General features: G+C 36.0%; 54 protein-coding genes, 1 pseudogene and 1 CRISPR repeat array (2 of these 56 running past the window's edge). Of the genes and pseudogenes, 23 read left to right on the forward strand and 32 right to left on the reverse strand.

Features of this window, described 5'->3' with window-relative positions; all coding sequences use genetic code 11:
- Positions 1–595 carry the 5' end (the start) of a chromosomal replication initiator protein DnaA gene (gene dnaA / locus CDOM16189_RS09415; protein WP_169975200.1) on the reverse strand. 716 nt of this gene lie to the left of the window's left edge, so the window shows 595 of its 1,311 coding nt (coding positions 1–595); it begins with the start codon at positions 593–595; the stop codon falls past the left edge of the window.
- A 138-nt stretch (positions 596–733) separates the two neighbouring features.
- On the opposite strand from dnaA, the gene ruvC reads away from it, so the two are divergent.
- Positions 734–1,210, forward strand: a complete 477-nt coding sequence (ruvC, locus tag CDOM16189_RS09420) for a crossover junction endodeoxyribonuclease RuvC (protein WP_169975198.1) — start codon at positions 734–736, stop codon at positions 1,208–1,210.
- A 16-nt stretch (positions 1,211–1,226) separates the two neighbouring features.
- Complete coding sequence (locus CDOM16189_RS09425) at positions 1,227–1,820, forward strand: hypothetical protein (RefSeq protein WP_169975196.1); 594 nt, start codon at positions 1,227–1,229, stop codon at positions 1,818–1,820.
- Between the two features lie 35 nt (positions 1,821–1,855).
- On the opposite strand, the gene thyX is transcribed toward CDOM16189_RS09425, so the two are convergent.
- The 3 genes from thyX to CDOM16189_RS09440 all read right to left on the reverse strand — a co-directional run bounded on the left by thyX (position 1,856) and on the right by CDOM16189_RS09440 (position 6,427).
- On the reverse strand, positions 1,856–2,482 hold the full coding sequence (gene thyX / locus CDOM16189_RS09430; protein WP_169975194.1) for an FAD-dependent thymidylate synthase: 627 nt from the start codon (positions 2,480–2,482) through the stop codon (positions 1,856–1,858).
- 112 nt (positions 2,483–2,594) lie between these two features.
- Entirely contained in the window at positions 2,595–4,952 is a 2,358-nt protein-coding gene (gene flgE / locus CDOM16189_RS09435) for a flagellar hook protein FlgE (protein WP_169975193.1), read from the reverse strand.
- Positions 4,953–5,086: 134 nt separating this feature from the next.
- A complete protein-coding gene (locus tag CDOM16189_RS09440; RefSeq protein WP_169975191.1) occupies positions 5,087–6,427 on the reverse strand; it encodes a Na+/H+ antiporter NhaC family protein in 1,341 nt (446 codons plus the stop codon).
- A gap of 198 nt (positions 6,428–6,625) precedes the next feature.
- Between CDOM16189_RS09440 and ilvD the strand changes: the two genes are divergently transcribed.
- On the forward strand, positions 6,626–8,299 hold the full coding sequence (ilvD, locus tag CDOM16189_RS09445) for a dihydroxy-acid dehydratase (RefSeq protein ID WP_169975189.1): 1,674 nt from the start codon (positions 6,626–6,628) through the stop codon (positions 8,297–8,299).
- Positions 8,300–8,314: 15 nt separating this feature from the next.
- Entirely contained in the window at positions 8,315–9,130 is an 816-nt protein-coding gene (locus CDOM16189_RS09450) for a tetratricopeptide repeat protein (protein ID WP_170000994.1), read from the forward strand.
- Between the two features lie 69 nt (positions 9,131–9,199).
- On the opposite strand, the gene CDOM16189_RS09455 is transcribed toward CDOM16189_RS09450, so the two are convergent.
- The 4 genes from CDOM16189_RS09455 to CDOM16189_RS09470 are packed head-to-tail and all read right to left on the reverse strand — an operon-like array spanning position 9,200 to position 12,216.
- A complete protein-coding gene (locus CDOM16189_RS09455) occupies positions 9,200–9,343 on the reverse strand; it encodes a hypothetical protein (protein ID WP_169975185.1) in 144 nt (47 codons plus the stop codon).
- A 9-nt stretch (positions 9,344–9,352) separates the two neighbouring features.
- Positions 9,353–10,477, reverse strand: a complete 1,125-nt coding sequence (locus CDOM16189_RS09460) for a cytochrome d ubiquinol oxidase subunit II (RefSeq protein WP_170000995.1) — start codon at positions 10,475–10,477, stop codon at positions 9,353–9,355.
- Positions 10,470–11,999: a cytochrome ubiquinol oxidase subunit I gene (locus CDOM16189_RS09465; protein ID WP_169975181.1), complete on the reverse strand. Its 1,530-nt coding sequence runs from the start codon at positions 11,997–11,999 to the stop codon at positions 10,470–10,472. The genes CDOM16189_RS09460 and CDOM16189_RS09465 overlap by 8 nt, the downstream gene beginning before the upstream one ends.
- Position 12,000: 1 nt before the next feature.
- A complete protein-coding gene (locus tag CDOM16189_RS09470) occupies positions 12,001–12,216 on the reverse strand; it encodes a DUF4492 domain-containing protein (RefSeq protein WP_169975179.1) in 216 nt (71 codons plus the stop codon).
- Positions 12,217–12,353: 137 nt separating this feature from the next.
- Here CDOM16189_RS09470 and pyrG point away from each other — a divergent pair, with 137 nt between their 5' ends.
- The 3 genes from pyrG (at position 12,354) to CDOM16189_RS09485 (ending at position 16,000) form a co-directional block, all read left to right on the forward strand.
- Entirely contained in the window at positions 12,354–14,012 is a 1,659-nt protein-coding gene (pyrG, locus tag CDOM16189_RS09475; RefSeq protein ID WP_169975177.1) for a CTP synthase, read from the forward strand.
- Positions 14,002–15,573, forward strand: a complete 1,572-nt coding sequence (gene recJ / locus CDOM16189_RS09480) for a single-stranded-DNA-specific exonuclease RecJ (protein WP_169975175.1) — start codon at positions 14,002–14,004, stop codon at positions 15,571–15,573. The genes pyrG and recJ overlap by 11 nt, the downstream gene beginning before the upstream one ends.
- 106 nt (positions 15,574–15,679) lie before the next feature.
- On the forward strand, positions 15,680–16,000 hold the full coding sequence (locus CDOM16189_RS09485; RefSeq protein WP_169975173.1) for a hypothetical protein: 321 nt from the start codon (positions 15,680–15,682) through the stop codon (positions 15,998–16,000).
- Between the two features lie 24 nt (positions 16,001–16,024).
- Here CDOM16189_RS09485 and CDOM16189_RS09490 read toward each other — a convergent pair whose 3' ends face one another.
- The 11 genes and pseudogenes from CDOM16189_RS09490 to CDOM16189_RS09540 all read right to left on the reverse strand — a co-directional run.
- Positions 16,025–17,050 (reverse strand): LLM class flavin-dependent oxidoreductase, encoded by a 1,026-nt coding sequence (locus CDOM16189_RS09490; protein WP_169975171.1) that lies wholly within the window; start codon positions 17,048–17,050, stop codon positions 16,025–16,027.
- 3 nt (positions 17,051–17,053) lie between these two features.
- Entirely contained in the window at positions 17,054–17,686 is a 633-nt protein-coding gene (locus CDOM16189_RS09495) for a protein-L-isoaspartate(D-aspartate) O-methyltransferase (protein ID WP_169975169.1), read from the reverse strand.
- 3 nt (positions 17,687–17,689) lie between these two features.
- Positions 17,690–18,406, reverse strand: coding sequence for a carbon-nitrogen hydrolase family protein (locus CDOM16189_RS09500; protein ID WP_169975167.1), 717 nt, complete (start codon positions 18,404–18,406; stop codon positions 17,690–17,692).
- Positions 18,393–19,415 (reverse strand): ribonucleotide-diphosphate reductase subunit beta, encoded by a 1,023-nt coding sequence (locus tag CDOM16189_RS09505; RefSeq protein WP_169975165.1) that lies wholly within the window; start codon positions 19,413–19,415, stop codon positions 18,393–18,395. The genes CDOM16189_RS09500 and CDOM16189_RS09505 overlap by 14 nt, the downstream gene beginning before the upstream one ends.
- An 84-nt stretch (positions 19,416–19,499) precedes the next feature.
- Positions 19,500–21,128 (reverse strand): flagellar hook protein FlgE, encoded by a 1,629-nt coding sequence (locus CDOM16189_RS09510; protein ID WP_169975163.1) that lies wholly within the window; start codon positions 21,126–21,128, stop codon positions 19,500–19,502.
- A 3-nt stretch (positions 21,129–21,131) separates the two neighbouring features.
- Positions 21,132–21,857, reverse strand: a complete 726-nt coding sequence (locus CDOM16189_RS09515) for a flagellar basal body rod modification protein (protein ID WP_169975161.1) — start codon at positions 21,855–21,857, stop codon at positions 21,132–21,134.
- A gap of 19 nt (positions 21,858–21,876) precedes the next feature.
- Positions 21,877–23,349, reverse strand: a complete 1,473-nt coding sequence (gene fliK, locus CDOM16189_RS09520; protein ID WP_169975159.1) for a flagellar hook-length control protein FliK — start codon at positions 23,347–23,349, stop codon at positions 21,877–21,879.
- 132 nt (positions 23,350–23,481) lie between these two features.
- Positions 23,482–25,467 (reverse strand): TonB-dependent siderophore receptor, encoded by a 1,986-nt coding sequence (locus tag CDOM16189_RS09525; RefSeq protein WP_169975157.1) that lies wholly within the window; start codon positions 25,465–25,467, stop codon positions 23,482–23,484.
- A 20-nt stretch (positions 25,468–25,487) separates the two neighbouring features.
- On the reverse strand, positions 25,488–27,386 hold the full coding sequence (locus CDOM16189_RS09530; RefSeq protein WP_170000996.1) for an iron ABC transporter permease: 1,899 nt from the start codon (positions 27,384–27,386) through the stop codon (positions 25,488–25,490).
- Positions 27,383–28,165, reverse strand: a complete 783-nt coding sequence (locus CDOM16189_RS09535; RefSeq protein ID WP_170000997.1) for an ABC transporter substrate-binding protein — start codon at positions 28,163–28,165, stop codon at positions 27,383–27,385. The genes CDOM16189_RS09530 and CDOM16189_RS09535 overlap by 4 nt, the downstream gene beginning before the upstream one ends.
- A gap of 321 nt (positions 28,166–28,486) precedes the next feature.
- A pseudogene (locus CDOM16189_RS09540) lies at positions 28,487–28,993 on the reverse strand (ABC transporter ATP-binding protein); the annotation flags it as partial.
- A gap of 164 nt (positions 28,994–29,157) precedes the next feature.
- On the opposite strand from CDOM16189_RS09540, the gene typA reads away from it, so the two are divergent.
- The gene (gene typA / locus CDOM16189_RS09545; RefSeq protein ID WP_170000998.1) at positions 29,158–30,966 is read left to right on the forward strand and encodes a translational GTPase TypA; all 1,809 of its coding nucleotides are present in this window, start codon (positions 29,158–29,160) and stop codon (positions 30,964–30,966) included.
- A gap of 191 nt (positions 30,967–31,157) precedes the next feature.
- Positions 31,158–31,724, forward strand: coding sequence for a LemA family protein (locus CDOM16189_RS09550; RefSeq protein WP_170000999.1), 567 nt, complete (start codon positions 31,158–31,160; stop codon positions 31,722–31,724).
- An 80-nt stretch (positions 31,725–31,804) separates the two neighbouring features.
- Here CDOM16189_RS09550 and CDOM16189_RS09555 read toward each other — a convergent pair whose 3' ends face one another.
- Genes CDOM16189_RS09555 through moaC form a run of 3 tightly spaced genes read right to left on the reverse strand, consistent with a single transcriptional unit; the run spans position 31,805 to position 33,811 of the window.
- Positions 31,805–33,091 (reverse strand): hypothetical protein, encoded by a 1,287-nt coding sequence (locus CDOM16189_RS09555; RefSeq protein ID WP_170001000.1) that lies wholly within the window; start codon positions 33,089–33,091, stop codon positions 31,805–31,807.
- A gap of 8 nt (positions 33,092–33,099) precedes the next feature.
- Positions 33,100–33,363 (reverse strand): HP0495 family protein, encoded by a 264-nt coding sequence (locus tag CDOM16189_RS09560; protein WP_170001001.1) that lies wholly within the window; start codon positions 33,361–33,363, stop codon positions 33,100–33,102.
- Entirely contained in the window at positions 33,338–33,811 is a 474-nt protein-coding gene (gene moaC / locus CDOM16189_RS09565; protein WP_170001002.1) for a cyclic pyranopterin monophosphate synthase MoaC, read from the reverse strand. Before moaC ends, CDOM16189_RS09560 begins: the two co-directional genes overlap by 26 nt.
- 227 nt (positions 33,812–34,038) lie before the next feature.
- Between moaC and CDOM16189_RS09570 the strand changes: the two genes are divergently transcribed.
- The 10 genes from CDOM16189_RS09570 (at position 34,039) to CDOM16189_RS09615 (ending at position 47,092) form a co-directional block, all read left to right on the forward strand.
- Positions 34,039–34,728 (forward strand): CRISPR-associated endoribonuclease Cas6, encoded by a 690-nt coding sequence (locus CDOM16189_RS09570; protein WP_170001003.1) that lies wholly within the window; start codon positions 34,039–34,041, stop codon positions 34,726–34,728.
- A gap of 105 nt (positions 34,729–34,833) precedes the next feature.
- Positions 34,834–36,624, forward strand: coding sequence for a TM1802 family CRISPR-associated protein (locus CDOM16189_RS09575; RefSeq protein WP_170001004.1), 1,791 nt, complete (start codon positions 34,834–34,836; stop codon positions 36,622–36,624).
- On the forward strand, positions 36,617–37,537 hold the full coding sequence (gene cas7b / locus CDOM16189_RS09580) for a type I-B CRISPR-associated protein Cas7/Csh2 (protein ID WP_169975687.1): 921 nt from the start codon (positions 36,617–36,619) through the stop codon (positions 37,535–37,537). The genes CDOM16189_RS09575 and cas7b overlap by 8 nt, the downstream gene beginning before the upstream one ends.
- Positions 37,538–38,248, forward strand: coding sequence for a CRISPR-associated protein Cas5 (gene cas5 / locus CDOM16189_RS09585; RefSeq protein ID WP_169975689.1), 711 nt, complete (start codon positions 37,538–37,540; stop codon positions 38,246–38,248). It begins immediately after the preceding gene.
- Entirely contained in the window at positions 38,241–40,430 is a 2,190-nt protein-coding gene (cas3, locus tag CDOM16189_RS09590; protein ID WP_249321686.1) for a CRISPR-associated helicase Cas3', read from the forward strand. The genes cas5 and cas3 overlap by 8 nt, the downstream gene beginning before the upstream one ends.
- Entirely contained in the window at positions 40,430–40,927 is a 498-nt protein-coding gene (gene cas4 / locus CDOM16189_RS09595; RefSeq protein WP_169975691.1) for a CRISPR-associated protein Cas4, read from the forward strand. The genes cas3 and cas4 overlap by 1 nt, the downstream gene beginning before the upstream one ends.
- Before the next feature lie 8 nt (positions 40,928–40,935).
- Positions 40,936–41,214, forward strand: a complete 279-nt coding sequence (gene cas2, locus CDOM16189_RS09600) for a CRISPR-associated endonuclease Cas2 (protein WP_169975693.1) — start codon at positions 40,936–40,938, stop codon at positions 41,212–41,214.
- A gap of 8 nt (positions 41,215–41,222) precedes the next feature.
- Positions 41,223–42,221: a CRISPR-associated endonuclease Cas1 gene (gene cas1, locus CDOM16189_RS09605; protein WP_169975695.1), complete on the forward strand. Its 999-nt coding sequence runs from the start codon at positions 41,223–41,225 to the stop codon at positions 42,219–42,221.
- A 137-nt stretch (positions 42,222–42,358) separates the two neighbouring features.
- Positions 42,359–45,318: direct repeats of the CRISPR family, unit length 29 nt; unit sequence GTTAGAATTTGCCTTTTAGGCTTTGAAAC.
- A 361-nt stretch (positions 45,319–45,679) separates the two neighbouring features.
- Positions 45,680–46,417: a hydroxymethylpyrimidine/phosphomethylpyrimidine kinase gene (locus CDOM16189_RS09610; protein ID WP_169975696.1), complete on the forward strand. Its 738-nt coding sequence runs from the start codon at positions 45,680–45,682 to the stop codon at positions 46,415–46,417.
- 111 nt (positions 46,418–46,528) lie between these two features.
- Positions 46,529–47,092 carry a class I SAM-dependent methyltransferase gene (locus CDOM16189_RS09615; RefSeq protein ID WP_169975698.1) on the forward strand — a complete coding sequence of 188 codons (564 nt, stop codon included), beginning with the start codon at positions 46,529–46,531 and terminating at the stop codon, positions 47,090–47,092.
- Positions 47,093–47,135: 43 nt separating this feature from the next.
- Here CDOM16189_RS09615 and CDOM16189_RS09620 read toward each other — a convergent pair whose 3' ends face one another.
- The 7 genes from CDOM16189_RS09620 to CDOM16189_RS09650 all read right to left on the reverse strand — a co-directional run bounded on the left by CDOM16189_RS09620 (position 47,136) and on the right by CDOM16189_RS09650 (position 51,408).
- Complete coding sequence (locus tag CDOM16189_RS09620; RefSeq protein WP_169975700.1) at positions 47,136–47,561, reverse strand: RDD family protein; 426 nt, start codon at positions 47,559–47,561, stop codon at positions 47,136–47,138.
- 77 nt (positions 47,562–47,638) lie between these two features.
- Positions 47,639–48,247, reverse strand: coding sequence for an orotate phosphoribosyltransferase (gene pyrE / locus CDOM16189_RS09625; protein WP_169975755.1), 609 nt, complete (start codon positions 48,245–48,247; stop codon positions 47,639–47,641).
- Between the two features lie 123 nt (positions 48,248–48,370).
- On the reverse strand, positions 48,371–48,928 hold the full coding sequence (gene frr / locus CDOM16189_RS09630) for a ribosome recycling factor (protein WP_169975702.1): 558 nt from the start codon (positions 48,926–48,928) through the stop codon (positions 48,371–48,373).
- Positions 48,918–49,889, reverse strand: a complete 972-nt coding sequence (locus CDOM16189_RS09635; RefSeq protein ID WP_169975704.1) for a polysaccharide deacetylase family protein — start codon at positions 49,887–49,889, stop codon at positions 48,918–48,920. The genes frr and CDOM16189_RS09635 overlap by 11 nt, the downstream gene beginning before the upstream one ends.
- A gap of 15 nt (positions 49,890–49,904) precedes the next feature.
- Positions 49,905–50,252, reverse strand: a complete 348-nt coding sequence (secG, locus tag CDOM16189_RS09640) for a preprotein translocase subunit SecG (protein WP_169975705.1) — start codon at positions 50,250–50,252, stop codon at positions 49,905–49,907.
- 63 nt (positions 50,253–50,315) lie between these two features.
- The gene (locus CDOM16189_RS09645; RefSeq protein WP_169975707.1) at positions 50,316–50,705 is read right to left on the reverse strand and encodes a thiamine-phosphate pyrophosphorylase; all 390 of its coding nucleotides are present in this window, start codon (positions 50,703–50,705) and stop codon (positions 50,316–50,318) included.
- A 1-nt stretch (position 50,706) separates the two neighbouring features.
- Positions 50,707–51,408, reverse strand: a complete 702-nt coding sequence (locus tag CDOM16189_RS09650) for a Bax inhibitor-1/YccA family protein (RefSeq protein WP_169975709.1) — start codon at positions 51,406–51,408, stop codon at positions 50,707–50,709.
- A gap of 159 nt (positions 51,409–51,567) precedes the next feature.
- Between CDOM16189_RS09650 and CDOM16189_RS09655 the strand changes: the two genes are divergently transcribed.
- Genes CDOM16189_RS09655 through CDOM16189_RS09665 form a run of 3 tightly spaced genes read left to right on the forward strand, consistent with a single transcriptional unit; the run spans position 51,568 to position 54,256 of the window.
- Positions 51,568–52,203, forward strand: a complete 636-nt coding sequence (locus CDOM16189_RS09655) for a carbonic anhydrase (protein WP_169975711.1) — start codon at positions 51,568–51,570, stop codon at positions 52,201–52,203.
- Positions 52,200–54,107, forward strand: a complete 1,908-nt coding sequence (locus tag CDOM16189_RS09660; RefSeq protein WP_169975713.1) for a mechanosensitive ion channel family protein — start codon at positions 52,200–52,202, stop codon at positions 54,105–54,107. The genes CDOM16189_RS09655 and CDOM16189_RS09660 overlap by 4 nt, the downstream gene beginning before the upstream one ends.
- Positions 54,104–54,256 (forward strand): hypothetical protein, encoded by a 153-nt coding sequence (locus tag CDOM16189_RS09665; protein ID WP_169975715.1) that lies wholly within the window; start codon positions 54,104–54,106, stop codon positions 54,254–54,256. Before CDOM16189_RS09660 ends, CDOM16189_RS09665 begins: the two co-directional genes overlap by 4 nt.
- Positions 54,257–54,316: 60 nt before the next feature.
- Here CDOM16189_RS09665 and CDOM16189_RS09670 read toward each other — a convergent pair whose 3' ends face one another.
- The 3 genes from CDOM16189_RS09670 to CDOM16189_RS09680 are packed head-to-tail and all read right to left on the reverse strand — an operon-like array spanning position 54,317 to position 57,159.
- Positions 54,317–55,600, reverse strand: a complete 1,284-nt coding sequence (locus CDOM16189_RS09670; RefSeq protein WP_169975717.1) for a TRAP transporter large permease — start codon at positions 55,598–55,600, stop codon at positions 54,317–54,319.
- Positions 55,601–55,611: 11 nt separating this feature from the next.
- Entirely contained in the window at positions 55,612–56,154 is a 543-nt protein-coding gene (locus tag CDOM16189_RS09675) for a TRAP transporter small permease (protein ID WP_169975718.1), read from the reverse strand.
- A gap of 6 nt (positions 56,155–56,160) precedes the next feature.
- Positions 56,161–57,159: a DctP family TRAP transporter solute-binding subunit gene (locus tag CDOM16189_RS09680; RefSeq protein WP_169975720.1), complete on the reverse strand. Its 999-nt coding sequence runs from the start codon at positions 57,157–57,159 to the stop codon at positions 56,161–56,163.
- Positions 57,160–57,488: 329 nt separating this feature from the next.
- Between CDOM16189_RS09680 and sodB the strand changes: the two genes are divergently transcribed.
- Positions 57,489–57,671 carry the start of a superoxide dismutase [Fe] gene (gene sodB, locus CDOM16189_RS09685; protein WP_169975721.1) on the forward strand. The gene runs 471 nt beyond the window's last position, so 183 of the gene's 654 nt are visible here — the first part of the coding sequence; its start codon is at positions 57,489–57,491; the stop codon falls past the right edge of the window.

Below are 57,671 nucleotides of genomic sequence, written 5' to 3' on the forward strand. Positions count from 1 at the left end.
AAACATCACAGTTTCGGTACTTCTCGCGAAATCTCTCCATTGAGTGGTTGTTGATATGATATGTAAAATCAGTGATAAACTGCTCGCTTGTGATACAAATTACGACTTTGCCGTTATTTAAGCAGAAATTTCCAACCGATTGAAGCAAGTGAGTTTTACCAAGACCAGTTGGACCGTAGATAAATAGCGGATTATACGCTTTTCCAAGCTGCTCGGCAGCTGATTTTGAAGTGATGTAAGCGTACTGGTTTGAATCGCCCACAACAAAATTTTCAAAGGTATAGCTTGGGTTTAAAAGGCTGCTTTGGGCCTTTATCTGATTTACATCCACTTTTGCGGTTTTGGTTTGCGGTTTGCTCTTTTGAGAAGTGATGTTTATGTGAGGTTTTGCACCTGTTTTTACTTCAAAAAGATGAGCTATCTTGCCTGCGTATTTGGTTTGGATAAATTTTGCTATAAGCTCGTTTGGGGCGTTAAATACGATAACTTCCGAATTTGAAGCTTTTTCGTTAAATTTAAGCTGCTTTATGTAACACTCATATTCTGATTTTAAAATTTCGTGTCCAAGTAGCTCTAAAACCTCGTTTGCAAGCAAATTTATCCCTTTTTATTATAATGGTTTATCATTTTATCTTAAATTTCATAAAATCTTTGTTAAAATGCCTTCAAGGTATGTTTTTCACAGCGTGAAAAAAACGTGAAAAACTTTTTTATTTGGCAAATTAAGGATGTGATGAAAATTTTAGGAATTGATCCCGGAAGCAAGAATTGCGGTTATGCGATCATCGAAAAAACTGCGTTTAAAACGAGTTTGATTGAAGCTGGGCTTATAAAGATTAAGCCTGATTTGCTTCAGTATCAGATAACGCAGCTTTGCGAAGGGCTTGATCTCATTTTTAAAAACCACAAATTTGATGAAGTTGCGATTGAGGATATATTTTTTGCGTATAATCCAAAAACGGTTTTAAAGCTCGCTCAGTTTCGCGGTGCGTTAAGCCTTAAAATTCTTCAAATTCACGGAGAATTCGCAGAATACACCCCGCTTCAAGTGAAAAAAGCGGTAACAGGCAAGGCAAAAGCGGATAAGGAGCAAGTTGCTTTTATGGTGAAGAAAATTTTAGGGATCGCTAAAGATATAAAACCACTTGATATAACCGATGCTATCGCGGTTGCTTTAACTCATGCAAATAATTTGCGGATAAAAAAATAAATCTAAAGGAGATAAAATGAGGAAAATTTTAGTTGTTTTAGTTGTTTTTGCATCGCTAAATTTATTTGCAAATGAAGTTTCAAAAGATAATGAAATCATCTGTAACTACTCAAATTTAGGCATAGAAACAAAGAAAACTACAAAAGCAAAACAGATTATGGTTAAAGATGTATTGTTTAGCGGTTCAAATTCGCAAAATTTTGGAGTTAAAAAGGACTTAAGACAAACTTGTGAAGTTTTAAACTGCGTGATGGATGATAGCGTAGAAAATAAGCAAGCATTTTTCAAAAATGCAACACTTACGATATTAAATGGCGATGATGAGATATCCAATATGGCGGTTGATTATTTTAGTTCTCGTGAATTTGATTTTGCTAAAAAATTAAGACATGATGCTTTACTTTTAAAATTTGGTTGCGACTATGAACTTATGCCTATTGAAACAAGAAATGGCGTGAATAAAGTATTTGTAAAAGCTATCGTCATGTCAAGAGGAAAAGAGATTGGTAAAATAGAAATAAACGGCAGAGTGCTTGCTATAAGAGGTAAATTTGGTATGGTGCAAGACATGCAGGTTTATAATCTAAAATTAAAAGAGATAAAAGAGTAAAATTTAGTCGCGTGGCACCAAAACCACGCGAATTTTTAATGTTCACTGTTTGTGATGTGATTTTCATAAATAAATTTATGCTCATCAGGCAATGCGTCGTAAATTTTATGAGCCAGATCGCGTATCTCCCAAAGAGCGGATTTGGAGCTTCTTAAGGATAAGAAATTTTGCAAACTTCTAGCGTTTATACTCCAAGTAAGCTCGGTTTTATAGCACTCAGGCAAGCAGTATTTAACTATATCAAGACTGGTTGTGGTCGTGGCTAAAATTTCGCGTAAATTATCAAGCGCTTTTATGCTCGCGTTATCGATTAGTTTGTTACCTGTTAGCACGATGTATCTGCTTGCGTTTTCAAAGTCGTCTAGCTCAAATTTCGCCTCGTTTCTAAGCTCTTTTAGCGTGTAGCGGGTTGATTTCACACTTAAGCTTGCTATGCGGTGGCGAGCTAGCTCTTGAAGTAGTGCGCGCGAAATTCCTTGGATGTAAAAGTTATAATAAAGATGCTCAAGCGTACTTGCATGCTTAAATTTATTCCCCACTCGATCAATCAGCTCGATATCTTTTTCACCTCCATTATCACCCTTGTCAAAGCTTTGCCAACACGTGCGAATCGCGTGCGAGCAGATATTAAGCGGAGTGAAATTTAGAAGTGTTACTTGCATTTTAGCTCTTTATTTATGAAATTTGATCTCGTAAATTTAGCTAAAATTTTTATGAAATTCAAGTCAGGTTTGGGGGCGTTAGATAGCCCCCAAGAGTAGAAAAATGGATAGATTAATTTTTAAGTTGCAAGAGTGTATTTAGCATCTCGTTGCTTGTAGTTATCGTCTTTGAGTTAGCTTGAAATCCGCGCTGAACGACAATTAGCTGAGTTAGTGAGCGGCTTAGATCGACGTTACTCATCTCTAAGCTTGAAGCTGAAATTTTGCCACGTCCGGAAGTATTAGCAGCACCTATTATCGGATCTCCTGAGTTTGCAGTCATTGCAAATAAGTTACCGCCTTCGCTTGTAAGACCTTCATTATTTGTAAATTTAGCCACTGCAACTTGCGCAAGTCCTAAGCTTCTACCGTTTGTAAATGTGCCTACAAGCGTGCCTGACTCATCTATTCTAAGACCGTTTAATTCGCCTCCTGTATAACCATCTTGGCTGATATTTGCAGTTGCTGAGTCGTTATCATAGCTTGTCATTCCGGTAAAGCCCATCGTGTCACCTAAATTTAGCTCTATATGCTGACCTGCCGATGAGCCGTTAGCCGCGCCAAATGTGATACTGGCAGGGCTATATGTACCAAGCGAACCGTCAGCATTAAATCTAATATATCCTGTTATTACATTTTCAGGTTTGCCGTCGAAATTTATCTTATTTGGCTCGGCAACTTGGATAATCATCGTCCATTCTGTTCCGTTATTTTCAGTATATGCTCGTTTTGTAAAATCAAGCTTTACGTTGTGTTTAGCGCCTAAACTATCGAATACATCTATGCTTGAGCTGTGGCTTGCCATATGCAGGCTATCTGTTACACGTTTTGATTCGCCTGTGCTTAATGAACCTGCTAAAACGGCCATAGTTTTTTTAAATCCGATATTTTCAGTGACGTTATTTTTGGCATTGTTTAGACCTGTTATAGTTAGATACATATTGTGGTCATTATCATCGGTATCATTGTTTGCAGTAGGTTTTGGATTATTAGTTGCAGGATCTATTGTGCCATCGGTTGCATCTGCGTCATCTTCATTAAATGCATCACCTTTTGGGTTTTTTATCTGAAATTGACCATATTCGTTTACAGTTACTTCTACGCCATCGTTTTTATTATCTGCTATTTTATCTGTGAAATCTGTTTGTTTAGGCGTGCCATCAGCTTCATTGCCGACTTTTTCTCCAATATAATTTACCCAAAGTCTTGCATCTTTTTGCATAGCTTCTCTTAAATCTTCTGTAGTTGTGACTTTTCTCTCTGTAGAGTCGTTATAAGTATGAGTTGAATTTGTCCTTGTTTTGCTATAAGTATATTGATAAGCTGTAATGATATTTGTAGTAACTAAATCTCCTATAGCTGTATTTGCTACAAGTTTTATATTTTTATTTTCAACTGATGCTCCTAAATTATTTCTGTTGGTTAATACAAGTTGATTTCCATTAGTTACGCTTGCTTCAACACCTGTTTTATTATATTTCTCATTTATTGCAGCTGCTAACTGGCTAATATTCTTAATATTGCCTAGTTTTATATTTTCTCCATTTAAAATAATATCGAGTGTCTGTGGTGCCGCAAAATTTCCAAGTGGATCGGCCCCTACGTTTAGCGCCTTTGTCTTAGCATCCGCGTAACTTATCCAAATGCCTTGACCATCTCTTAGATTATAAGCGTCTCCATCATTATTAAATAACACTCCTAGATCTGCTCCTCTTTCTCTTAGTCTTTGTTCACCAGTTTTTGTTACATAAAACTCATCTTCTCCAACATTATTTTCATCATGTATTTCATTGTCTGTTTTAATATTATCAATAGGAGATTTCTCAACCCAGCGACTGTATTGATCAAGTTGATAGATAGGAATTTTTTTCGTCCCTACGTCATCGCCGCTATCAAGGTTAGCTTTTAATGCTATTTCGGTAGTAGCGCGAGCAGGAGTAGTAAGTCCCGGTGGGATAATGATATTTTCTATCGGTCTTGTTGGGTCTATTTCTCCTGTTGTTTCATCTCTCATCCAGCCTTGAACTATGTGTCCGCCGTTATCTACGAAATTTCCTACACTATCACGAGAAAAATCGCCGTTTCTAGTATAAAGACGAGTTTTTCCACTGTCTGGACTAACTATAAAAAATCCATCACCTTGAAGCGCGATATCGGTCTGTTTATCTGTAGTTTGAAGTGAGCCTTGCTTAAAAATTTTAGTAGTAGTATTTACTTGCGTTCCAAGACCTACTTGCATTGAATTTAGACCGCCATGTTTATTTTGAGGCGCAGTAGATACACGTGCGGTTTGATATATAAGATCATCAAAATTTGCTCTACTATATTTAAATCCTATGGTATTTACGTTTGCTATGTTGTTACCTTCAACATCCATTGCTATTTGGTGAGCCTGAAGTCCCGTAACTCCAGACCAAAGAGATCTCATCATAATCTTATCCTTTATATGCAATTTTTAAAAAGATAAAAGCAAAAGATGTTCCAAAAAATGTAAATAGAGTAAAGAATAGTAATTAAATTTTATAGCCTACCAGTCAAGTATAGCAGGCTATAAAATTATAGGGATTATAATATCATTGCTCCTATAATACCACCTATTATAAGTGGAATATTAAAGAAAATAAATGTCGGCACGCAAGTATCATATATATGATTGTGCTGTCCGTCGGCATTTAGACCTGCTGTTGGTCCAAGAGTACTATCACTTGCAGGACTTCCCGCATCTCCAAGTGCTGCAGCAATACCAACTAAAAGAATAATAGCCGGAAATGAAAAACCTAAAGATATAGAAAGCGGAACATAGATCGCAGCTATAATAGGTATGGTGCCAAAGCTAGTTCCTATGCCCATAGTTACAAGTAGTCCTATGGTTAGCATCATTATAGCTCCTCCTAATTTTCCACCAGCGATACTGCTAGCAAAATTTACAAGTTGTTCGATACCGCCACTCTCTCTTAAAACAGAGCCAAAGCCAGCTGCAACAAGCATAATAAATGCGATAAAGCCCATCATGGCTAGACCGCTATCCATGACTTTGTCTATCTTGTTATACTCTATGCCACCAAAAGCCACCATAACAAGAAGTCCCAAAAGTGCCCCAAGAGGCATACTTGATGTGTAAATTTGCACTACAAACGCTACTATGGCACCTCCTAAGACAGCCCACTCTTTCTTTGTCATTTTTAGGCTTTTAGCTAATTCCGCTTCTTGCATCTCTAAATTTTCAAAGTTTGTATGTTTATATTCTCTTTTTTTAGAATAAAATATAGAGATTGCCAAAAATAGGCCTACTAGCATTGAAAATCCGCCTATCCACATTACACTTTGAATATCTGAAATTTCTACATTTACGCCATTATTTGCAAGTTCTTTTTTTATAATACCGTGAAAAATAAGTCCAAAACCTACGCTAAGGCTTACATAAGGCGCTTTTAAACCAAATGTCAGAGCTGTTGCTATAGCACGTCTATCTATATTTAATTTATTCATAAGAGGTAAAAGTGGTGGAATCAGTATAGGTATAAATGCTATATGCACAGGGATTAAATTTTGTGAAAAGCATGCTACCGCAGCGATTATTAAAGCAAAATATGTACGAGTGCTACTTAAAATTTTAGTTATGCTATTTATTAAAATCGCTGTTAAATTGGTATTTGCAATAGCTGCGGCAAGGGCCCCTAATAAAATATAGCTAAGAGAGGTTTCTAAATTTCCCTTCATACCGGTGATTAGAGTAGAAGTAGTGGCTGTTAGGGCATCAAAAAATGCACTAAAACTAGCAAATCCATTATTATACATTAAACCTGCAACAAGCGCAGAAACTAGAATCGATAATAATACATTAAAGCGAAGCAGACAAAGCACAGTCATAATTACTATGCTTACAACAACGGGATTAGAGAGCATAAAATTTCCTTATTTTGATGAATAATTGGGTATTATACCTCTATTTGTCTTAAATTTATAAATTATTAAGTTTGATTTTGAAATAAATTTGAACAATAATTTATGTAAAAAAACATATTTCAAGCAAGGCAAGATTATTTTATACCTATATAATCAAATAATTGATAAAATCTATAAAATTTTACTAAAAGGAAAGACATGAGAAGCGATATCATAAAAAAAGGCTACACAAGAGCGCCTCATCGCTCGCTTTTACGCGCTACTGGGCTTAAAGACGAAGATTTTGATAAGCCGTTTATCGGCATCGCAAACAGCTTTATCGAGATAATTCCCGGGCATTTTTTCCTAAATCGCTACTCTGAAATTTTAAAAGACGAAATTCGTAAAAACGGCTGTGTGCCGTTTGAATTTAACTGCATAGGCGTAGATGACGGTATCGCGATGGGGCATGGCGGTATGCTTTATAGCTTGCCAAGCCGCGAGATCATAGCAAATTCGGTTGAAACGGTTATGAATGCGCACGCACTTGACGCACTTGTTTGTATGCCAAACTGCGACAAGATCGTGCCTGGAATGGTTATGGGCGCACTTAGAGTAAATGTACCGACCGTATTTGTAAGCGGCGGACCGATGAAAAAGGGCTACACTAAAGACGGACGCCCGATTGATCTTGCTACGGCGTTTGAAGCAGTGGGCAAATTTGAGACCAAAGAGATAAGCGAAGCCGAGTTAAAAGATATCGAGTGTAACGCCTGTCCTAGCGGTGGAAGTTGTAGCGGAATGTTTACGGCAAACTCCATGAATACGCTTTGCGAGGCGATGGGTATAGCGCTAAGCGGCAACGGCACGATACTGGCTCTTACACCTGAGCGAGAAGAGCTCGTGCGAAAAGCGGCGCGTAGAATTTGCGAGATCGCGCTTGATGAGAGATTTAAAATTCGCAACATCCTAAACGCAAAAGCCGTTAGAAACGCACTTGTAGTTGATATGGCGATGGGCGGAAGCAGTAATACCGTGCTTCATATGCTTGCTATCGCGCGTGAAGCAGGAGTAGATCTGCAAATTTCAGAGCTAAATGAAATAAGCTCAAACATCGCTCACATAGCCAAGATAAGCCCAAGCTTGCCAAACGTGCATATGGAAGATGTGGGGCGAGCTGGCGGTATGAACGCCGTGATAAAGGAAATTTCACGCCGCGATAACGGAATGCTGTACTTAGAAAATTTAACCGTTTCGGGCGAAACCTTAGGCGAGCGCGTGGGGCTTAGCGAGATAAAAGATGAAAGCGTGATTCATAAAGTCGAAAATGCCTATTCACAAGTTGGCGGGCTGGCGATTTTGTTTGGAAATTTAGCCGAGCAAGGATGTGTGATAAAGACGGCAGGCATCGTGGGAGAGCGTAAATTTAGCGGTAAGGCGGTTTGTTTTAACTCTCAAGATGAGGCGATAGAGGGGATTTCAAGCGGTAAAGTAAATAAGGGTGACGTGGTCGTCATACGATACGAAGGTCCGCGCGGAGGACCCGGAATGCAAGAGATGCTAAGCCCTACTAGCCTAATAATGGGTCGCGGGCTTGGTGCGGACGTGGCGCTGATAACGGACGGACGCTTTAGCGGTGCAACAAGAGGACTGAGCATAGGGCACGTAAGCCCCGAAGCTGCTGAAGGCGGTATGATAGGACTACTTCGTGACGGCGATATAATCGATATAGACGTCGATACTTATAGTATAAATGTGCGCTTAGACGAGGCTGAAATTTTACGTCGTCGCGCAGAATTTACGCCGCTTGAAAAGGAGCTAAATTCTCGCTGGTTAAGACAATATCGCAAGCTTGTGACAAATGCGAGCAGCGGAGCGATTTTGGAAGCTTAAATTTGGAAGATGTATATGAAAATTTTAGTAGTGTTTTTAAGCTTTTTTGCAATACTTCTGGCAAATGAATGCGTTGATGCAAGTAGTTGTTTTGAAGAGGGTAGCAAGGCGGCATTTTCAGGAGATTATATGCTATCTAATAAATTTTATAAAAAAGCTTGTGAAATGGGGCATCAGGGTGCTTGTGAAAGAATGAAAGAGTATGAGGACAAAAAAGAGGCGATAAATATGCAAGTCTCTGCTGAGCAGTTTAATATAGTTAAAAAATCCTGTGAAGGCGGAGATGTAAAACAGTGTGAGAGCTTGGCTACATTTTATATGTCCGGAAAAGGAACAAAACAAGATTATAAGTCAGCTTATGAGATAGCTAAGAGTTGGTGCGATAAGGGAGAGGCGAAATTTTGTACTCTTGCAGGAATGCTTAATGATGATGGAGTTCTTGGTGAGGCTAATTATCAAGAGGCTATGAAGTATTATGAAAAGGCTTGTGAAAAGCTAGATGCTCAAGCTTGTACAAATTTAGGTCTTATCTATATCTCTGGGCGTGGTGTGAGCGCCGATATGAATCTTGGAGTATCTTATGTCAACAAAGGCTGCGAGAATGGCGATGTAAATGGCTGTGTGGTGCTTGGAGAATTTTACTTCAAAAATAAAGATTACGATAAGGCTAAGCCGTATTTAAAGGCTACTTGCGAGAATGGAAACGGCGTTTCTTGCATGTATATGGGTATAGCCTTGATGCCAAAGGATTTTAGGGGTCAAATAAGCGTAGAGGCCGCTGCATACTTCGATAGAGCTTGTAAGCTAGGTATTAAAGAGGGGTGTTTGTAAATTAGCATTTGTTAGTTAAAATTTATAGGCGAAACTTAACGCCTATAAATTTGATTATAAGATATTATTTTAATTGCTCTTCTTTTCTTCTTCTAAATTTTCAAAGTATCTTTCAGGGTATTTTTCAACCTGATTTACATTTAAAAGTACGAATTTGTAGCTCAAAAAAAGAGCAAGTATCCAAAGAAAAAAGAAAATAATTGCAGTTGTCATATTTGTTCCTTAGTATGCGTGGTGATCGTTTTTGATCTCATCTTGAGTGATTTTGCGACTATCTATAGCTCTCCAAACCACAAAGATATATGCCAATACAAATGGCACAATAAGACTTACGTAAGCCATCACTCCAAGAGTGTAGTGGCTAGAGCTTGCATTCTTTATAGTTAGCGAGCTTTGCAAATTTGAAAAAGACGGATAAAAGGCCGTATTATTTAACCCCGCTATCAAAAATAGCCCCATTACTACAAATACTACTCCGATTCCGTAAGGAACTACTCCGTAAATGCTTTTAGTAAATGCGCCTTTATAAATTCCATATAGCACAAGTCCAAGTCCTATTAACATTATAAGAGTAACGATTGGCATTTTTACTAAATTTAGAGCGTATTTAAAGCCTACTAGACTTACTATGCCTTCTGCATCATATTCAAAGCCTGTTTTTGTAAATATCCAGATTATAAACATTAAGAAAAATGGTAGGAACAAAATAGTATTTTTTAGAACAGCTTTTCTGGCTTTTGCTCTAAAATTTTCATCCGAGATATTATTGATTAGATATAAAGCCCCGCCTACGCGAGATAGGAAAAACATCGCAATTCCAAGGGGATAGAGTAGGGGATTGGCAAGTGCCTCAAGACCTCTATATGGAGTTTTCCACTCCACGAAGTTATGCTCGCCTAGTGTAAAGTCGCTTCCTGAAAAAAATGTGCTAACGGCCATTCCTATTAAAATAACTCCAAGCGAGCCGTTTGTATAAAGAAAAATTTCATAAGTTTTTTGACCTAAAAAATTGTCCGGTTTTTTTCTATACTCGTAACTAACGGCTTGCAAAATAAAGCAAAATAAAATTGCCAGCCACACCCAATACGCCCCACCAAAGCTAGTAGCATAAAAGAGCGGAAATGCAGCAAAGCATGCTCCTCCGAACATGACAAGGGTAGTAAATGTAAGCTCCCATTTGCGACCCACGGAATTTATTATCATGTCTTTTTCTATTTCGCTCTTAGGCAGCCCAAATATGAGTGTTTGCCCGCCCTGAACAAACATCATAAACACCAAAAGCCCGCCTAGCAAGCTAACTATAACCCACCAATAAATTTGAAGTATTTCGTGTGATAAACTAAGCATGGCTTTCAAATCCTATCTTTATTTGTTTTAACATTATTTTTATCTCGGCTATCAATAGTGCCGTGAAAAGTATCGCAAATAGCGTAAATGAGATTTTGACATTTACACTACCTAAATTTGTAGCACCTACGCCTACCGTCATCAGATCTTGTATAGCCCACGGCTGACGCCCGACTTCGGCTACTATCCATCCAGCTTCTGCTGCGATATACCCAAGAGGAATAGTCCATACGCATATCCAAAGAAGCTTTTTGAAGCTTTCGATATTATTTGCCATACATAGATACATAACTACGAAAAATAGAGCTATAAAGTATGTGCCAAGCATAACCATAATTCTAAAGCTGTAAAAGGTCAATGCTACAGGAGGCACAGCATCTGTCGGTTTTTCTAGATATCCGTAGCCTAAGAAATTCATATTGGCTTCAAGAAGATTTTGCGCTTTCGCCATAGCTTCTTTATCGCCTGCCTTTTTAGCCTCTTGATATGTTCTTAGTGCGTCTACGGCGATCTTACCCTTTGTCATCTTGCTACTTACGCTCTCTATATTACGCTTTTCATTTCCAAAAACTAAATCGTCAATACCGGGAATAAAAGCGTTTATATCTCTTTTGCCTATAAGCGAGAGCATATAAGGTATCTCTACGTCAAACATAAAAGGACTTTGTCCGTCTCCTGGTTGTTTGTCTGGCTTAAGCATTCCAAACATCACAAGTCCTTGTCTGCTATCTCCCTCGTAAAGTCCTTCCATGGCCGCAAGCTTCATCGGTTGAGTTCTGGTTACTTGAAATCCGCTCTCGTCACCGCTAAATAGCAAGAATAAAGAAGTTACAAGGCCAAAGCTCGCCGCTACTATCATGCTTTTTTTAGCCATTATAATATGTCTTCCTTTTAGGATAAACCAGGCTGAAATTCCTATCACAAATAGAGCCGAGATAACATATCCGCTTGTTACTGTGTGTAAAAATTTAATAATTCCAACAGGACTTAATGCCACTTCAAAGAAGTTTTGCATCTCCATTCTTGCGGTGTCCGGATTAAATTTCATCCCTATTGGATACTGCATCCAACCGTTTGCTATCAAAATCCAAAGTGCGCTTAAATTTGATCCTATAGCCACAAGCCATGTTGAGATTAGGTGAAATTTTTTGCTAACTTTATCCCAACCAAAGAACATAACCGCAAAAAATGTACTTTCAAGGAAGAATGCCAAAAGTCCTTCTATAGCAAGCGGTGCACCGAATATATCGCCTACGAACCAGCTATAGTTCGCCCAGTTTGTACCGAATTCAAACTCCATGATGATACCAGTCGCAACACCTATTGCAAAATTTATTGCAAAAAGTTTAAGCCAAAATTTAGTTATATGCTTCCACTGCTCATTTCCGGTTTTGACATAAATACTCTCCATAATAGCTATGATAAAGCTAAGTCCTAATGTCAGAGGAACGAACAGGAAGTGATAGATAGCAGTTAGTGCAAACTGCGCTCTAGACCAATCGACAGATGCTAATTCGGACATTTTATTCCTTTGTTAAATTTAATATAACGAAGTCAGCCTTTTCTTCGTTTGTATTAAATTTTGTATTTAAATTTTCATCAAAGATAAAGACTTTAAGTATCCCAAACATTATTACAAGTTTTATCGCTATAAGAAGCCATAAACTCTTGCCAAGCCTCATATTCTTAAAGCCGTCTATATATAGTTCGGAGATATTTTTAAGGTATTTTTTAATCATAATATTAGATTTTATAATAAATTAACTTAAAAAATAATTTTAAATTTTAATTCAAAATCAAATTATAAGCTCTCAACCAATTATAAATTTTAAAAAGCTATAATTTGTCATTAAAATAAAAATTTAGAGGAAATTTAATGGATGAGGTAAATAAAAAAGCTCAAGATTCTCAAACCAAGTATATTTTTATAACTGGTGGCGTTTTGAGTTCTCTTGGAAAGGGTATTGCGGCGGCAAGTATTGCAACCTTGCTTAAAAATACGGGATTAAAAGTAAGTATGCTCAAAGCGGATCCTTATATCAACGTAGACCCCGGCACTATGAGCCCTCTTGAGCATGGAGAGGTTTTTGTAACTGATGACGGTGCAGAGACCGATCTTGATCTGGGTCATTATGAGAGATTTTTGGATAAGAGTCTTAGTCAGGATAATAGCTTTACTACTGGTAGAGTATATAGCTCGGTTATCGAAAAAGAGCGCAGAGGCGATTATAAGGGCAAAACTATTCAAGTTATTCCTCATATCGTGGGTGAAATTGTAGAGCGTATCAAAAAGGCTGGCAGAGGACAAGATATCTTAATAGTAGAGATCGGCGGAACCGTAGGAGATATAGAAGGACTACCTTTTTTAGAGGCGATTCGAGCTCTACGTATAGAAGCAGGCAGAAAGAATGCGATGAATATTCATCTAACTCTTGTGCCTTTTATTAAAGTTGCGGGAGAGCTTAAAACCAAACCTACTCAGCATAGCGTAGGAGAGCTAAGGCGTATAGGAATAAGTCCTGATATGATAATTTGCAGAAGCGAGCAGCCTTTAAATCGTGATCTTAAAGATAAGATAGCATCAAGTTGCGGAGTCGAGAGAAATTGCGTTATAGAAAGTCTTGATGCGCTTAGTATATATCAAGTGCCACTAGCGTTTTTAAAGCAAGACATTCTAACTCCTATTGCCGAACTTTTAGAGCTTGGAGATCTTAAAGTCAATATGGAGACTTGGGATAGCTTAGTAAAGCGAATAATAGCTCCTACCAAAGAGACTGCTATAGCCTTTGTAGGTAAATACGTAGATCTTAAAGAGAGTTATAAGAGTCTTACCGAGAGCATTATCCATGCGGGTGCGAATTTAGACACTAGAGTAAATTTAAAATGGATAGATAGCGAAAAAATAGAGTCTGAAAATGTCGATGAGCTATTAAGGGATGTCGATGGAGTATTGGTTGCCGGAGGATTTGGTGAACGCGGTATAAGCGGCAAGATAGAGGCTATTAAATTTGCTCGTGAACATAAAATTCCATACCTTGGAATTTGCCTTGGCATGCAGCTTGCAATGATAGAATTTGCTAAAAACGTGCTTCATTTAGAAGATGCAAATTCGGTCGAATTTAATCAAGAGTGTACAAATCCTATAATCTACCTTATCGATAGCTTTATCGATGCAAATGGAGAAAAGCAGATTAGGACCTATCAGACCCCAATAGGCGGCACTATGAGGCTTGGGGCTTATACTTGCGATATTAAGCCAAATTCGCTTTTGAGTAAAATTTATTCAGGCTCAAAACAAGTAAAAGAGCGTCATCGACATCGCTACGAGGCAAATCCTAAATATAGGGCGGAGTTTGAAGGTGCTGGAATGATAGTAAGTGGTGAGAGCGAGGGGCTAATAGAGGCTATAGAACTAAACTCGCATCCATGGTTTTTAGGCGTACAGTTTCACCCGGAGTTTACATCTCGCCTTGTAAAACCAAATCCCGTGATTTTAAGTTTTATTGATGCGTCAATAAAAAATCATGTTGAGTAAGAGTGATATTAGGGAGTTACTGAATCAAAGATTTAGCAAGGATTTGCACAAAAGGCTTTCAGAAATTCCCATGCCCTGCATGCTTAAAGATATTTACAAGGGTGCAAATCGCATAAAAGAGGCGATTGAAAATAGAGAGAAAATTGTCATAGTGGGTGACTATGATGTGGATGGTGTAGTTTCTAGTGTAATAATGGCCGAGTTTTTCGATGATTTAGGAGTAAGCGATTATTTTGTGCGTATTCCAAATCGATTTAGCGACGGATATGGATTAAACGGTCAAATTGTCGAAGAACTAAAAGACGTAAATCTTATTATTACAGTAGATAACGGAATATCGGCAAATGAAGCTGCTGAAATTTGTAAAAAACGTGGAATCGATCTTATTATAACAGATCATCATATGCCGCCTGAGGTTTTACCTGAGGCTTATGCGATAATTAATCCAAAGCAGAAGGATTGCGCCTTTCCTAATATAGAAATTTGCGGTGCGCAAGTGGCTTGGTATATGGTAGGTGCGCTAAAAGATGTGTTAAAAATAGAGTATGATATGGCCAAATTTTTAGATCTTTTAGCTATCGCGATAATTGCCGATATGATGGAGCTTAGGGATATGAACCGTATGCTTGTGCGTCTTGGAGTTAATAAATTAAATAGCTCGGATCGTGCCGCATTTACCGCTATTAAGCAATTTTACGGGAAAGAGAAATTTGAGTGCGATGATATAAGTTTTTTAATAGCTCCGCTTATAAATGCATCAGGTAGAATGGATGATGCGATAAATTCTTTTAATTTTTTGCATACAAAAAACATAGATAAGGCAAATGATTATCTTGACATGATAGTTGAATTTAATAATTCTAGAAAAGAGGAGGAGCGCACACTCTATGAGAGTTCTTTAAAGGATGTTAGCCATGAGGATCGCATCATAGTAACATGGGGTAAGGATTGGCATGAGGGTGTTATAGGTATCGTCGCAAGTCGTCTTGCTAAGCACTTTAAAAGACCCGCTATAGTATTTAGTATAGATGAAAATCGTGCAAAGGGTAGCGCAAGAAGTGTCGGAAAGCTCGATATTTTATCTTTAATAGCTCAGCACGAGAACTTGCTTGACGGATATGGCGGTCACAAAGGCGCAGCAGGTATCGTTATAGATCCAAATAATCTAGAGGCTTTTAAAATGGCTATAAACCAAACTTGTTTTTTGATGGATATACATGAATTTATAAATTCCGATGAGCTTTTAGGAGAGATAGATGCAAACGAGATTGATTTCGAGCTGCTTGAAATTTTAGAGTATTTTGAGCCTTACGGACAAAAAAATCCTCGTCCTTTATTTAGATTAAATGGAGTCTCGGTAAAAAATCATAAACTAATAGGCAGAGAACAAAATCACTTAAAACTTATATTACAAAAGGATAACAAATGCCTTGAGGCGTTGTTTTTTAACTTTACAAGACATCCTCATATAGGTGATAGTATCGATATAGTGGTATCTATATCTAAAAATTCCTTTAGAGGGCTTGTGACACCTCAGCTTTTGGTAAAAGAGATTGTTTAGATTAAGTAAATTTAATAAAGGATAAGAGATTAAAAAATATATTTTTGTTTTATCTGCTATATTTTTGAGTATTTCCAATTTATTTGCATCTTGCGAAAGTGGCCAGATGAAAGAGCTTTTAAAGATATTAAATAAAAATACTCCTCAAAAAATAGATCATCTGACCACTTTTACTCGCGCTATTTGCGAGAATGGAAATATTGTTTTTATTAATGAATTAAACAATGCAGAGGGAATTAAGTTTGATAAATTTGATAAAACCCAAATTCCTATTTTTAAAAACATTCAACATAGAGTGCTTAAGAGTCTTTATTGTGATTCGCTAACAGAGCTTCATGAGCTTACAAGCAGTATAATTTGGAGATATAATTTAGGCGATAAAAAATTCACAGAATTTGAGTTTAAAAAATCTGATTGCAAAAGGTAAAATTTTTAAATTTTACCTTTTGGTTTATATATTTTCGTTATCTACTTGAGCGCGTATTTTATTTACAAATTCATCCAGTTGTCTTATATTTTCGGCCTCGCTTACTCCTAGTGGCTTAAGTGCTATATGGACATTTTTTATTATTTTTTTAATCTCAAGAGATTTTTTTATGCAGGTTTGCGGATCTCCTATTATTCCGTTTTTAAAGAATTTTTCTCCGTCAAAGAAATAATCTCTCTCTTTAATAATATCTTCGTATTTTGACCTATCGAAATTTGGAGATTTATTACAAGAAGATGCCGCGCGCATAGATTTTACAAAGTGATCTATCGCCGGAATAGCTCTTTCGTTCGCTTCTTCATCGCTATCTGCGGTAAAAAATGTTCTTAGTAAAACAACTTCAGGATCAAATCCGGCAATTTCTTTATATCTATTCACTACGCTTTGGCACTCATCAAGATCTACTCCTTGAGACAGTAGCAGTCCCCATCCTCTATGAGCTGCAAAATCAATCGTTTCCTTTGAAGCGAAAGTCGCTATATAGGTTGGAATATGATTTTGCAATGGTTTTGGTTCTATATCCACCTCTGAAAAACTTATGAAATCACCATTGAAACTAACGGGTCCTTTTGAATTTAGAAGTAAATTTATAGCCTCGGCACACTCTATTAGTTTTGGTCTCAAATTTTCAGTAGTTGTTTTAAAATGCTTAGAGTCAGGCGCGAAAGCCCCCTTGGCAAGACCTAAGTTTATCCGGCCATTGCTTAAAATATCTAACGTCGCCACCTCCTCGCTAAGCCTTATGGTGTTATAAAAAGGCGCCAAAAAACCAGCCATACCTAGGCGAATTTTTGTTGTCTGAGCAATAGCGTTAGCAAGTAGCAGCGATGGTGAAGGGCATAGACTAAAGTCGTTAAAATGATGCTCTGCGAACCAAGCCTCGTCCAGACCTATTTTTTCAGCATGTTTGACTAAATTTATCTGCTCTGAAATTGCCTTTTGATAGTTTTTTTCAAAATTTTCAAATAGACAAAATATTCCCCATTTCATATCTTACTCCCTACCGCTTAAAAGCGGAACAAATAGACACTCGTCAAATACGCTCTCTTGGATATTTCCGTTTATATCTTTTTGAAATTTTACTATATACTGTTTGCCGTTTTTCTTTACCGGAGCTACCAAAATACCTCTGTTTTTTAGCTGATTAAATAAATTTTGTGGCACCTCCTCGGTTGCGGCTGAGAGCATTATCCTATCATATGGCGCATAGCTTTTCCAGCCGTTATTTCCATCATCATATCTAACATGAATATTTCTAATTTTAATCTTTTCAAAGCGTGCCTTTGCCTCTAACGCAAGCTTTTCTATTCGTTCTATGCTAAAAACCCTATGGGCAAGATGAGCCAATATGGCTGCTTGATATCCGCTTCCGCAACCTACTTCTAGGACATTATCGGCGTTTTCTGCTTCAAGCGCTAGAGTCATTTTGGCTACAGTAAGAGGGGAGCTTATCCATTGATTACCGCTTATTGGTTGTGCGTCAAGCTTGTATGCGTGCGTTCTAACGGGAGCAAATATCTCTCGCGGAGTTTCGCAAAAGGCCTTGTATAGCTTTGGGGAAAGATTGACATTATCGGCAATTTCATCTGCCATATTGATACATTTTGATTTTTCTAAAGGTGTCATTTTCTATAAAATTCCTAAATTTTCTTTTATTTTTATAATTAAATTTCTATCAAATTTTGCTTTATTTTTTAGCTCGCCGGTAGGCATAAAAACGCCTGCGAATTCAAGATCAAGCGAGCTTGAGGCTACTACAAAGCAGTTATTTGCAATAGCAAGTGCTTTACAAAGGCTTATGTAGGCATCTTTGCGCTCTTTGCCCCACATTGCCGGCACAAATATTATCTCGCACTCTTTTAGCTTAGCCCATAATTCGCTAAATCTAAGTTCAAAGCAGATTAATGCGCCAAATTTTATGTCTTGAAAATTAAAATGCTCTATAGTCCTTTCATTTCCTTTGTCAAATTTTTTATCTTCTAAATTCGGTTTAAAAAGCTTGCATTTAGGCTGAGTATAAATAAGCCCGTCTTGGCTTAAAAAAGTAAATTGATTATATGATTTTTGATTTAAAGTATCTGATTTTTTGTGTTCATTGGCTAGGTATGTAAAAGTAAGGAATTTATTTTCCCCGAGAGCTCTTTGCAAATTTTGTATCAGATTTTCATTAAAGTTTTTATCAAGACCCTTAAAATCATATCCGCTTATGCAAAGTTCACTTGCTGCTATTATTGAGTTTTTAGGAGCTTCTTTTATAAAATTTATCAGTTCGTCCGTGCGCTCCTTAATACTCTTTGCCCGTAACGATACGGGCAGCAAATTTAAGTCTTCGTTAGAAGTCGTCAAAGCTTAGGCTTCCTTTTGAGTAGTTTGTGACCTTGCTTTCAAAGAAATTTGCCTTTTGATCATTAAATTGAGCAAAGTCATCGACCCATTTTATAGGGTGTTTGGCATTGTATATTCTATTTAGTCCGATAGCCACAAGGCGCTGATCTATAAGATAGTGGATATACTCTTCAATGATATCGTCCGTAAAGCCCATGATTTGATTTTGAGTGATGTATTTTCCCCACTTTATCTCAAGCTCTCCGGCCTTTTTAAACATTTCGTAAATTTTGTCCTCTATTTCAAGAGTAAATAGATCGGGCCTCTCTTTTCTAACAGAATTTATCATATTTTGGAATAGTAAAAGGTGAGTTATCTCGTCTCTTTGAATGAAGCGTATCATCTGAGCCGAACCTAGCATCTTGCCCGCTCTTGCCAGGGCATAGATTGCCGTAAATCCGCTATAAAAATAAATTCCTTCTAAAATTTGATTTGCTACCATTGCAAGTAGAAGCTTTTCATCTGTAACTTCTCCCGCAAGCTCCTCGTATACGCTTGAAATGTAATCGTTTTTCTCTCGCAAAACATCATCATATTTTTCCATTTCGTAGATGAGATCGGTGTTGTCGCAGATTGCCTCTACCATAACAGCATAGCTTTTGGAGTGGTTTGCCTCTTCGTAGGCTTGGCGAGCTAGGCAGGCGTTAATTTCTGGTGCTGTTATATATGGGTTTATGTTATCGGCTAGGTTGTTTGTCTGAAAGCTGTCCATAGAGATGAGCTGGCTCCATACCAGATCATACATCCTCTTTTCAGCCTCCGTTAGATTGTGTGCATAGTCGCGCACATCGTCTGTCGTATCAACCTCTTTTGGAAACCAGGTGTTTGCCTCCATTAGATCCCAAAGCTTAAGTGCCCATTGATATTTTGCCTTGGTGAAATTTAAAATCCCGTGAGGATTTCCGTTAAATACGCGTCTATCTGTCAATGTTTCATTGGAATTTGGGTTATAAATTCTTTTTCTATCCATAAAATTTTGCCTTAAATGTATAATAATTGATTATAAAGCGATTTTATCTAAAAGTTTTTGAAAACTACTTTAGTAAGCGCTAGACTATTGCTTTAAATTTATTGCAGTTTTTATTAGATCGTCGCTCGTGGTTATGCTTTTTGCATTTGCGTCATAGGCCTTTTGTATGGCTATTATCTCTGTTAAGGCTTGAGCGAGATTGACATTTGACATTTCAAGCATATTGCTTGCGATCTTTGATCCATAAGTTGTCTTTCCCTCCGCATCTTTATAAAATATCGCATCTCCTGAGTTTGCGCTCTTTGCGTAGACATTATCGCCTAGTTTGGTTAGTCCTTGGTCGTTTTGAAAGTGATACAGTGCAAGTTTGGCTACCGAAAGAACTCCACCGTTACTAAAGCTTGCTAAGATATTTCCGCTACTATTTGTGTGATATTCTTTTATGATTCCTTCCATTGCGCCATCTTTTTTCACAGAGAGTGTTTTGGGATTTGGAGTGCTTGTAAGCCCTGAATATCCGGCTGGAGTCTGTGAGCCAAAGTCAATTTTTAATGGTATTTCGCCGTTTTTTATATCACCTAATGTATTTTCTACTAAAGTTCCGTTTTTGCCAAAGGCTAATGTGCCTTTTGAGCTCGAAATCACGCTTTTATCAGGCGCCGTAACTGTAGCCACAGCATCCCAAATAGTTGAATTTTCCCCAGCCGAAAGGCGTTTTACAAATTCTATTGTAAGTATGTTTTTATCGCCATTTTCAGCATATAGCTCTGTTACAAATTTCTCTTGATTTGCCTTCTCTTGAGTTGTGGTAAGAGTGGCTGATATGTTAAGCGGTTTAGTTAGATCAAAGGTTGCTGGTAAAAGCTCATCTATCTTCCAGTTTCCGTCTTTGTCAATCGCGCTTATTAGTGTTGTTTTAACTCCGTTTGCATCGGTTAAATTTACCCTTACCATATTTCCTTCTTTTGGTTCAAATATGGTTTCATTCTGGTGGGTCACTTGCCCGCTTAATTTTATTCTTTTATTAGCCTCATCAACATTGCTTGTGTAGCTATTTTCATCTATCGCGACCTCTACTTGCTCTCTTATGCTCTCTGAATTCAGATTGCCTTTATAAGATACGTTTGTAGTGGCTTTAGCTGGCAAGTATAAGAAGTCAGGAAGCTTTATCTTGCCTTGAGAGCTTACGTCTCCTAAATCAAGATCGCCAAGTTCGCTTAGGGTATAGGCGTCAAGATATGGTGTAATTGAATTTGTTTTGCCAAAAATTTGAAGAGCGTTTGTACTTGGAGTCGTTTTTGTGAGGGTGTTTTGAGTACCCATTACGTATCTTCCTTCATTATCTACCAAATACCCCTCTTTATCCACACCAAACGAACCGGCTCTTGTGTAGTATGTCTCTCCGCTGCTGTCCAAAACTCCGAAAAACCCCTCGCCTTGTATAGCCATATCAAGTTTATTATCGGTAGGCATCATTGAGCCTTGCTTATAAAAGCTAAGAGCTGTGGTAGCGCCCATAGAGCCAAGCCCTACTTGATCTGTCGTAGGATTATTGCCTGCGTTGGCCACACTTTGATAAAAGGTGTTTTTAAACTCCGGAATAGAGGCGGTAAATCCCACGTTATTTATATTGGAGATATTGGTTGCCCAGACATCCATGCCAAAGCTATGGGTTTTAATCCCGCTTATACCGTTGTAAAAACCTCTTATCATGATTTACCCCTCTTTTTTAGCTGGCTCTGTAAATTCTCTAATCTTATCCATTGCGACGTATAGACCGCCGACCTTTATCTGAGCCTCTCCGTTAACAAATTTTATCCCCTCTACAGGATACTTTCCTATGCTTGAGTTATACTCTTTGCCATCTTTATCCTGATAGCTGATCTCCACTCCGTAAACCCCGGCTTTTACTTCGTTTCCTGATTGATCCTTACCGTCCCACTCAAACTCCATAATGCCAGCCTTGGCATTGCCGAATTCTATCTTTCTAATAACTTGCCCATCAGTATTTTTGATCTTTATGGTTCCTGTTTTTCCGTCCGCCTCTAAAAAGGCCATTGAAGTTATCGTAGACATTCCATCCTCTTTGATTATGGAGCTTTCGCCAAGGGTGGCCATCTTACCAAGAGCCGAAACCGCGTACATACTGGTGCTGGCCTTTAGCTGCTCTGCTAGTTTTTTCATCATCTGGTTTGTGTTCTCTTGTGTTTCAAGGGTGGCAAGCTGTGAGGTTTGCGTTAGCATTTTTTCGCTATCCATTGGACTTGTAGGGTCTTGATACTGAAGTTCTGTTAATAAAAGTTTCATAAAAGCATCCTTATCAAGCTGTGCACCCGGGTTTGTGCCATCAGCCTTAGCTAGAGCATCAGCCTTTTTTTTCGCCTTTAGTTTATCAACGGTAAATTCATTTGTAGGTATCTTATTATTTGTATTTATAGCCATCTTCTATCCTTTTAAATTCTTATATATATCTTGGCAATACGATTTCAAGCAAAGGCTGTTCCGCTATCTCTATATCTTCGTTGCCGCTAAAATTTGAGCCCTTATAGGCTTTGTTTCCTTGCTCTTTTTTATGGTTTTGATCGCTGAAATTCATCTCAAGCTCCGTAAAGCCCATATTAACTAGACTAGCTTTAAATTCCGCCTGATTTTGCAAAAATAGATTCATAGTCTGGGTTGTAGAGTTAAAGTTTATATGCAGATTGTTTCCGCGATTTACCATCGTTATCTCAACCTCGCCTAAATTTAGTGGATTAAGTGTGATATTAAACCTCATAAACGGTGATTTATAGGCCTCTACCTGCTCTTTTAGAGTGGTATTAAAGTTATCAAAGGTCTGCCTTACAAGCTGTAGATTTTTACTCTGACTTCTGGCATTTTGCATGATCTCGCGCACCATGGAATTTAGCTCGCTTTCGCTATTTGAGCTGCCTTGCTCGCCGCTAGTATCACTCTGCTCTTTTTCAGGATAGAGCAGGGTTTGTAAATTTATCTTGCTTGAGTTTAAATTTTTCTCATCTACTTTTAAATTTTCATTTTTAATAAAATCTGTTTTTACAAGCTCTTTTTGGACATTTTGAGAGACCGCCTCTTTTATGTTTTCATTTAAAACTGCGTTTTTGGTCAAATTTTCATTTGAGGCTTGATTTTGAGATTGCAAAACTTGAGTATTTTTTGAGGTTTCGGCTTTTTTTAATACTTGCTTGTCTTGTAAATTAGGATTTAAATTCGCTTTAGCATCATCTGCTATATATTTGGAAATCTCTTGTAGCAGCTTGTTTAGTTTCACAGGCTCATCAATACTTTTTGTAAGCTCAATAGCGTCTTCTATCTTTGCCTTTAGTTCAGCGTTAAATATCTGCTTTTGTGGAGTAACCTGAGTAAAAAAGTTATTTTTAGCCAAATTTGGAAATTTCGCGTTTAACTCGCTAACCTGTTCTTTTGTGACAGTTATCTTTTCGAGTCCTAAATTTAACTTTTTGGCTATATGGATAAGCTCTTTTATGTTTTTAGCATTTTTTAGCTCGTTTATATTGCTTTCGACAGATAAGACCTTGGCAAGCTGAGTGCTAAAATTTGGAAATTTACTTATCTTTTCTCCTCCGTTTAACATCTCTAAAATTTGCAAAAGCTGCATAAAGGTAGCATTTTCAAAAAGCTCTGAAGCCGCATCTTCTCCTAAAATTTCTTTTGCATTTATAATCTCTTTATTCTGCTTGGCTTGACTCTTTTTTTGAGCAGACATATTTACGGAATTGGCTATATCTTTTAGATCTCTTTCACTTAAATTTTCACCTTTATTAGCCGCAGCCTCAAGAACCATAGACAAAAATTCACCACTGTCTTCATCGCTTTTATTGGTATTTGTTTGTTGTTTGATACCGCCAGCTATACTAGCGTCAAAGGATAGAATATTATTTCCTGCGGTTTGCATAACTTTCCCTTTTAGATTTTAACTTCTAAAGTATATGCAAAATTTATTCCAAAATTGATTAGAATTAAAAATCGGATGAATTTATTTTTTGTAGTATTGTCAAAGGATATAAATACCCTTTGACAATTAAGCTTACCATCTATATTTGGCGGTCAAAGTGGCGCGCAATCCTTCGCCATAGTAGCAAAAGTATCCGTCGCATCCCGAAAAATACTCTTTATTTGTTAGATTATTTACGTTTATAGAAGCACTAAAATTTTTATATTGATACTCAGCCATTGCATCAAGCAAAGTATATGATGCGGACTCATATCCGCTTACGCTACCATCAGGAATAGGACTTGTGTATCTTATGCCGCCACCCAATTTTAAGTTTTGGTTATCGGATATATTAAATTTATATGTTAAAAACGATGATAGTGTGTTTTTAGGAACTAAAGGAGTTTTGGCTACTATATCTCCCTTTGCCCCGCTATGTGTTTTTGAGTCTATATAGTGAGTATATGATATAAGCCAATTTAAATTATCAACTAAGTTTAAATTTGAGCTTAGTTCCAACCCTTTTGTTTGTTGTTTTCCTGCTTGACTTTGGATATATAGTCCGCCAACCATACCTCCTACAAGAGAGTTTTTCTCCTCTATATCAAAATACGATAGGCTAAATTCACCGTCAACAAAATCAGGAAGGTATTTTATGCCGACTTCATATTGTCTGCCTTCTATAGGCTTATATCCTACGGCGCTGTTGCTGCCCACTACCGGAGTAAATGATTCGGAGTAGTTTATAAAAGGCATCAGTCCAAGCGTATCAAGATTATACATCAATCCTACTTGATAAGTGGTTTTTGATATGTCGTAGTCGTTTTTAGTGCCAAGGGTATCGGAATTTTCTTTTAGTTTGTCGTAGCGAATCGCCGCATTTACTATAAAGTTATTAAAAAAGGTTGCTTGGTTATTTAGGTAAAGACCAAGTTGAGACTGATCTACGAAGTATTTTAAAGCCGTATTTGGTTTAGCCACACTTGGTCTTGTTCCGATAGGCCAAGCCGCAGTGCTGGAAAAGCCATAAATTCCGTCAGCTTTTATTTTGCGATAATCAAATCCGAATGTTGTTAAATTTTTGATATTTTCGCCTTTAAATTCGTAAGTAAGGCGATTATCAAGAGTGTGTGAATTTGCGCTCGCATCTACTAACGTTACTCCAAAAAATCCTACATAAAGCGTAGCCAGTTGCTCTTTTGCCTCTTTATTAAATTTGTAGCTTGAATCAAATTTCAAACTATCGGTAAAATTATGTGTTAACTCGTAACCAAACGAGCTCTGGTTTCTTCTTAAAAAATCGCTACTTGAACTAGGACTTACTCCTCTTTTTACATTCATCACGTTTGGATACGGATAAAAAGCCGTTACTCCGGTGCCTTTGTCTTTAGAGTGGCTTGAAAGCAGGGTGAGGCTTGTATGGTCTCCTAGCAAAAATAGCAAAGAAGGAGCTATATAGTAGTGCTTATTATGCGTAAAATCAACATCCCCATGCTTTTTCTCGTAATTTCCCACGAGGCGAAACTTGACTCTATCAGTAAAAATATTGTCGCTTAAGTCAAAAAATACCCCTCTTTGATTTTTGTTTCCGAGCTTAATGCCTATTTCGCCAAATGGAGTTACGGTAGGTCTTTTGCTTACCAAATTTATTACTCCTCCGCTACTTGAAGCACCGTAAAGAAGTGAATTGGCACCTTTTACTATCTCTATGCTCTCAAGTCCGTAAATATCGTGTTGAGTTCCTAAATAGCCGCCCTTATAAGGAGTGGCGCCATCTATGGTAATTGTGGCGTTAAATCCTCTAAGCTTAATCCAGTCCGTAGTATCAAGATCGGTTCCGTAAGGATTTATAAAACCCGCCTCATACTTTATGGCATTATCAATTTGTGTAGCTCCTTGTTCCATAGTTGTTTCTTTAGTAATTACGGATGTCGAGTTTGGCTGCATAAATTCTATTTTACCGCTTCCTTTTGCAACCGAACCTACTACGGACACCTCTTTTAATTCTACACTTTGAGCCCCTAAAAGCATGCAAGCACTTAAACTAAGAAGTATTCCACCTCTTATGCAATATCTCATTTTTTCTCCTTTTTATGAAGTTATCTAAAATTTCTTATCATAAACACAAAATATAGACTTCCGATTATCGTCGAAACAAGTCCTGATGGTATCTCATACGGGCTTATTAGCGTTCTTCCTAAAAAATCAGATACCACCATTAAAATAGCCCCTATTAAAAGGGCTGATAATATCTTTAGGGATGCTTTGTGGTATCCTAAAAATGATGCTATATGGGGAGCCAGAAGTCCGATAAAGCTAATAGGCCCTATGCTAAGAGATGCTATAGAGCTAACTCCTGCGCAAAACAAAAATAAGATTCCGCGATATTTAAATAAATTTAGACCCAGACTTGAAGCGCTTATATCTCCAAGACTTAAAATATCTAGCTCTTTTGAGTAAATTAATCCTACTATAGTGCTAAAAATAGCTACTACGACCATAAATAATGCCCATGTCGAGGTTACTGAATATGTGCTACCAGAGGCATAGTTAATAAAGTTATAAATTCTGCTATCTCCCCATGTCAATAAAATTTTTTCTACAGATCCTGTAAATGCCATTATGGCTATGCCTGTTAATATTACTTTTTGAGGAAGCATTCCGTTTTTGTAGTTTAAGGTTATCATAAAAGCCAGCATTAAAAAAGCTCCTGATACACCAAGGGGTATGGTTAAAAAGGGAGCTGTAAACATAGCAATTAAAACCCCTAAGCTAACTCCTGAATTAATGCCTAAAAGTTCCGGTGATGCCATAGGGTTGTGGCTAAGGCTTTGTAAAACCACTCCTATTAAACCAAGCATTATTCCGCTTGTGAGCGCGGCTACAATCCTGCTTATTCTAACATTTAAAATTTCAGTTTGAAAATTTTGCGAGTCATAAAATAAAGAAAATATGCAAACAAAAACCAATGCTATGAATAAAATTATCAAAAGATATGTTTTGCCTGTTTTTCTTACCTTTCTTGTAGCTTTGGTTTTTATGCCACTTTCGACGTTTTTTATACCCCAAAATATCAACCAAACAAGCAATGGAGTGCCTAAAAATGCACTTATTCCTCCTGCGGGTAGATTAATGTTGCTTATTTTTAATACGATCATTAAAATTTCATCCGTAATACCTAGAAGCAAGCCCCCAAAGAGTCCGCAGTATACTAACTTTGAAGTGAAATTTGAAAATTTAAACCTGTCTACTATAGTGTATGCCCCAAGTCCTATAAAACTTATTATGCCAACAAAGGCTACTGTTATAGCGGTAAGATATGCCGCAAGTAAAAGCCCTATTATACGTGTTTGTTCGATATTTACCCCAAGTGCCTTGCAAGCACTGTCTCCTAAGATAAAAAGATGAAAAGAGCTGGAAAAATAAAAGATTAAAATCAGTGCGGGAGCGGAGTAAATTAGCATGAGATAAAAGTCCATGACTCCATCTTGAGCCATATCTCCACTCATCCATACAGTGACAAAATAGCTCTCCTCTTGAAAAAATAGTAATAAAAGTGTGGTCAAAGAACTGAAAAACAGTCCTATAATAAGACCGGAAAGAGTTGTTGTAAAGACTGAAAATCCTTGTTTTAGCGAGAGTATAAAAAGTATTCCTAGCGCCATTATCGCTCCGAAAAAAGAGCTAAATACACTATTGGACTCAAGATTTGGAAAAAATAAGGCTGTGGTCAACATGAAAAATCCGGCACCGCTTCCTACCCCTAATGTGCTATCGCTTGCTAGAGGATTTTGTGTGATTTGAGCCATGATTGCAGTAGCTATTGCCAAAAAAGCCCCGCATATAAAAGCTACTGCAATACGAGGTAGGGTGTAGTTAAAAATAATAAGTTTTCTAATCCGAAAATCATAATCTATAAGTGAAATTGCCTCTAAATAAAGAATAATTGCTACTAAAATCACAAATATAACAAATAATGTGAAAATCAGTTTTTTCATTTTAACTGGCTTTTTAGTTCAAAAACCAGTCTGTAAGCGAATTTTTGCATACTGGCTATAGCTCCCGCACTCCAAACAGGATCTAATTCTATTCGATTTTCGAATAATTTTAACTCTCTGTAAATGCTGTTAAATTTTAGTTCGTGTTCTATATTTATTGGGTTTGGCTTGATTATTACTATTCTTGTGTTGTTTGGAAGATGAAAAAGTGCAGTCAGAGGTATAGTGGCTATACCCCAAAGATTTGTGGCGAATTCATCTTTTATTGCATTTATTAGTCCCAGCTTTTCCAGGCTTATACCGTAAATACTGTTTTTGCCGTAAATTCTAAGTCGTTTACTATCTATAAACTGAACTACTGCTATTGGAGCAGAGGTAAAAAATTTGACCTTATCTTTTAAAATTTTAAAAATTTCTTCATTTCTACTTATTAAATTCGCAGCTTCTTTTTCCCTGTCTATCAGCTGTGCTATCTCTTTTGTTGCATTAATTAAATTTTCATATAAATTACCATCTTTATATGCATCTATTACAGCTACATTGGAGTATTGAGATAGTGTATTTTGATGAAATTTAAAAAACGAAGGGATAATAGTGATGTCTGGTTTGATCTTTATAAGGCTTTCTAAATTCGGTTGCATTCTAAGTCCAAGATCGACTACATTTTCTGAAAGCTCGGGTTCTTTAACCCAAATTTTATAATTTCTTTTATCTCCTATAGCAGCTATTTCGTATCCGAGAGAGCCTAAAATTTCAGCCGCAGTCCAATCTATCGCCACAACTTTTTTAAAGTCGGCGACAATCATTTGGATTGTGACAAGAAATATTAATAATATACGCATTTAAAATATCGCTATAGGTTGATTTTTGATCGGATGATCTATGATATAAGCCTGAATACCGTAAATTTGCTCTAGTTTATCTTTATTCATAACGTTTTTTGCATCATCGTTAAATACTATGTTTCCATTTTTTAAAGCTATTAGTTTATCACAGTAAAGCGAGGCTAGGTTTATATCGTGAATAACGATAATAATGCCTATCTTAAGCTCTTTACAAAGTTTTGATATAAGATTCATAACTTCTATTTGATATGAGATATCAAGTGGAGCTAAAGGTTCATCAAGCAAGAGAAATTTACTCTCTTGAGCCAATAGCATTGCTAAAAAGAGGCGAGATTTTTCGCCCCCTGATAGGGTTTGAACCTCTTGATCTTTAAAATTGAGTGTTTTTGTAATCTTTAGGCATTTGATAACTATATTATTATCTTTTAATCTATCTCTTAAAAACCCGCTTTGATGAGCATATCTGCCCATGCTTACTAATTCAAAACCGTTTAAATAAGAGGTATCAGGCAAAATTTGCGGCAAATAGGCGACTTTTTTTGCAAATTCTTTAGAGTGATACTTTTTTATGTTTTTATTGTCCAGAAATACGCTGCCTTGATATTCTTTTTGCTGTTTTGCCAAAATTTTTATCAAAGAGGACTTGCCAGATCCATTATGTCCTATAAGTCCATAAATTTTACCGCTTTTAAATTCTAAATCGAGAGGGTGCAGAATGATTTTATCGTCGATTTTAAGGCTAAGATTTTGTGCTTTAAGCATAGGAAACGATACCTATTATAATAATTAAATTGATGCCTTGTGAAATTATATCAATCTTATTTTAAATTTATATAAAGTTTGTCCGGCAAACAATAAAACAAAATTTTAGTATTTTTTAGATAAAATCGCCTCTTATTAGATGAAAATAGATTGGAGATTTGGTTTTGGAAAATATACGAAATATAGCCGTTATCGCACACGTCGATCACGGCAAGACGACGATGGTTGATGAGCTGCTTAAACAATCAGGCACATTTAACGAGCATCAAAACGTCGGCGAGCGTGTTATGGATAGTAACGATATCGAAAGAGAGCGCGGTATCACGATCCTTTCAAAAAACACCGCGATAAAATACAAAGATACAAAGATAAACATCATCGACACTCCGGGACACGCGGACTTTGGCGGTGAGGTTGAGCGTGTGCTAAAGATGGTTGACGGCGTGCTTTTGCTCGTAGATGCGCAAGAAGGCGTTATGCCCCAAACCAAATTCGTCGTTAAAAAGGCTCTTTCTTTGGGTCTTCGCCCGATAGTCGTGGTAAATAAGATAGATAAGCCCGCAGGCGATCCTGATCGCGTAGTAAATGAAATTTTTGATCTTTTCGTAGCGCTTGAGGCAAATGACGAGCAGCTTGAATTTCCTGTCATATACGCAGCTGCAAGAAGCGGATATGCAAAATACTCGCTAAGCGATGAAAACGTCGATATGAAGCCGCTTTTTGAGACTATTTTGGCGCATGTTCCTGAGCCTAGCGGAAATTTGGAAAATCCTTTACAGCTTCAAGTATTCACGCTTGATTATGACAACTATGTCGGCAAAATCGGAATCGCGCGTATCTTTAACGGCAAAATTTCTAAAAATCAAAACGTAATGCTAGCTAAAGCAGACGGCACGAAAACAACAGGCAGAATTTCAAAACTCATCGGATTTTTGGGGCTTGAAAGACGCGATATAGATGAGGCCGGAGTCGGCGATATCGTAGCGATTGCGGGATTTGACGCGCTTGATGTGGGCGATAGTGTGGTTGATCCAAATTCCCCTATGCCGCTTGATCCGCTTCGTATAGAAGAGCCAACTTTAAGCGTTGTTTTTTCGGTTAACGATAGCCCGCTTGCGGGAACGGAAGGCAAACACGTAACGTCAAATAAGATTGATGAGCGACTTGCAAACGAGATGAAGACAAATATCGCGATGAAGTATGAAAACCAAGGCGAGGGTAAGTTTAAAGTTAGCGGACGTGGCGAGCTTCAGATAACGATCTTGGCTGAAAATATGCGCCGAGAGGGCTTTGAATTTTGTCTTGGCAGGCCGGAGGTTATCGTTAAGGAGATTAACGGCGTTAGATGCGAGCCTTTTGAGCTGCTTGTGATTGATGTGCCTGATGAGTTTAGCGGAACGGTTATCGAAAAACTCGGACGCAGAAAGGCTGAAATGGTCTCGATGAGTCCTACGGGTGACGGACAAACCAGAATCGAATTTGAAATCCCTGCGCGCGGACTAATCGGCTTTAGAAGCCAGTTTTTAACAGATACCAAAGGCGAAGGCGTGATGAATCATAGCTTTTTGGAATTCCGCCCGCTTAGCGGAAGCGTGGAGCAAAGAGGCAACGGCGCGCTGGTTTCTATGGAAAACGGCGTAACGCTTGCGTATTCGCTATTTAACCTGCAAGATCGCGGCGTGCTATTTGTCGATCCGCAGACTAAGGTTTATGTGGGCATGATAATCGGCGAGCACAGCCGTCCAAACGACCTTGACGTAAATCCTATCAAGGGCAAAAATTTAACCAACGTGCGTGCAAGCGGAAGCGACGATGCGATCAAGCTTGTTCCGCCTAGAAAGCTAAGTCTTGAGCGCGCTCTTGAATGGATCGAAGAAGATGAGCTGGTCGAAGTAACGCCTGTAAATATTCGCGTCAGAAAACGCTATCTTGACCCGACCATAAGACGCAGAATGGCGAAGTCTAAGGAGTAAAATTTAGTTTTTATGCGTCTTAAGAGATATTTTAAATCTTTTTTTGACGTATTTTTTTAGTTTTTAAGTTTTTTAAAGTACATAAAATTCAAAAATTAATATATTAAAATTTTTAAAGAGATTTTTTATTATTTTATATAAAATAAGTATTGTTTTGTTATAATTTAAATTAGGTATTTTAAAGGGTTGTAATGGGAAATTTTATATGGTTATTGATCTTTGTTGCTATTTTAGCCGTTTATGCAATAATTATTTATAACTCATTAATTTCCAAAAAAAATCAAGTGGCAAATATTGAGGCTGGAATTGATGTTCAACTAAAGCGCAGATATGATTTGCTTCCAAATTTAGTGGCTACTGCAAATCAATATTTGATTCATGAAAGAGAGCTTTTAGAAAAGATCACAGAACTGAGGTCTAAAGCTAAAAATGCAAAAACTCAACAGGAAAAATTTGATTTAAATGCTAAAATTTCAAATTTATTGCCAAACATTCAGTTTATGCTTGAAGCTTACCCTGAGCTAAAAGCAAATGAGAATTTGCTCTACTTGCAAGAGAGTTTAAATGAAGTAGAAGAACAAATTTCAGCTGCCAGGAGAGCGTATAATTCGGCGGTTGAGATATATAATAATGCCGTTGAGATGTTTCCTTCGAATTTAGTCGCAAGTCTTATTGGATTTCAGAAAGTTAAATTTTTTGATATTCCTTGGACTGAATCCAAGAATCACGATGTAGGCGAACTCTTTAAGCGCAGCTAGTGATCAAATGACTTCATAATTTAGTATTTTGTTTTATTTGTTATTTTTTGCAGAATATAATCTCTAAAAATATGGGCTAATTAATTTAGCCCATTCTTGTCATCATCTTTAATGCCTATTTTTTCTTTTGTATTTTTTATGAAATTTTCAGCAGCTTTATAGAATTTTTCTCCAAGTTCTTTTGACTTGCTTTTTAAATTTTCTCCTAAATCGCTACTTAAATTTTCCATCTTTTCGCCAGCCTTTTTTTCAAATTCATCTATCTCTTTTTTAAGCGATTCGAGCTTTTTGTTGGCATCAAAATTCTCTTTTAATTTCTCGCTTTTTTCGTCAAGCTCGCGTTTTAGCTCTTCAAATTTCATAGTCGCTGTTTTGACAAATTTATTGATATTTTCATTTGTCTTAAGCTCTTCCAGTCTAATATTTAGCTGTTCACTTAGCTCATTTTGAACACGTTTAAATTTCGCATAGTAGCTATCAAGAGAGTCTTCTAAAATATCGTTTATTATGCTTGCTGACGGCTCTTGCGTCTGCGCCATGAGGTCTTTTAGCATCTGGATAAAGTCCTCTTCTATTCCTATTAAATCCTTAACTGAATTTACTAAATTTTGGCTATCCGGAGCAAATTTCATATCGTCTTTAAATTTTTCAATAGATTTTGTAATTCCATCTTTTGAGCCAACTATAGCCCCATATATTAGATCTTTGGCAAACAGATGATCCTCGTTTGCTATTACTGTTGCCGTCTCTATAACGCTTCCTGAAATTTCCAAAAATCTTTGTTTAGTAAAATTTCCCTCATTAATTGCGCCGTAAACGATATTTTTTGCTATCTCTGTGCTCGTATCTCTTACATCTTCGCCTTTTTCTATTGTTGTTAAAAAGGCTGTTTCTGTGGTTTCTTTAAGTATCCCAAGCATTTGAAAATCAAGAAACATCGCATCATTTATCTTGCCTATTATTTCGTTTTTGTTTTCAAAATCGCTGTCTTGGATATAGTCCTCGACTGCTTCAAGAGAGCTTTTTATACTATCTTTAATGTCATTTTTTTGATTTAAAATTTGTTTTTCTACCTGCTCTTTTTCGTAAATAAGCCTATATAAAAATTGCTCTTTTGATTCGGTAGAAGCGTCTATAAGTCCGTCTATAAGGTTTGATATGCTTTTTGGATTTAGTAAATTTTCACTTTTTAATATTTGGCACATATCTGAAAATGTATGCAAAAGCTCTTGATTTAGCTCCTTTTGACACTTGATATCTTTGAATTTTTTCTTGCCAAGATCGCAAGCAAGCTCTCTAATTAAAACTAAAATTTGAGGATTATCTTTGTTTTCCACGATTGTATGTAAAAAAATTTTATTTTGCATAATATCTCCTATAATACGTATTTTGAAACATGCCTTAAGGCCGAAAATAGCTCCAAGCGCTCCTCGTTGGAATTGACTATAACACTTAGATTGTAGCTTTTATATTTGCCCTCTTTGCTTGATTTTGAGACAACCAGCTTGTGTTCTCTGTCGCCTACAATATCAAGCACGATTTTATGCGCATTTTGATCTTTTTCAAAAATTACTTTATACTCCCAAAAATTTGGATATTCTATTTTTGGCTCTTTATTTAGCTCGCAAATATTCGCCACTTTTACCTCCGCTTTTACTTTCAAGCATTATGTCTGTTATCTGCATGGTTTTATCTATAGCCTTTATCATGTCGTAAATAGTTAAAAGGCCTATGCTAACTCCGGTTAGCGCCTCCATCTCCACGCCTGTTTTGCCGTCTATCTTGACGCTTACTATGAGTTTAAATGCGGTAATTTCCGGGATTTCTACTATATCGCAATCTATACCGCTTATTAGTAGAGGATGGCACATCGGGATTAGTTCGCTTGTCTTTTTTGCTCCTGTTATTGCCGCTACTACTGCTGTTTGCAATACAGGACCCTTTTTGCCGGTATTTTCTTTGATAGCATTGAATGCAGCTTCGCTCATTTTGATTATTCCACTTGCTACAGCTATTCTCGTAGTTATCGATTTTTCACTTACATCTACCATTTTTGGACGATTTTTTTCATCTATATGTGTTAGCATTTACTTCCTTTAATGTTTTAAAAGATTATATCAGAAAAAGTTTAAGGAGAAAAAAATACGCCCCTAAAATAAGGAGCGTATTTGAGTTGTTACAAAAAGGAGGTTTTTCTTGTCGGACAATGAAATCATATCTAAGGGGGTTAAATTTTAACTCAACTTAAAGTTAATGGTTTAAAAATTTATCTAACATGATCTATAATTTTGTGTGAAAAATTTAAAGGCCAAATATGCTTATTATAAATTCTAAACTTCCTACTACAAATATTAAAGTTGCAAAAATTTTGCCAGAGCTTATACAAGGCTTAATATATCACAACTTGCCAGAAAGCGAGCATATCGGATATAGACATAAAAAGACAGGCAAAATATTTAAGAAAACAAATTTTGATTTTAGCTTGAGGGGTTTAAGTTTACGGATAAGATTTACCTCTTGCGAGCCAAAATTTGAAGAGCTTATAGCTATGGAGATTTTAAAAAACGGCCTAAAACTAGGTGAAATTCATCTGCTGGACACTAACATATCAATATCATCTCATAGAGTTAATGAGCTAGAAAGTAATAGTGTTTTGTTAAAAGGTTATGTAGCTTGCGCTATACAAGGGCTTTTGGGATATAAAATCTATCTTGAGCCTCAGGATTCAAGGCATCTTGAAATGATGAAAACTAATGCATCGCAGAGATTTGATACTATAAAAGGATATGAATATGACGGCGAATTTGAGCTTAATTTAAAATGGCAAAACCTTTCTAAGCCTGTTTTATTTTATTATGGTAATAATAATGCGCCAATGCGTGCATGGCAGGCCATATGGAAAATAAAGGCCAGCAGCGAGATGATAAATTTGATGCTCGATACAGGCGTAGGAGGCGGGTGTATGAGTGTGGGAACCGGATTTTTGGAGGTTGCGGAAAAATAGAAACATTATATTAATAAATTTAAAAAAAAAATAGTTTTATCTTTATAAAATTATTTTATAAAAATCAGGTATAATTTCATATAAATTTTTATTAAAGGTTTTTTGTTGGGCGATATTATAAAAATTTTATCTGCCATAGGATCAGCTTACAGGCAAGATGAAAAGCGTATCAAGAATAAAGTATATGAATATGATAGTGTAAAGGCATATCTTTGTGATATCAAGACACAAACAATATCTCCTAAATTTTATATTCCACAAGATAATTCTTTTGATGATGACCTGGTGATTTGTAGATTTGGGGTGGGATCAAATTCTGGAAATTTATTTCCAAACTCTCAATTTTTATCAAAAGAAGTGAATAAGGATGAGGCAAAATTTATAAAAGCTTCTTTAAGATCCATTAAAAATCTTTTATCGTATTTTGAGGATGAGGAGATTAAAAACAATGATATTTTAAGTATATTATCTAATATTGATGAGAATTTTTTTGATGGTATAATCGAATATATTAAAGGGCTTGAAGAATACAAAGATAAGAGCAAGAAAGTAGCTACATTTTTTTGTCTGTCTTTTGATGAAAAACCCATATCTGCTTATTTTAAAGATATTTTTGAAAAACATATAAAAAAAGACCAAAAAGAAGAAAATATATCTTATGGGTATGATATTTTAACAAATGAGCAAGGAGTGGGAGCTGATGCTAATTTGGCATTTTGTTCAGTAAATGAATTGCCGGATAGTTTAAAAAGTATCAAATCAAAACTACTGCCATTAAATTCACATAGCGCAAATAAAGTTAGTATAGGTTTTTTGGCTGTTGATAAAGAGCTTTCACATAATTTTTATGGATCTAAGATGGTTATTTTGCCAACAATTATCTCAAAAGACGAAAGGCTTTTAAGAGAGATTTTAAAAATTTTAGAAGATACAAAAAAGAATGATATTGAGCAGGCAAGGCAGTCAGAGGAGATTATAAATTTTGCACTTGAGAACGTCGCAGAAAAAGAAAAAGATATTCCCGTATTAAATACCATACTGTTTTATAATAAAAGCAATTCGGCTATTGATGTCTTGCTTCAGATAGATGATGTTTTGCCATCTTATATATCAAAAATTGCAAATAAGATGGCAAGCTGGGGCATAAAAGCTTTTAAGCACAAAAATGCTAAAGAAGATGGTGAAATAATATATCTTCAGAATCTTTTTAACAATAGTCTTGAAATTATGAATTTTTTATTGTCTCAAAATAAAACTGACATAGATATCATGATGCAAAAATATTTTGAGCTTATATATTATGGAAATGTTAATAAAAAGTATCGTTTTATTGTAGATTGGAGTAAATATTTTAATAACTACTATCCACAAAGAAGTATCGAGTCTATAGCAAAGTATCAAAATTTATTTAATGAAATAGATGTTTTAAATAATAAAATTACAATCCAAAAGGAGTGCAATTTGGAAAAAATAAAAGACAAAAAAGAACTCATAGGTTTGCTTATTCAAGAAAATGAATTTGTAAAAAATAGCAGTATTTTGCAAGGTGCATATCTATTAGGCATGATGTCTTCAGCACTTATTAAATGGCAGTATGCGATAAGCAAAAGTACATCTTTTTCAAGATGGCTAAACAATATTGGAGTTATAACAAAAGAGTCTTTGGAGAGAATTTGGACTAAGTGCTATGAGGTGCAAGGCAAACTAGAAAATACAGCAAAGCATTCTAGCTCTAATATACATGATATAAAAGAGTGTTCAAAAGAGGTTTTGTCAAGCGCATTTTTATCAAAAGAGGTGGTAAAGAGCTCCTATGTTACTCTTGCGTTTGCAATGGGTGGAAGTGATTTTAATAAGTTTATAAAAGATGAGAAACAAGGAGAGCAAGATGAATAAAAAAGAGATATTGTTTTTGTGGGATGGTGAAAACTTTAATCCAAATGGAGATATGCTAAAGGAAAATGCGCCAAGGGTTGATGACGAAACAAATATCGCAGAGGTTACCGATGTCCGTATAAAGAGGACTATTAGAGATGAAATTATGAAAAAAGATGAAAATTTAATATTTGTTAAAGAGTACAAAAAAGAGGAAAATATTTTAGATTGCAAAACCGCAATAAGAGAAGTGATAAATATCAAGCAAGATAAAGCTAAAATAGAAAGCGATATTTTGTCTAAATTTATAGATATTCGAGCATTTGGTGGAGTTCTGCCTATATCAGATAAAGATGAGATGAAAAAAGACAAAGATATCAAAACGGCGGGTATCCAGTTTACCGGACCTGTTCAGTTTAGAATCAGTAAATCTTTGCACAAAGTCCAGGTACAGCACATAAAAGGCACAGGGGCTTTTGCTAGCGGAAGCGATAAAAGCGCAAAAACTTTTAGAGAAGAGGATTTTTTAAGCTACGCTATATTTGCAACTTATGGTATTTTTGATAATAACAATGCTAAAAATACTAATTTTAGTGAAGATGATGCAAGCGTAATTTTAAGGGCTTTATGGAATGGTACAAAAAATCTTATAACTCGTTCAAAGATGGGTCAAACACCTAGATTTATGTTGATAGTAGCATATAAAGATGACACTTTTGCGGGCGATTTAAGTAATAGTATAAGGCTAAAAAGTGATAAAAGCGACGAGGCTATAAGAAGCATAAATGACTACACTGTAGACTTTTCGAGTTTAAAAGCAAAACTTCAAAGATATAATGAACATATCCAAAAAGTCGAATATATAAGTGATTTTGACTTTGAAAAAAATAATGCATCTGAATTTGACATGAGTTGGCAAAAAATAGGATTTTAAATGAGTATCGTTGCCTTTAGATTAGTCGGTGATTATGCTCACTTTTCACATCCTGCGACTATTTACTCTAGTCTTACATATCCTGTACCGCCAAAAACTTCTATTATGGGTTTTTTGGGGGCAATAATTGGTGAAAAGGAGTATTATAAGCTTAATAATATTAGATATAGCGTAAAAGTTAATAACCAAATATCTAAAAAGAGCTTTGTTTTTAACGGTATCAAATTTGCCCTTTCATCAAACATGCACATAAAAGAAGGCTATCAGGATTCAAGCGAAAAAAAGCAGTTTTATAGAGAACTTATAAAAAATCCCGATTATACAATTTTTTTGGATCTAAAAAATTTGGATGAGAGATATAAAGAGTTAATAATTAAAAATATAAAAGAACACAAGAGTGTTTTTACTCCGTATCTAGGAATAAATTTTTGTATAGCTGATTTTGAGTATATGGATGTAAAAAACTACTCTTTAGTGGAAGAGAAAGAGAGCGAGATAGATACATTTGGTGTGCTTGATGATTTTATATTTGATCCACAAAATTATGATGTAAAGCTTACAACTGCACGTATGGCTTGCTCTTGTGAAGAGTTTAGGGTGTTTAAAGATTTTAAAGATTTTATTGTAAAAATTAAAGGTGAAAAGCGTATAAAATCTAAAAATAATGGGAATATTTACAAGATAGACGAGAATAGAGTATATTTTGTTTAGTGAGTTTTTGTCCCATCCGGATAAGTCCTTTGTATCACATATAACAAATATGCTATATGCAAATGATGATGATGCACAAAGATATGTCAAGTTATTTCATGATATAGCTAAACTCAAGTCTGATTTTCAAAAGTATATTAGATGTGGAGATGCTAAAGGGCTTGAAAAAGACCATTCTCTTCTTTCTGCATATATATTTCTTTTAAATTCCTCTCTAGATGAATTAACTAGTGCCTTTTGTTTTTTATCTATAGTTTCACACCATGGAGATGTAGATAATTTTTATGAGTTGATAAGTCCAAATAAAAATTTTGGTTCTTCGTTCCAAAATTCAAAAGAGCTAAAATTTTTGGATGAAGTGGTAAGCAAAGCCACTGGGTTAGATATTTATAAAAATATAAAAACTAACGAACAAGAGCTTATAACAAGAGCAAAAAATATTTATTATTTTATACTAAAAAATAAACTAAAAGGCTTTGGCTATAATGATTTTATAGAGTTTAAGAGGATTTATTCGTCTTTAATATATGCAGATAAATTTGAGGCTATTTTTAGTCAAAAATATGAAAGCTTAAGTCCTGTCAGTATTAATGAACTGGACTCTTATATAAAGCATCTTGAAAATAAAAATTTCAGCTATAAAAGAAGTGAATTTAGAAAATTTGTATTAAATAATTTTGATAAAAATCATAGTCTTTTTACACTAACTGCGCCAACTGGTTACGGTAAAACTTTAACCGCTTTAAATTTTGCTCTTAAATTCCAAAAAGAACGACTCATATATGTTCTCCCCTTTACTTCCATAATAGATCAGACATATGAGATTCTAAACGAAATTTATTACAATAGTAATGAGATATTAGTATCGAAAGCACATCATAAAACAACTGTCGATGAAAATACTCCAGAGGATAGATACTCAAAGGTTAAATTTTTAATGGATTCTTTTAGTGCTAATATAAATGTAACAACCCTATATCAGCTTATTTTTGCCATATTTGGTAATAAAAATAAAGATAATGTTAAATTCAATCAGCTTAAAAATAGTGTAGTTATAGTGGATGAGATTCAAGCTCTACCATATAAGATTAGGACCGATTTTATAAGGCTTTGCGAGATTATTTCAGAAAAATTTGCAACAGTTTTTATATTTATGTCCGCAACTATGCCTCTTATAAAAAGTAAAAAGTTTAGAGAAATTTCTGACCCAATATATTTTAAAAATCAAAACAGATATGTTTTAAAATGGCTTGATATAGGCGGTATTGAAGCAAATTTAATATGCAAAATCAAAGAGAGTGCAAGAGATAAAAATATTCTAGTGGTGGTAAATACTATTAAAAAAGCGCAAGAGCTATTTTTGCAATTTTGTGATGAATTTGAGTGTTTTAGCTTAAATGGGTATATGCATGATTATCATAAACAAAAGACAATAAAGCACATTAAAGATGCTATAGATAAAAATAAAAAAGGATTAGCAAGTCCGATTTTGCTTATTTCTACTCAGTCTATTGAGGCGGGAGTGGATCTTGATTTTGATATAGGTTTTAGAGAAATTGCTCCCATAAGTTCAATAATACAAACAGCAGGGCGTATAAATAGAAATTTTAATACAAAAGGTACTCTTTATGTATTTGATGATATTTGTGGCTATTCTGATACAATTTATAATGATTTGAAGAGAATTGGTGATAATATTTTAAAAGATACGCTAATGAAAAATGATATAAATGAAGACGAGATAGTTGTTTTGGTGGATAAGTTTTTCAAAAAAGTGGGTGAGAATTTGGAGATTCCCTGTCTTGAACAAGAAATAAAAGAGTTGGCATTTTTTGACATAAACACGTCTGTTGAAAATATCTTGAAAGATGACTACAAGACCTTGGTTATTATGGAGCCTGAAAACGGATTTATCAAAAATATTGAGACTGAAATTTTTGCTTTAAAAAATAATCATAATATTGATATATTTAAAAAAAGAGATATGCTAAAAAATATAATCAAGAAAATTTCAAGATTTGGCATCAATATTACCAGTAAAGATATGAAAAATCTACGTTTGTTTGAGATAAAGTGTTTAAAAAATATATTTTATCTGCCGTTTGGCGACACTATGTACAATAATTCTTTTGGGCTAAAAAAGGATATTAATTTAAATGTTACAAAAGAGATGTTTGAGTGATGTTTGATCAAGACGAAGTGACTGGTACCTTGGTAAATTATTATACGACCTGTAAGCGTGAAGCTTGGCTTTATGCACACCATATATATCCTGATCAAGAGGATGAAAATATGGCTTTAGGTAGGACAATAGCGGAGATAAAAGAGCAGAATTTACAAGATTTTGCCTTTGCAAATCTAAAATTTGATAAACTTTCAAAAGAGCGCGGACACTATTTGGTAACCGAATACAAAAAGAGTTTAAAAAATCCGGAAGCAGGCAAGATGCAGCTTTTGTTTTATCTCTATCTTTTAAAAATCGGATTAAGGCTAAAAGAGGTAAAAGGCAGGCTGATAAGCGGCAAAAGCGCGTTCTTAGTAGATGCAAGTGAAGAAAATTTAAATATGATAAAAGAGATTTTAATCGATATAGAAAAACTTGTAAATATGCCAACAGCCCCAAAATTTGAGTATAAAAAGATATGCGATAATTGTGCATATAGAAATTATTGTATGTGAGATAAGCTTTGTATGTAATACTATTTTATGACATTATGGGCGCAGAGTCTAAAGAGAAAAACAATGCAAATCGCATAAGAAAAGCAGTGGAAAAATATCTGCCGCGCGTGCAGTTTTCTGTTTTTGAGGGCGAGATAAGGCAGAGTGATTTTAAGAAGTTAGCCGCAATCTTGCAAAAAGAGTGCATAAAAGAGCTTGATTCCATCATCATATACACATTTAACTCGCTTAAATATTCAGATAGAATAGTAATCGGGCAGGATAAAAATCAATCACTTTTTAGCTAGGATAAAATATGCAAAAAAATGATAGAACACACTTTATTTTAAATCCTGGGCGATTAAGACGGCAGGATAATAATATATATTTTGATAAATATGACGATGAAATGTCGGTTGTAGCGACTAAAATTTTGCCTATTAATGCTGTAGACGAAATTTATATACTGGCAAAAGTTGATATGGATAGCTATACTATGGCATTTTTAGCCGACAATAACGTGCTTTTGCACATATTTAGTCCCTATCAGAGCTTTCGTGGCAATTTTTTTCCAAATACTTCAAATTCAGTAAATAAAAGCGGATTTGTGCTTTTGCAGCAATTAAGATCTTTTGACGATGAAATTAAGAGAAGCTATATAGCTAGAGAGATAACAAGAGCCCATATTTTAAACGATGCACTTAATTGCAAAAGACATGGAGTAAAATTTGATACCAATCCTCATATATCAGCACTTGAAGTCGCTAAAACAATACCTGAAATAATGGCCGTTGAGGGTTCTTTTCAAAAGTTATATTATGAAAAATGGAATGAAATAATATCTGATCAAAAGAGCTTTAAATTTACAGTCCGCTCCAAGCGCCCTCCGGCCGATAAGATAAATAGTTTTATAAGTTATGTAAATACGCGTATTTACAATGTGTGCTTGAGTGAAATTTATAAGACCGAGCTTGATCCTAGGATTGGTTTTCTGCACGAGCCAAACTATCGCTCTTTAAGCTTGCATCTGGATTTGGCTGAGATTTTTAAACCTATTTTAGGTGATACTCTAATATTTTCGATGTTGAATAAAAAAGAGATTACTGCAAAAGATTTTGAGACTAATGCCGGAAGAATAAAATTTACAAATGATGCAGTGCAAAAAATAGAGATGAAAATGATATCTAAATTAACGGATCAGATAGAAGCAGGAGGACAAAAGCTTACATGGAGACAGATTATTCGCAGAGAAGCAAACCGGCTTAAAAAATGTATATGCGAAAATGCACCATACGAAGGTTTTGTATATCAATAAAGCTTTGCTTAAGATTTTAAAATACTCGTAATTTTGGGCCTTGCGTATTTTAGCAATATCAATTTTAATTTATTTATAAGGTAAATGCATATAAACTTTTATCTACAAACTACCTTGTAGTTTTATATTTGAGTGCTGTTAGAATTTGCCTTTTAGGCTTTGAAACCCGCGCGATAGATAGCTCAAAGCGTCTATTTTCTAAGTTAGAATTTGCCTTTTAGGCTTTGAAACTCAAAAAGGTAATCAATTTATAAATTTAATCAACGATGTTAGAATTTGCCTTTTAGGCTTTGAAACTATAATCGTTCCGATGTTAAATCTTCAGATTTTGGAGTTAGAATTTGCCTTTTAGGCTTTGAAACCCTATTTTTTCAACTGTAGCCCTTTGTAAATTTAGGGTTAGAATTTGCCTTTTAGGCTTTGAAACATTCGCTTGAAGTCCATTTGCCGGCACCTACTCCGTGTTAGAATTTGCCTTTTAGGCTTTGAAACTCTATAACGGTTTGCGTGTTTTTTTCGATTTCCGGTTAGAATTTGCCTTTTAGGCTTTGAAACTGCTTTCAAGATTTAACATTATGCAGCCTCCTTGACGGTTAGAATTTGCCTTTTAGGCTTTGAAACTATGAGGGGGCTAACTCTATTGCTGATGGACTCAAAGTTAGAATTTGCCTTTTAGGCTTTGAAACTGCTCATTTGAGCTATTGGTCTTTCAAACTCATACAAGTTAGAATTTGCCTTTTAGGCTTTGAAACAAAAATTTCAACAAACACCAATCCTTGATTTTTTTCAGTTAGAATTTGCCTTTTAGGCTTTGAAACTGTGTTCGTTTATGATGAACTTCACGCAGCTAAAGACGGTTAGAATTTGCCTTTTAGGCTTTGAAACTGCTATAAAAACTATCAATGAAGCACAAAAACCTAAGTTAGAATTTGCCTTTTAGGCTTTGAAACATGAAACAATCCAAAAACTAAGAGAATACCCAGATAAGTTAGAATTTGCCTTTTAGGCTTTGAAACTCCACTCAGCGCCTTTCCATGCAAAAAAGCCACAAGGTTAGAATTTGCCTTTTAGGCTTTGAAACAAAACAAGACCAGCTCTTTCGTATTTTTTTCTATTTTGTTAGAATTTGCCTTTTAGGCTTTGAAACTTGTATTGCGTTTTTCGTGTTTAACCGCTGTTTTATAGGTTAGAATTTGCCTTTTAGGCTTTGAAACTAAGATAAGCGGGCTAAAGCCATTCGCCGATGGCGGGTTAGAATTTGCCTTTTAGGCTTTGAAACTCAACGATCTAAAAATTATGGCCTTAAAAGCTAAAGTTAGAATTTGCCTTTTAGGCTTTGAAACTAAATGAGGAAGGACTATCAAGCTCGGCTAAATTTTAGTTAGAATTTGCCTTTTAGGCTTTGAAACTGGTATTTGATAAGCCTCTGCTTGATGATTTAAAAAGTTAGAATTTGCCTTTTAGGCTTTGAAACAAAGAACATGTTGATTTCGATTTACATCTCATACTAGTTAGAATTTGCCTTTTAGGCTTTGAAACTCTTTAGAAACGTCAGCACCTACAAAAAAATCTTTTTGTTAGAATTTGCCTTTTAGGCTTTGAAACGAAGAACACGCGATAACCGATCACTTTGACGGGGTTAGAATTTGCCTTTTAGGCTTTGAAACTTTGATAGGAAAAACATCGCTTTTTTTGTTTTATGGTTAGAATTTGCCTTTTAGGCTTTGAAACAATGTGAATATGTAACACTAAAATTTGACAAATAAGGTTAGAATTTGCCTTTTAGGCTTTGAAACGTAAAAATAAGCGTTGAGATGTTTTGATTTTGTATCGTTAGAATTTGCCTTTTAGGCTTTGAAACTTCAAAAAAAATAGAAGATGCTTGGGGCAATATCTACGTTAGAATTTGCCTTTTAGGCTTTGAAACATACTTAAGCAGGGTCTCTTGACCCTGCTATATACATGTTAGAATTTGCCTTTTAGGCTTTGAAACTTGCCGTTACTACTACACTCAACGTCACTTATAACAGGTTAGAATTTGCCTTTTAGGCTTTGAAACAGCAAAATTTCACAAGAACATTTAAAAAGAGCAGAAGGTTAGAATTTGCCTTTTAGGCTTTGAAACTGGTAAATGTCAAGATGGTTTCAGTTTTCCATATAGTTAGAATTTGCCTTTTAGGCTTTGAAACTATATAGGAGAAAGGGGAAATAGAAATAAAGTAAAGTTAGAATTTGCCTTTTAGGCTTTGAAACAATGGTGATTGCGGTTCGTATTTTGATGGCCAGCACGTTAGAATTTGCCTTTTAGGCTTTGAAACCCGCCCGACTACGTAGATAAATTAAGGGCGCAATATCGTTAGAATTTGCCTTTTAGGCTTTGAAACATGGATGAAAAGAAAACCGCTGAAGCTACGGAAACCTGTTAGAATTTGCCTTTTAGGCTTTGAAACTCAATAGTGAAAGAACAAAAACAAGCCTACATCGGTTAGAATTTGCCTTTTAGGCTTTGAAACTGTTAATGAGCGCAGTCAATGCGGAAAATGAAGCATGTTAGAATTTGCCTTTTAGGCTTTGAAACCCGTAGCACAATCATTCCGATTACTAAGAGCTGGGGTTAGAATTTGCCTTTTAGGCTTTGAAACCGTCTTGTTTAGTTTATATTTTAGCTCCATACTTGAGTTAGAATTTGCCTTTTAGGCTTTGAAACTCATCTGTTTTATGTGATTTTCTTTTTGGGCTTTTTAGTTAGAATTTGCCTTTTAGGCTTTGAAACTTGAACTCTTGAGCTGAAATTTCTACTGCTGAGCGTTAGAATTTGCCTTTTAGGCTTTGAAACTATCAGCTAGTGCAACAGATGAAATGGCTCAAGCTGGGTTAGAATTTGCCTTTTAGGCTTTGAAACAAACGTAGGCATATTTCGTTGTAGCGTCTGCGTTTTCGTTAGAATTTGCCTTTTAGGCTTTGAAACAGAGAAACAATAAAGGGATTATTATGAGTGAAATTTGTTAGAATTTGCCTTTTAGGCTTTGAAACTGCCACGATTGCATTTTAACCCCTGATAACATTGAGTTAGAATTTGCCTTTTAGGCTTTTACTGAATAGATAAAAATAAAAAACAATTTGGAGGTAATTAAAGCATGACTTTAAAAGAAGTGAGTGAAATAACACAAATACCTTATTCAACTTTGGCATATTGGAATAGATGTAGCGACTATAAAAAGAGCCTCATAAATTTTCTAAAAGCTAGTGATAGATCAGTACTTTTAATGTATTTTCAAGAAAAATCGCACTCTAAAAAAGGTGCTAAAATTTCTATTTATAATTTTATTTTTTGAATTATCATTGTTTTTAAATAGAAAATTTATGTATCGGATAAAACTTGACATATTTGAGATTTTATATATATTTTAAATTTTATTCATATAATATTATTTTAATTTGCTATCCAAAGGTATTAGATGAAAAAAATTTTAATCATCGCGGGCTCTTGTAGCAATGGTGGAGCTGGAATTCAAGCTGATATCAAGGCTTGCTCACATTTTGGTTGCTATTCAGCTACCGCAATCACAGCACTAACTGCTGAAAATTCCAATAAGATAAAGAATATAATTTCGCTTGATGCAAATTTTGTAAAAGATCAGCTTGATATGCTTAGTGCCGAGTTTGATTTTGATGCTGTTAAGATCGGTATGCTTTTTAATAAAGAGATAATGGATGTAGTGGAGAAATTTCTACATCACAATAAGGCTCCTGTGGTTTTAGATCCTGTATGTGTATCAAAGATGGGGCATAGGCTAATTAAGGATAGCGCAATTGAGAAACTAAAGGAACTTATGCGATTTGCCACTGTGTCAACTCCGAATTTGCGTGAAGCTAAGGTGCTTTTTGGTGGTGATTTTTCAAATTTGCCTTGCGATACCGTAGTAAAAAAGCATATATTAGATAATAAAAGCATAGATATTCTGTATGGCAAAGACGGAAGTGTAAGTAGTTTTGAGACTCTTTTAGCCGATCCTTTGGTTATTATTGGGGCGGGATGTACTTTTTCTAGCTCATTGGCTTGTCTTTTAGCTCAAGGAAATAGTATAGAAGATGCTATTAAAAAGGCAAAAGAATATATTTATAATGCTATTATAAGTGGAGTTGATACAAAACTAGGCTCAAGAAAACTACTAAACCATGGAGCAAAAGCCTAATATTTGGCTTTTCTTTCAAAATAAATACACTTTTATTTTGAATATAGTTGATAAAGACTATTAATTTAAATTTTGGTTACGAAAAAGTATAATCCAAGCAAAGGATCTTTAATGCTAGATTTTATAACTAAGAAATTTTCTAAGCCGGAAGGTAGGTTCTCCGGACTATTTTTAAATCTTATGAACAAAGGACACAAAAAAGCTGAAATTTGGGCACTGTCTAAGATTGAGATAAAAGACGATATGTGCGTGCTTGATGTCGGTTGTGGAGGAGGGCTCAATCTCAAAAATATCGCAACCAAACTAAAAATCGGACAGGTTTTTGGTGTGGATTACTCTAAGGACTGCGTAGAATATAGTAAGAAATTTAACCAAGAAGCCGTTAGTGATGGTAGGATGCAGATACTGGAGGCCTCGGTTGAAAATTTGCCTTTTGAAAACGGTAAATTCGATATTATAACTGCCTTTGAGACGATATATTTTTGGCCTGATTTAAGGCAAAATTTAAAAGAGATATACAGAGTTTTAAAACATGGTGGCTCGTTTTATATATTCGCAGAATTGGCGCTAGATGAAAAAGCCAAAATTTGGGAGAAAATAGTACCAAACATGCGCGTTTGTTTGGCTGATGATCTTTTTGATATGTTAAAAGAAGCTGGATTTAACAAGACTTAAAATATCGCGCATGAAAACGGTAGATGGAATTTATACGTCGCGATTAAATAGATTGCTTTTTGCTAACGGCAGCGGAGTTTGTAAGCAGATCGTGTAAATTTAGCTTGTCTTTGCGGAAAAAGCATAGACAAATTCCAACTAAGCTAAAGCCTGCTAAAACAAAGCAGATATAGCGAAGCAGAGCGTGAAAGAAGCCTAGTTTTTGTCCGTTTTTTAAATTTACAAGGTAGATATCTTGGCTTTTGTAGCCCGGAGTTTGCGCTTTGATGCTTTGAAAAAGGCAGATGATAACGCCGAATAAAAAATTTGTGATAAAGATCGCCAGCTGGTTGTTTTGAAACTCGTTTTTGCCGTCTAAAACGGCATAAGTCGTGATGTAAAGAATCGGTATAAGTATGAAAAAAACATCGGTTATAAAGGCTTTTATGCGTGAAGGAATGCTTGCGATGACTGCTTTTTGCTTTGCCAAATTTTCTCCTGTTTTGATATGAAGTCCGTGCGGTTTGGCAGAGCTAAATTTATCCTCGCCAAGCCTGCACGGAAATTTTAGTTGCCTCTGCTGCCGGGTTTTATGGCTATGCTACCGTCCTTGCATAGTGGGCAGTTTTGCGGTTCGTAAATTTCAAATTCAAAATTTCCAAGCGCAAATATCGGCAGATCGCTTGGCAGCTTGCAGCTTGGCTTTCGCTCACTCTTTAAATTTGTTAGCGGACAAAAGCCTCGGTTGGCAAGTGCTGCAAATGCAACAACTTCTCCGCCAAGATCTTTTATGATGTTTGCCGCCTCAAGTGCAGAGCCACCAGTAGTGATGATGTCTTCGCAGATGATAAATTTCTCGCCCTCATGCACCTCAAAGCCGCGACGCAGAGTCATCACGCGATCAACTCTTTCTGTAAATATAAATCTCTTTTTTGCTGCGCGAGCAAGCTCGTATCCTGCTAAAATTCCGCCTATCGCAGGCGAGCACACAGTGTCAAATTTCACCCCAGACTCAGCTATCACGCGTGCTAGTTCCTCAGCTAGTTTGCCCGCTATCATCGGATTTTCAAGAACTTTTGCGCTTTGCAGATAAAACTGTGAATGGTTGCCGCTCGTTAGTAGAAAATGCCCCTTAAGATAAGCGCCCGCCTCTTTATAAATTTGCTCTAAATTCATCATAAAAACCCCTTAAAAATTTAAGCAAAATCTTAGCAAATAAGCACTTAAGTTACAATAACAATTATTATATTGGATTGGTTTCAAAGGAGAGAATTTGCCCGTTAAATACGGGCAAATATCTTATATCTTAAGAAGTTCGGTCTCTTTTTCTTTGACTAAAGTATCGATTTTAGTTGTGTATGTGTCAGTGATTTTTTGAACTTCGTCGTGAGCTTTTTTACTCTCGTCTTCGGTTATCGCTTTGTCTTTTTCAAGTTTTTTAATCTCGTCGTTCGCGTCTTTTCTTATGTTTCTAACACTTACTTTTGCTTTTTCGCCCATAGCTTTTGCGTGTTTTGCGTTTTCTTGGCGTTGCTCAACCGTCATCGGAGGGAAAAATAGCTTCACACTCTCGCCGTCGTTGTTTGGAGTTACGCCGATGTTTGCCGCAGAGATCGCTGCCGTGATAGTTTTTAGCATAGATTTCTCCCACGGAGTTATGCTAATCGTGCTTGCATCGCTTGTTAGCACGGTTGCAACTTGGTTTAGAGGAGTCGCGCTTCCGTAATAATCAACAAAGATATTATCAACTATGCTTATGTTTACTTTGCCTGTGCGAAGGGTTGAGAAATCGCGCTTAAGGCCGTCTATACATCTATCGCAAGACTCTTTTTGTTTGTTATAAATTTCATTCAGCATTTATGTCCTTTACTAGAATTTTTGTTGTCGTTTTGCCGTTTACTTTTAGGCTCATTCTTACTTTGTATCTGTCGATCGGCTCTTTAAATTTGATACTCATAGTGCCATCTTGAAGTTTTACCTTTTTAGTTCCTCTGCCCGTAGCTGAAAAATGTCCGAAAGAGGCGTTTTCTTCGGTTTTGATGATGACTTCGTCTATTTTATTATTTTTCGGATAGTCTTTTGGCATGACCCATTCGGCTTTTAAAAACTTGATAGCAAGAGCAGCCTTTAGATCGGTTCCATCCATAAGCGGGGTTCTATCAAGTTCAAGTAGGTCGCTACCTTTGCCAACTGCACTTGAGTTTTGAGCTAGTAAGACTTCAAGCCCGTATTCTACGGACATATTTCTTACTTTATCATTGTATTCTCCGTATGGATAGGCAAAATACTTTGGCTTATAGCCCATGTGCTTTTCAAAAATTCTAATACCGTCTTCAAAATCATATCTTAATCTATCATTGCTAAGTCCCACCATGTGAAGGTGTCCGTATGAGTGATAGCCGATTTCGCCGTATTTTGCAGCCTCTTTGATCTGCTCAAAAGTCATGAAGTCGCCGTATTTTTTAGCACTTGCTTCAACATAAACCATCAAGGCAAAAGGATATCCGTACTCGATAAATATCGGAAGCCCGTTTTCATAAAAGCTCTTGTATCCGTCATCTACCGTTAAAACTACCCATTTATCAGGAATTTCTTCGCCGTTTTTAAGCGCATCAACCAGTTTTGAAAGCGGCACGACCTCGTATCCGTTGTTTTTGAAAAAGTCAAACTGCTCTCTTAAATTTTCATTAGAGATATTTGTGCTTGGATGCCTTGGATCGTTAAATCTGTGATAGTTAAATATATGCGCATCGGCCCAAAGAGAGCCTGCTGCAAGCAAAAACGCTAGGCAAAATTTTAAGCAGATATTTTTAAGCACTTTTTATCCGTAAAGTTATTTTGTAGGTGCAGCCGGAGCGGCAGGAACACTTGGTGCGACAGGCGCGGCCGGAGTTGCGCTAGGAGCCGGAACTGTGATGTTTTTCGTATCTACGCTATCAATTAGCGATTTTTTTGTTTGAGTGTTGTAAGTGTAACCTAAGGCAAGCGTGTTTAAGATGAAAATAACGCCGACTACAAAGGTAAATTTAGCCAAAAATCCCGCAGGGCCCTTTGCACCAAAGAGGCTTTCGTTACTTCCGCTATATGCGCCAAGTCCTATCGAAGAGCTCTTTTGAAGCAAAACGGCAACCGTTAGAATCGCTGCTAAAATGAATTGAAAAACCAAAAAGAATGAACTCACAAAAAATCCTTTAAATTTGAAAATAATTAGTAGCGATTATACTAAAAAAGTTTTAAAATTTCTCTAAATTTCTTTTTCGATTTCGTAAAGGTCGTATCTGATGGATTTAAAAATTTCCGAATTTGTAGTGTCGATAAGCTTAAAACACTCTTCCAAAACTCTTGCGCTCTCTTGCGCTCTCTTTAAATTTGCTATTTGTAGATCCGCTAAATTTGCTCTATCAAATTCGCTTTTTACGCTTGGTTTTAGCACATCATTTTTAGCGTCTCTAAATTTGATAAATTCGCTTGAGTCGATTTTGGCTTTGTGCCTGAGTGTTTTGATTTTAGAAGAGAGGACAAAGTCGTCAAAGACATATCTTCTGATGTCCTCAACGACTCTTAAGCCCTCTTTGAGTCTATTTAAATTTGCGTCAATTACTCTGTAAATACGCTCATTTAAATCGCTGCTCATTTTATTCTCTATTTAGGATTCCTAAAATTTGAAGCAGTGAAGTAAATAGATTTACAAAGTCAAGATATAGTGCAACCGCTCCTTCTATCGGAGTTTCGTAGTTGCCGCGAATGATATTTTGTGTATCGTAAAGGATATACGCACTAAATAAAATCGCGCTTACGCTTGAGATAACAAGCTGAAAAATCGGGCTTTTGAAAAATAGATTCATAATGGCCGCTACTATTACTACGATAAGCGTGATAAAGAGCATTTTACCCATAGCCGTAAAATCTCTTTTTGTATTCATCGCAAACACGCTTAGAGCACCGAATGCAACAGTCGTAAGCGTAAATGCTTGAGCCACTATACTAGCGCCGCCCGGCATCGCTAAAACCGAAGCTAGAAGCGGAGTAAGCGTAAGACCGCTAACAAACGTAAATGCAAAAAGCAATACTAAATTTAATCCCGCTTTGCGTTTAGCCGCGATAAGACCGAATAAAAGCCCCAGTTCAACTACGACAAGACCGATGAATAGAGGTAAATTTCCTATAAACATATGCGCTATGCCAAGACCGACATATGCTCCAACGCTTGCTGCCAGAAGTGAAGCGGCAAACAGCTGGTAAGTCTGCTTGATAAACGTGCTAAGCGAGCTTTGAGAATACTCTCTCGCCAACTCTTGTTCGTGTGAGTTTGCATAATTTCTATTGTATAAACTCATCAATTCTCCTTATGTAATTTTTTATAAATTTATCCAAAAAATAGTAAATAAAGTATAAAAGATTTTTTAAAACCACCAAAAAATGTTATTTCACAAGCCGTTAACCAACCTTGAGAGCGTTTTTGATATAATTTAAAAAAATAAAATTTCGGAGTAGCGATGGAGGCACTTTTAGACGGCGCCGTTAAATTCATGGAAGAAGGCTTTTTAGAGCACAAAGAGCTGTTTGAAAGTCTTGGACAAAAGCAAATTCCACATACTCTTTTTGTAGGCTGTATCGACTCGCGAGTGGTGCCAAATTTGATCACAAATACAATGCCCGGCGATCTTGTCGTGGTACGAAATATCGCAAATATAATTCCTCCTTACAGAACCAGTCAGGAGTATCTGGCTACGACTTCGGCTATCGAGTATGCCTTGCAAACGCTAAATGTCGAAAACGTCATTATCTGCGGACACAGCAACTGCGGAGGATGCGCGGCGCTTTATCTTGACGAAAGTAAATTTAAAAATACGCCAAACGTGAAAAGATGGCTAAATTTGCTTGATCCGATTAAAAAGAGAGTCGAAGGGTTTTTGCCTGACCCTAAAGATAGCGCAAGAAGAGAGTGGCTAACGGAGAGATTAAACGTCATAAATTCTTATGAAAATTTGCTTACTTATCCTGATGTAAAAGCAAAATTTAGAGACGGAAGTCTTAAAATTTATGTGTGGCACTACATCATAGAAACGGGCGAAATTTATAACTATAACGTAGTTTCAAAGAGTTTTAGATTACTTGGAGTTGATAGATGAAAAAGATTTTTTTACTATTTTTTGGTCTTATATTTGTATCTTTAAATTCTTTTGCGGATAGTCTTGACGATATTGATATAGTTTTGGCCATAAAAAAAATAGATGAGATAAATGCCCAGATAGAGGCTATAAAAGCTCAAGCCGTGGATAAAAATGAAACTGCCGAGCAAAATGTTCTTTTTAAAGGTGTTGTGACAAAAAAGAGTGAGCTTTTGGAAAAAATACCATATTTGCTTATGGAGACAAGGGTAGATGATGAGAAAATTGCCCAATTTAGAAGCGATAAGTCCAAACTTGAAACAAAGGTAAAAAGACTAAAAGCAGCAAATAACAAAAAGGCTTACATAGAGAGTGCGATGGAGCTTGAGAAGATGAATATGGAGGCATCTTTTTATAAAACCTTAATCGAGCTTGGAAAAATTTTTAGCGATGGAGCAAGAACCGCAAAGATAAAATCTGGTATAGAAGACGGCTTGCTTGACCTTCAAACGAACTCGTATGTTAGTATTAAAGAGCTCAAGTCTAGCATGGATGGTATGGGAATACAAGGATATATAAATGAATTTAACTCATTAGAGCTTTATAGGAAGACTTTTGAGGAGATTTTGATATATCTTAGGGATAATGCGGAGCTATTTAGCACAAACTACTTTTTTAGCGAGCTAAATTTAAAAACCGCCATAGGATTTATCAATCAGCAGATTCCTTTTGAGATGAAAGATGTGAATTTTGGCAAAATAATACTTATTCTTTTTGTATTTTTGTTTTTTATATCGTTTACAAGAATTTTATCTGCGATAACTTATAAAATTTTACTCTCTTTGTTTGCGAAGGATCATCAAGGGAAATTTATCAAAGACCAGGTTATGGGCATTGTAAAACGTCCTATTTTCTTTATTTTAGCGGTTTATGCGATAGATCTTTGCGCTTCGATATTTTACTATCCGGCTCCTGTGCCTATTAAATTTGTAAACTATTTTTCCATAGTATTTATAATCTCTTTTACATGGCTAATTCTTAGCATACTGGATAGTTACGGAATGGTTTTTATAAGCGAGATAACCAAAAAGAGCGGAGGGCGAAAAGAGGTTATAAATTTAATTATTAAGATAGTCTATTTTATTATTATAGTTATCGCATTTTTACTTATTTTAAGCAGGCTTGGTTTTAATGTAAGCGCTATAATAGCCTCGCTTGGAATCGGAGGTTTGGCAATAGCCTTGGCAACTAAAGATATTTTGGCGAATTTCTTTGCCTCTATTATGATGCTGTTTGATAACTCTTTTTCTCAGGGAGATAACATCGTATGCGGTGATATAGAGGGTGTGGTGGTAGAGATAGGACTTAGAAAGACAACAGTTAGGACTGCCGATAATGCACTTATTTTTGTGCCAAATTCAAAGCTTGCCAGCGATCCGATTAGAAACTGGACCAGAAGGCGACTCGGCAGACTTATAAAACTAACTGTAGCACTTGAATATAGAGCTACTGGCGAACAGGTTAAAAAATGTGCAGAAGAGATTAAGGAGATGCTATTAAATCATCCTGATATTGCAAAACCAAACGATCTGGGCTCAAATGATATTCAAAACACATTAAGGCTTAGAAAAAATATAGTATCCATAGATGATTTGATAGGGTATAAGTCAAATTTGTTTGTAGCTGTAGATAATCTTTCCGATAGCTCTATCGATATATTAGTATATTGCTTTTCAAAGACGATAGTTTGGGGAGAATTTTTGAGCGTAAAAGAGGATGTTATACTAAAGATTATGAATATTGTCGAGAAAAATGGGCTAAGTTTTGCATTCCCAAGTCAAAGCCTATATATTGAAAATTTAAAAGACGCTATGGATACTAAGAGTATAATAGACAATACAGTCACGATAAAGGAGAGCAAATGAGTGAAGAATTTGACTATGAAGATGAAGATCTAGATGAGTATTCTGACGATTTTGATGAAGAGAATGAGGGGTCGTATAACTACAATTATGATGAGAATGACTACGAATATGACGATGGAGATGAAGAGGAAGATACTTACGAGATGTAATAAATTTAGAATTGAAATTTAAAAATATATATCAAGTAAGGGGGAATTTACCCCTTACTATCAATGTCCATACATTAAATTTGGAAGCCATAGTGAAATTTGTGGTATGTATGTAACTAGTATCAAGCCTATAAATAGCGTTAAAGTCCAAGGTAGGCATGCCACAACAACATCTTTTAGATTCATTCCTGTTAAACCACTCGATACAAAGAGATTTAACCCCACCGGTGGAGTAATCATACCTATCTCCATATTTACTATAAGCAAAATTCCAAAGTGAACCGGATCTATTCCTAATTGAAGTGCTATAGGTAGCAGTAAAGGCACCATAATCATAACAACGCTTGAAGGTTCCATAAATTGACCCATAACGAAAAGCAGTATGTTTACGATGATTAAAAATCCTATTTTGCCTATATTTGCCTCTAAAATTCCGTCAGAGATCGCTTGAGGAATTTGCTCACTGGTAAGAAGGTATGCGAACACAACTGCATTTGCAATAATAAAAAATATCATAGCTGTAGTGAGTGCAGATTCAAGGCAGATACCCCAAAGATCTTTTATCTTAATATCTTTATACACAACAAGTGAGATAAAGAGCGCATATACGGCACTTGCGGCAGCAGCTTCTGTCGGAGTAAAAATACCTCCGTAGATACCGCCTATAACTACAACTATAATTAAAAGAGCCCAAAATGCTTTGGTAAATTTTTTGATTCTTTCGCTCCATGGCTCAGGCTTTGTAGCTTTAAAGCCAAGTCTTCTAGCGCCTATATATGTTTGGGCTATCATCATACCGCCTAGCATTATACCAGGCACAACCCCCGCCATAAATAGCTGTGCTATACTAACTTCAGCCGTAACTCCGTAAACAATCATAACTACTGAAGGAGGGATTAGTATTCCAAGTGATCCTGCTGTAGTAATGCCACCAACCGCATAAGCCGGAGGATATCCCGCCTCTTTGATGGCTACGAACATAATAGAGCCTATGGCCACAACCGTAGCAGGTGAGCTTCCAGAAACGGCAGCAAATATAACGCAAGCAAATATAGCACTGATCGGAAGACCTCCCGGTAGATGTCCTACTACTGATTTTGCAAAATCTATGATTCTTTTAGCCGAACCACCCTTGCTAAGTAAATTTCCAGCCAAAATAAACATAGGAATTGCCATAAGTGCGAATTTGTTAATACCGTCAAATATGATTTGCGGAACAGTAGCTACATCAAGATCGGTAAAAAGAAGCATAGTAAGAACCGTGCTAGCGCCAAGAGAGACAGCGACAGGAACGCCAATTAGCATAAGTCCAAATAGACATACAAATAAAAATGCAATAGTCATACTATCTCTCCTTAGTCTTTCTTTATGGAGTCGCGAATCATCTCTGCTTCAGCGTTGATAATAACTTTATCAGAAGGAGTGACTGCTATTTGATAGACTTTTTCTCCTGCTCTATAGCTTGCTCCTAAAAATGCCACCGGAAGAACTAGCATAGGCACCCATTGCGGTATTCCTAGGTCAACACTCATAAAATTTAGCTCATACATAACATATAGATACTGCACACTATAAACTACTATAAACATTAAAAAGATTGTAGTAAGGGCGCTGGAGAACACAAGATAAGCTTTTGCCATTGGTGAAGGGAATCTTTCAATTAAAATAGTGACTGATATGTGTATGCCTTTTCTAAAGCCGTATGCAGCGGCAAAGAATGCAGACCAAATAAAAAGATAATTAGTCGCCTCTCCCGCCCATGCCCATCCGGTATTAAAGACATAACGCATTACAACGTTTATAAAGGCAAGTAGCGTTCCCGCTACTATGCCTACTACGGCGATCGTCTTATTTACAGTCGCGATGCCGATATCTATAATCTCAAAGAATCTTCGCATAAAGACCTACTTTGTATTAATAGTTTTTTCTATCAGGTCTTTTCCTATAACTTTATAGAAGTTTGGATAGATAGTTTTCATAACCTCAGCCCATTTGGCTTTCTGCTCAGGGGTTAACTCTACTATCTCAAGTTTGCCTGTCTCGCTTGCATATTTTTTAAGAGCGTCTATAATTTTGGCATCCTCTTTCGCAGACTCTTCTCTTTCAAAAGCAGTAGCCTCTTTAAGAGCTTGAGTAACGTGATTTTTCATATCTTGTGGCAAGCCTTTCCAGAATTTCTCACTTAGAATAACCAAATATCCCAAATATCCGTGTGAAGATATTGTTAAAGAGTTTTGCGCCTCATAAAATTTTGAGTTATAAAAGTTTGACAATGGGTTCTCTGTAGCATCTACAACTTTTTGTTGGAGCGCAGGATAAACTTCAGAGAATGGTAGAACTTGCGGGTTACCACCTATTACTTTTGTTTGTTCTTCTAGAACCTTTGAGCTCATAATTCTAAATTTCTGTCCTTTTGCATCTTCAGGAGCAACGATAGCTTTTTTGCTTGAGCTAAAATGTTTAAAACCTGCATCCCAGAAATCAAGTGCCACAAAGCCTTTTTTGGCTATCATATCTTTAAGTTTTTGTCCAACTTCACCACCTTGTACCGCGTATAAGTGGGCATTATCTCTAAAGATAAAAGGCAGGTCAAACAGTTGGAACTCAGGAACTATAGGCGTAAATTTAGAAAAGCTCGGAGCCGCCATTTGAACGTTATTTAGTTTTAGTGCACCAAATACACGGTCATCATCTACTAGCTGAGCCGCAGGATAAACCTCAACTTTAATTGCGCCATTACTAAGCTCGTTCACACGTTTAGCAAAAAAGTCTGCTGCTTTGCCTTTCGGTGTGGTTGCGGCAACAACGTGAGCAAATTTTATAGTATATGTCTTTTGGGCGCCAAATGCGCTACCTGCTAGAGCACAAGTCAGAAATAGTGCCGAAAGAAATTTTAGTTTCATTGTTGAATCCTTTTTATGTTTTTGATTCACTACAAAATTAATCATAGCTAGTCGTAATTATAAATCATAAAATTTATAAATTGGCAATCTTGTTTCAAAAACTCTCAAAAATTTATTTTAGTATGAGTAAATTAGTAACATTTTTATTATTATCATAGTATATAAAATTCACGTAATTTTAGTAAAATTGCTTATTTTTTGAAATAGTGTTACTAAAATACACTTAAATTTAAACTTGATAAATAATACTAATTTTATCCTATTAACAAAATAATTACTTTTTTATCTTATAATCTCGAAAAATTTTTTAAATTACAAGGAGAATCAAAATGTTTAATCTTAGAAAGCTTCCATTTGATCCTAAGTCAAATGCAGTTGTAAGTGAGGAGACCTGTAGTTACCATCACGGTAAGCACCATCAAACTTACGTAACAAACCTTAATAATCTTATTAAAGGTACCGAATTTGAAAATTCTGGACTATACGAAATTTTAACAAAGAGCTCAGGCAGT

This window comes from Campylobacter sp. RM16189 (assembly GCF_012978815.1).
Taxonomy (GTDB): domain Bacteria; phylum Campylobacterota; class Campylobacteria; order Campylobacterales; family Campylobacteraceae; genus Campylobacter_A.

What these genes read in the sequence shown, in the direction of transcription:
- ruvC (WP_169975198.1), top strand. Translation starts at nt 734, where the DNA reads ATGAAAATTTTAGGAATTGATCCCGGAAGCAAGAATTGCGGTTATGCG.
- CDOM16189_RS09425 (WP_169975196.1), top strand. Translation starts at nt 1,227, where the DNA reads ATGAGGAAAATTTTAGTTGTTTTAGTTGTTTTTGCATCGCTAAATTTA.
- thyX (WP_169975194.1), bottom strand. Translation starts at nt 2,482, where the DNA reads ATGCAAGTAACACTTCTAAATTTCACTCCGCTTAATATCTGCTCGCAC.
- flgE (WP_169975193.1), bottom strand. Translation starts at nt 4,952, where the DNA reads ATGATGAGATCTCTTTGGTCTGGAGTTACGGGACTTCAGGCTCACCAA.
- CDOM16189_RS09440 (WP_169975191.1), bottom strand. Translation starts at nt 6,427, where the DNA reads ATGCTCTCTAATCCCGTTGTTGTAAGCATAGTAATTATGACTGTGCTT.
- ilvD (WP_169975189.1), top strand. Translation starts at nt 6,626, where the DNA reads ATGAGAAGCGATATCATAAAAAAAGGCTACACAAGAGCGCCTCATCGC.
- CDOM16189_RS09450 (WP_170000994.1), top strand. Translation starts at nt 8,315, where the DNA reads ATGAAAATTTTAGTAGTGTTTTTAAGCTTTTTTGCAATACTTCTGGCA.
- CDOM16189_RS09455 (WP_169975185.1), bottom strand. Translation starts at nt 9,343, where the DNA reads ATGACAACTGCAATTATTTTCTTTTTTCTTTGGATACTTGCTCTTTTT.
- CDOM16189_RS09460 (WP_170000995.1), bottom strand. Translation starts at nt 10,477, where the DNA reads ATGCTTAGTTTATCACACGAAATACTTCAAATTTATTGGTGGGTTATA.
- CDOM16189_RS09465 (WP_169975181.1), bottom strand. Translation starts at nt 11,999, where the DNA reads ATGTCCGAATTAGCATCTGTCGATTGGTCTAGAGCGCAGTTTGCACTA.
- CDOM16189_RS09470 (WP_169975179.1), bottom strand. Translation starts at nt 12,216, where the DNA reads ATGATTAAAAAATACCTTAAAAATATCTCCGAACTATATATAGACGGC.
- pyrG (WP_169975177.1), top strand. Translation starts at nt 12,354, where the DNA reads ATGGATGAGGTAAATAAAAAAGCTCAAGATTCTCAAACCAAGTATATT.
- recJ (WP_169975175.1), top strand. Translation starts at nt 14,002, where the DNA reads ATGTTGAGTAAGAGTGATATTAGGGAGTTACTGAATCAAAGATTTAGC.
- CDOM16189_RS09485 (WP_169975173.1), top strand. Translation starts at nt 15,680, where the DNA reads ATGAAAGAGCTTTTAAAGATATTAAATAAAAATACTCCTCAAAAAATA.
- CDOM16189_RS09490 (WP_169975171.1), bottom strand. Translation starts at nt 17,050, where the DNA reads ATGAAATGGGGAATATTTTGTCTATTTGAAAATTTTGAAAAAAACTAT.
- CDOM16189_RS09495 (WP_169975169.1), bottom strand. Translation starts at nt 17,686, where the DNA reads ATGACACCTTTAGAAAAATCAAAATGTATCAATATGGCAGATGAAATT.
- CDOM16189_RS09505 (WP_169975165.1), bottom strand. Translation starts at nt 19,415, where the DNA reads ATGGATAGAAAAAGAATTTATAACCCAAATTCCAATGAAACATTGACA.
- CDOM16189_RS09510 (WP_169975163.1), bottom strand. Translation starts at nt 21,128, where the DNA reads ATGATAAGAGGTTTTTACAACGGTATAAGCGGGATTAAAACCCATAGC.
- CDOM16189_RS09515 (WP_169975161.1), bottom strand. Translation starts at nt 21,857, where the DNA reads ATGGCTATAAATACAAATAATAAGATACCTACAAATGAATTTACCGTT.
- fliK (WP_169975159.1), bottom strand. Translation starts at nt 23,349, where the DNA reads ATGCAAACCGCAGGAAATAATATTCTATCCTTTGACGCTAGTATAGCT.
- CDOM16189_RS09525 (WP_169975157.1), bottom strand. Translation starts at nt 25,467, where the DNA reads ATGAGATATTGCATAAGAGGTGGAATACTTCTTAGTTTAAGTGCTTGC.
- CDOM16189_RS09530 (WP_170000996.1), bottom strand. Translation starts at nt 27,386, where the DNA reads ATGAAAAAACTGATTTTCACATTATTTGTTATATTTGTGATTTTAGTA.
- CDOM16189_RS09550 (WP_170000999.1), top strand. Translation starts at nt 31,158, where the DNA reads ATGGGAAATTTTATATGGTTATTGATCTTTGTTGCTATTTTAGCCGTT.
- CDOM16189_RS09555 (WP_170001000.1), bottom strand. Translation starts at nt 33,091, where the DNA reads ATGCAAAATAAAATTTTTTTACATACAATCGTGGAAAACAAAGATAAT.
- moaC (WP_170001002.1), bottom strand. Translation starts at nt 33,811, where the DNA reads ATGCTAACACATATAGATGAAAAAAATCGTCCAAAAATGGTAGATGTA.
- CDOM16189_RS09570 (WP_170001003.1), top strand. Translation starts at nt 34,039, where the DNA reads ATGCTTATTATAAATTCTAAACTTCCTACTACAAATATTAAAGTTGCA.
- cas7b (WP_169975687.1), top strand. Translation starts at nt 36,617, where the DNA reads ATGAATAAAAAAGAGATATTGTTTTTGTGGGATGGTGAAAACTTTAAT.
- cas5 (WP_169975689.1), top strand. Translation starts at nt 37,538, where the DNA reads ATGAGTATCGTTGCCTTTAGATTAGTCGGTGATTATGCTCACTTTTCA.
- cas4 (WP_169975691.1), top strand. Translation starts at nt 40,430, where the DNA reads ATGTTTGATCAAGACGAAGTGACTGGTACCTTGGTAAATTATTATACG.
- cas1 (WP_169975695.1), top strand. Translation starts at nt 41,223, where the DNA reads ATGCAAAAAAATGATAGAACACACTTTATTTTAAATCCTGGGCGATTA.
- CDOM16189_RS09610 (WP_169975696.1), top strand. Translation starts at nt 45,680, where the DNA reads ATGAAAAAAATTTTAATCATCGCGGGCTCTTGTAGCAATGGTGGAGCT.
- CDOM16189_RS09615 (WP_169975698.1), top strand. Translation starts at nt 46,529, where the DNA reads ATGCTAGATTTTATAACTAAGAAATTTTCTAAGCCGGAAGGTAGGTTC.
- pyrE (WP_169975755.1), bottom strand. Translation starts at nt 48,247, where the DNA reads ATGAATTTAGAGCAAATTTATAAAGAGGCGGGCGCTTATCTTAAGGGG.
- frr (WP_169975702.1), bottom strand. Translation starts at nt 48,928, where the DNA reads ATGCTGAATGAAATTTATAACAAACAAAAAGAGTCTTGCGATAGATGT.
- CDOM16189_RS09645 (WP_169975707.1), bottom strand. Translation starts at nt 50,705, where the DNA reads ATGAGCAGCGATTTAAATGAGCGTATTTACAGAGTAATTGACGCAAAT.
- CDOM16189_RS09650 (WP_169975709.1), bottom strand. Translation starts at nt 51,408, where the DNA reads ATGAGTTTATACAATAGAAATTATGCAAACTCACACGAACAAGAGTTG.
- CDOM16189_RS09655 (WP_169975711.1), top strand. Translation starts at nt 51,568, where the DNA reads ATGGAGGCACTTTTAGACGGCGCCGTTAAATTCATGGAAGAAGGCTTT.
- CDOM16189_RS09660 (WP_169975713.1), top strand. Translation starts at nt 52,200, where the DNA reads ATGAAAAAGATTTTTTTACTATTTTTTGGTCTTATATTTGTATCTTTA.
- CDOM16189_RS09665 (WP_169975715.1), top strand. Translation starts at nt 54,104, where the DNA reads ATGAGTGAAGAATTTGACTATGAAGATGAAGATCTAGATGAGTATTCT.
- CDOM16189_RS09670 (WP_169975717.1), bottom strand. Translation starts at nt 55,600, where the DNA reads ATGACTATTGCATTTTTATTTGTATGTCTATTTGGACTTATGCTAATT.
- CDOM16189_RS09675 (WP_169975718.1), bottom strand. Translation starts at nt 56,154, where the DNA reads ATGCGAAGATTCTTTGAGATTATAGATATCGGCATCGCGACTGTAAAT.
- CDOM16189_RS09680 (WP_169975720.1), bottom strand. Translation starts at nt 57,159, where the DNA reads ATGAAACTAAAATTTCTTTCGGCACTATTTCTGACTTGTGCTCTAGCA.